Source organism: Allokutzneria oryzae, from assembly GCF_042429765.1.
Lineage (GTDB): Bacteria > Actinomycetota > Actinomycetes > Mycobacteriales > Pseudonocardiaceae > Allokutzneria > Allokutzneria oryzae.
The window spans coordinates 165,343-220,295 of the sequence record NZ_JBHLZU010000019.1 but is presented as its reverse complement, the minus strand read 5'-3'; the positions used below and the strand labels follow the sequence as shown (position 1 = coordinate 220,295).

The window sequence follows — 54,953 nt, the reverse complement described above, 5'->3', positions numbered from 1 at the left end:
CCGATGGTACTGCACTCGTGAGGGTGTGGGAGAGTAGGACGCCGCCGAACAATCATTCCCGCGAGGGGGTCAGGATTTCCTGACCCCCTGGCGGTTTTTTGCGTTCAGGGGAGGTTCTCGGTGTTCCGGAAGGCGGAGCTCACGGCCGGGGCAGGCCGAGGCGAGTGAACAGCTCCTCGGCCGACTCGCGGTGCTCGCGCGCCCGGTCGTCGCCGAGAGCGGTCAACGCGGTGGCCAGGGCGTGATGGGCGAGGGCCTGGTCGCGCGGCTGGTCGAGTGACCAGGCCAGCTCCAGTCCACTGTGGAGCGGCGCCAACGCCTCCTGCGCCCGACCCATGCCGCACAACGTTTCGCCCAGGCTGATCAGCGTTTCCAGCTCGCAGTTCCGATTGCTGAGGTCACGGCTCATGCGCAACGCCGACTCGATGGTCCGCAGTGCTTCGTCCCACTGCCCGAGTGCGCGGTGGGCGAGGCTGATGCCTTGCAGGACATAGCACTCGTTGTCCCGGTAACCCAGCTCCTTGTTCAACGCCGAGGCGCGCTGTAGCTGCTGCATCGCAACCGTCGGCCGATCGAGCTTCACGTTGGACAGAGCCAACGCGTGCAACGTCACCGCCACCGTTGTGGGCTCCCCGGAGCTCTCTGCCAGTGCGAGGGTCCGCTGGATGTATTCGGCGGATTCGGCGTAGTGGCCCCTCTGTCGCAGGAGAACGCCTACGGCGTGCCGGAGTCGGAGCTGGGCGACCTGGTCGTTGATCTCCTCGTACAGGCCCAACGCGAGCCGCAAGCGGTCCAGGGCCTCGCCGAACCGCCCGAGACGCCAGTAGACGAGGCCGAGCCCGTGGTGGGAACGCGCCTTGTCCGTGACCGACCCGAGCTGCTCCGCCAGGTCGAGCGAGGCGGTGTAGGTGTCCAGCGCCAACGGGTACTGGCCGGTGCGCCAGTACATCGTGGCGAGCCCGCGCATCGCCGCGGCGACCTTCGGCAGATCGTCGAGGGCCCTGGCCGCACGCAACGAGCTTTCGTGGATCGAGCGGCCCTCATCGGTGTAGACGTAGCCGTCCACGAACCAGTTCAGGCTGCCCGCCATCTGAATCGCGTGCTCCGGCCAGCCGTGGTCGGCGCAGTGCGCGAGCACGGTGGTGATGTTCCCGCGCTCGACCTCGAACCACGAACGGGCCGCCACGGCATCAGCGAAGCCCGGACTCGGAGTCCGCGGCGGGGCGATGGTGGACGGCGCGCTCCTGGCGATCTGCGGTTGTGTCTGCCAGGCCAGTGAAGAGTTGTGCAGGTAGTGGTCGAACAGACAGGTCAGGGCGGAACGCCGGTCGTCGTCGGTGTCCGTCCGCGCCGAGACCTCCCTGGCGTAGGCCCGGACCAGGTCGTGAGTGCGAAAGCGACCGGGGCGCCATTCGTCGACCAGGTACGCGTCGGTCAGTTCCTGGAAGGCGTCATCGGTCGAGCGGAGGTCACGGTCGAGCAGGGCCGCCGCGCTGTACACGTCGAGCTCAGCGATGGGGGAGATGCCCAGCAGCCGCAGCGCTCGTTGTGCCGCAGCGGAGAGCCGCTTGTAGGACATGTGGAACGACGCGCGGACGCTGAGCGCTCCCGCAGTCAGCTCGCCGATCACGCGGTGCTCGTCGAGCATCCTGGCCAGCAGGTGCTCCGGGCTCCACGCGGCGCGGGCGCGCAGGCGAGCCGCGGCGATGCGGATAGCCAGCGGGAGCCGGCCGCACAGCTCGACGATCTGCTCGACCACCGCCGACGCGGGAATGCCCGCGATCCGGGTGAACAGCTCGACCGCGTCCGGCGCGGGCAGCATGTCGAGCACGAACGGACAGGAGCTGTCCAGGCCGGTCATGCGCTGCCTGCTGGTGATCAGGACGAGGCAGCCCGACGCGGCGGGGATCAGCGGCCGGACCTGGTCCTCGGTCGCGGCGTTGTCGAGCACGATCAGCATCCGCTTGTTCGCGAGCGTGCTGCGCAGCATCGCCGCTCGGTCGTCGAGATCGGCCGGGATCTTCGCCGCGGGGACGCCGACGGAGCTCAGCATCCGGTTCAGCGCGCCACCCGCGTCCAGCGGCGTGGTGCCCTCGGTGAAGCCGCGCAGGTCGACGAAGAGCTGGCCATCGGGGAACTGCCGCGCCAGCTGGTGTCCTATGTGGACGGCGAGCGCGGTCTTGCCGACCCCGGGGACGCCCTCGATGGAGCTGATCACGATGGGCGTGCCGGGCTGCTCGGCGGCCGACCGCGCCAGGTCGCGGAGGCGGCGGACGTGCTCGTCGCGGCCGGTGAAGTCGCGGAGGTCCGCGGGCAGCTGCGCGGGCGCGGGCTCCGAGCGCGGCAACGCCACGCCTCCGGCGAGCATCTCCTTGTGCAGCTCGATGAGCTCGTGACCGGGATCGATGCCCAGCTCCTCCGCGAAGAGCGCGCGGGTGTCGCGGAAGAGCGCGACCGCGTCGGCCTGGCGTCCAGAGCGGTGCAGCGCTCGCATCAGCAGCTCGCGCGGGCGCTCGCGGAACGGGTGCTCACGGGTCACGGTGGAGAGGGCCTCCACCGTCTCAGCCGGACGGTCGAGCACGATCAGGTCGTGTGCCCACTCCTCGACCGCCGTCGCGTGCAGCTGGTGGAGCCGGGTTCGGCTCAGCTCCGCGTGCGGGCCGGGGATCCCGTCGAGGACGGGACCTTGCCACAGCCGTAGTGCGAGATGTCCGAGCTGGGCCGCCCTGGCGACATCCTGGTCGGCTCGGGCTCCGCGAGCGTGGTTGAGCAGCAGCTCGAACCTCGCGATGTCCACGCTTTCGGGAGGCAGCCGGAGCAGGTAGCCCATGGTCGTCGACTCCAGCACCTCCTCACCCAGCACCCGCCTGAGCTTCGCCGCGTAGGTGCGGAGGTTGTTGGCCGAGCTCGCCGGGGCGTCCTCGCCCCAGACGTCGGTGATCAGGCTGACCCGCGAGACGACGCGGTTGAGGCGGGTCGCGAGCGCGGCGAGCACGGCCCGTTGCCTGGGCGGGCCGAGTGCGAGCTCCTCCGCGCCGTGCCAGGCGCGGGCGGGTCCGAGCAGGCGAAGACGGACGCCGCTGGAGCTCTCGTCCGCGTCCATGTGATCAGTCCACCGCAGTCCCGTCGAAGCGCTGGCCGCCCGCTTGGCCGACGCATGCGATTCGTATGCGCGGCACTCGTACGTTCGGGCGCATGTTGGATCTTCGCATTCTCGGCGATGTCAGGGCACATCGGGACGGACAGCCCGTCGAGCTGGGGACGGGACAGCAGTGCACGCTGCTCGCGGTCCTGCTGGTCGAGGCGAACCGGGAGGTCACCTCGGCGCGGCTTGCGCGGTACCTGTGGGGCTCGCGCCCGCCCACCTCCGCGAAGAGCTGCATCCAGGTGCACGTGAGCAGGCTGCGGACGCTGCTGGCCGATCCGGACTTCGCGATTCGCGCCGTGCCGGGCGGGTACCGGTTGGACATCGACCCCGAACAGGTGGATCTCGGCCGCTTCATCAGGCTCGTCGAGCTGGCGGGGAGGCAGGAGGACTGGGTCGCCGTGCCCCTGTACCGGGAGGCGCTGGCCCTGTGGCGGGGACGGCCGCTCGCGATGGTCGAGCACACCGCGCCGCTCACCCGGGCGTTGACCGAGCGCTACCTGTTGGAGCTGGAGAACTCCATCGAGGCACGGTTGCGCCTGGGTGAGCACCAGCAGCTGGTTCCCGAGCTCATCACGGCCTCGCACGAGAACCCGTTGCGGCCCAGGCTGACCGCGGCGTTGATGACCGCGTTGTACCGGGCGGGCCGGGCGGCGGAGGCGTTGCGGTACTACGAGCACACGCGGTGGATGCTGGCCGACGAGCTGGGCCTGGAGCCGCACGCCGACCTGCGGCGGCTGCAGGAGGCGGTGCTGCGGGACGACCCGGCACTCAACCTACTCACGAGTAGATAAATTGGGCTGGGCGTGCCACCATTGCGTGCCATGTCGGGAACTCCGGATTCCGTGGTGGTGCTTGAGGACGGCACGCCGCTCAACGTGAGCCAGTCCGGTTCGCCGGACGCACTGGTCACCGTGCTCTTCGTGCACGGCTACGCGCTCGACCACCGCACCTGGGACCGGCAGGTCGAGCTGCTGCCCGCGGTGCTCGACGTGCCGGTCCGGCTGGTCTCCTACGACCACCGCGGCCACGGCGAGTCCGGGGCGGCGACCGAGGAGACCGCCACCGTCGAACAGCTCGGCGACGACCTGGCGCAGGTCATCGAGCAGGTGGCGCCCTCGGGCACCGTGGTCCTGGTCGGCCATTCGATGGGCGGCATGGCGGTGATGGCGCTCGCCGAGCGCAGGCCGAGGTTGTTCGGCCAGCGGGTCGGCGGGGTGGTGTTCGTGTCCACGGCGGCCGGGGGCGCGGCGGAGACGCGGCTCGGTCTGCCCACGCTCGCCGGCAGGCTCGTCCACGAGCTGGAGAGCGTGTTCGGCCCGCTGGTGCGCAAGGTCCGTGAGCGCATCGAGCCCGCGAAGACCGCTGGGCTGCGGTGGTGGCTGTTCGGTGAGGACCCGCGCGAGGAGGACGCGGCGGTCACCGCCGAGATGGTGTGGTCGCAGTGGCCGGAGACGGTCGCGTTGTTCCGGCCCGCGTTCGACCGGCACGACCGGACCGCCGCGCTCACCGTCGTGCGGGGCACCCCGGTCGTGGTGATGGCGGGGGAGAAGGACCGGCTCTGCCCGAGCTCGCACGTCGCGCGGATCGCGGAGATCTGCGGCGGCGGCGAGCAGGTGCTCGTCCCGGGCGCCGGGCACATGCTGCCGCTGGAGCGGCCGGAGGACGTGACGGCGCGCATCGCGGCGCTGGTCCGCCGCGTGCGGGACGGCGCCACCGCAACGGACGGCTGACCACCAGGCTCGGACCCGGCACGAGGTCCCGGTCGGCGCTAGCTCTGTTCGGCGAGCAGGCCGCGCACGACCCGGCGGGCGTCGTGCACCTGCGCCTTGACCGTGCCGAGCGGCAGGCCGAGGTGCTCGGCGATCTCGGCGTAGGTGAGCTGGGAGATGTCCCGGAGCACGAACGACGCGGCCAGGCGCGGGCGGTCGGCCTCCAGGCGCTCCAGCGCTTCGAGCAGGTCGATCCGGGAGCCGGCGATCACGCTCGTCGTCCTCGGGTCGGGCCGCGCCTGGAGCGCGGGCTCGTCGTTGACCTGCTTGTCGGAGCGGCGCTTGAGCGACCGGTAGGTGCTGAGCGCGCTGTTGGAGACCACGGTGTGCAGCCAGGTGGTGAACTTGCTGCGCCACTCGAAAGAGGGAAGCTTCTCGGCGACCCGCATCAGCGCGTCCTGGCACGCCTCCTCCGCGTCCTCACGACAGGGCAGGTACCTGCCGCACTGCCGGAGCACCCTGGGATGGATCAGTCGGAGCAGCTCGTCCAGGGCTGAACGGTCGCCCTCGGTGACCCGTCTGGCGAGTACCTCGGCGTCCCCGTCGCCTAGCATCAGTCCTCGATTCGTCGACCCGGCGTCGCTGTCGGCGAGGATAGCGAGGAGTGTCGGACATCCAGTCGATCGGTCGTTACCGCGTGTCCGGGCTGTTGGGGACGGGGGCGTTCGCCTCGGTGTTGCGAGGGCACGACGACGTGCTCGACGCGCCCGTGGCGATCAAGGTCCTCGCCGACAACTGGGCGAGGCATCTGGACGTCAGTGAGCGCTTCCTCGCCGAGGCGAGGCTGCTGCGCCAGGCCGACTCCGACCGGGTGCTTCGCGTGCTGGACATCGGCGAGCTGCCCGACGGCCGCCCGTACTTCGTGACCGTGCTGGCCGACCGGGGCAGCCTCGCCGACCGCCTCGACCGGGGCGAGCTGCCGACGGAGGAGGCGCTCGCGATCCTCGTCGAGGTCGCCGAGGCGGTCTGCGTGCTGCACGCGATGGGCGTCGTGCACCGCGATCTCAAGCCGCCGAACGTGCTGATCCAGTCGGCCGGAGACGGGGAGCGGGTGGTGCTGGCGGACCTGGGGCTGGCGAAGGCGCTGGCGCAGGGGTCCGGTCTGACCCAGGTCGCGGGCTCACCCGGCTACATGGCACCGGAGCAGGCTCGGCCCGGTGCGATCGTCGACGAGCGCACCGATGTCTACGGTCTCGGCGCCTTGGCGCACCGCCTGCTGGCGGGCGCAACGCCGGGGGAGCGGGTGGTGGCGCCGCTGCCCGGACGGCTGGGGCGAGCGGTCCGGCGCGCGCTGCACACCGACCCGGACCGGCGGTGGCCGACCGCGCGGGCCTTCGCCGACGAGCTGCGCGCTCTGTCGGAGCACGGCTGGTCCACGTCGCGGCGACGCCGTCTGCTGCCGTGGGCCGCCGCGGTCGGCGCGATCGTCCTCGTCGCGTCGCTGTTCCTCTGGTGGCAGCCGGAGGAGAAGCAGGTGGCGGCACCGGTGCCACCCGTCAACCCGGCCTTGTGCCGGGCGAACGAGTTGCGGGTGTTCGACGCGGGTACGAGCACCGATCCGATGGAGTACACCCGCAGGGGCATGTCCTTGTTCTTCGAGTCGAAACAGCGCCGCTGTGTGCTGTTCGGCCGCTTGCAGGACGTGCGTTTCGTCAACGCCGACGGCTCGGTCGTGCCGCTGCGGTTCGGTGACGGCGAAGGCGAACCGATCCGGGTGGAGCTGGACGACAGCATCTGGGCCGAGCTGGAGATGAGCTGGTCCGCGACGTCCAAGGACCGGGGGCGAGCGGCCGTGACACCGGCACGGCTGGAGTTCCGTCTGCCGGACAGCTTGGACCTGGTGACGGTGCCGTGGGACAAGGGGCCGGTCGGGGACGACACCCAGGTCGAGATCGGGCCGATCCGCAACGCCTCGAACTAGGTCACACCGATCGCGGGCAACTTCTTCCTCGGCTGCCGCATCGCACCCCGTGTCAGTGACGCCGACACCGGCGCACTGCGGGCCTGATAGTTCCTGTAGGCACGATTTCTTCAGTGCTGAATGAACTTGATCTCCGCCGGAAACACGCCGAAGACTGCGGGGAGGGGAGTGGGCCGAAGCGCGCGATCGCGGGCCCCTCGTCCCGCGGTCAGTCACGTCGACGATCTGAGGAGCTGTCTCGTGAACCGTCATCCGCTCGTGGCCCGGCATGGCGAGGACTCGTGGGAAGGCGGTGCGCAATGAGATCTGCCGCCCCGATGAGTTCAGTGCCGAGTGAAATTAATCCAGCGGGACAACGAAGAACAAGAACCGCCCAGAGCGGGAAGGAGCCTCAGGCGATGACGCCGGGCAGCATCTGGTTGGGTCGGTAGCGGCGACGCAGCCAGATCTTGCGGGTGCCGTCGGAGAACAGCAGCACCCTCGCCAGTTCCCACCCGGAGAACTCGGCGTGCAGGGCGAGCTGGGTCATGGCCGTCTTGCGGGAGACACCCGGTGGCAACCGCAGCGGCCGGTACTCCCAGTCCCCCTCGACCACCGCCCCGTTTCCGTCACTCACGGTTGCACCACCTGGATCCCTTCCCGGTCCGCGGACGCGACGAAGACCCTGCCGCTGTCCGGGTCGACGGCCACCGAGTCGGGCTGGCGGACGGTGGGGAAGCGGAACTTCTCCACCGGCTCGCCGCCCGCGACGTCGAAGCCGACGACCTCGTTGCGTTCGGTGAGCGTGACCCAGGCCAGATCACGCTTGGTGTCGTAGGCGATTCCGTACGGGGTCCCCGGAACCGGGAACCGCTGCTTCAGCAGGAACGGGTTCGTGCCGAACGCCAGCAGCTCGCCGCCCCTGGTGTCCACGACGAGCGCGCGGCCGAACCGGTCGATGACGGCGTTGGTGGCGCCGTCACCGGCGCGCAGGCCGGAACCGAGCTTGCCCGCGGCGACATCGACCTCCAGCAGTGCCGTGCGGTTGATGTCGAGCACCAGCACGTTGTTCGCGCGGTCGGGCAACACCGCGGTCGGAGCGAAGAACCCGGTCACCTCCCGGACGACCCGCTCGCCGTCGAGCACGACGACCGCGTTGCGCTCCCTGAGCGAGACCACCGTCTGTCCATTCACGACAGTCGCACCACTCGGGCCGCCCTCGACCCGGACCTTGTCGGTCGAGCCGGTGCGGATGTCCAGTCGCACCACCGTGTTCGCCGAGGGGACGGCCGCGAAGAGCGCGCCGTCGCCCGCCGGGCTCAGCGCGGTGACCTTGTCGGGGACCGCGACGACGCGGGGTGGCGACTGTGGACTGTCCACGGAGAACAGCCGGATCTCCTTGGCGTCCATGGCGACCGCGAGCGTGCGGGTGGCGGTGTCCATGGCCAGGACGCGCGCCGGGCCGTCCAGTGGCAGCACGGTTCCCGCGGGGGAGGAGCTCGGGGGCGAGGTCGCGGGGACCGGGGCGATCAGCTCATCCCCGACCAGCAGCGCGTCCGTGGGGGCCCGGTCCGGTGTGCAGGCGCTCAGCACGAGGGCTCCGACCACAGGCAACAACACTGCCACCGCACGGCGACGCAATCCCGACCTCCCTCTGCGTGGCCGGGCGCTCACCCGGCCTGCAAGTCCTGCCTACCAGCATCCACCACGCGCCGACCATGGTCACGTTCGGGCACCCGGTTGGCACAGGGCCGGGACTGCGCCGTGACCGGATGGGCCGCACCCGCTTGCCGCATCAGGAGATGCTGGTCCATAAGGCGGGCGCGCCGGGGTGGGCGGTGATCGTGCCGTTCTACAACGGCTACGTGTTGCTGAGGATCTGCGGCAGGCCCGGATGGTGGCTGCTGTTGCTGATCGTGCCCGTGGTGAACATCGTCGTGTTCGCGGTGGTGGCGGTGGACGTCGCACGGTCGTTCGGCAGGAGCGACGCGTTCGCGATCTTCGGGTTGTTCCTGTTCGCGCCGGTCGGGTACCTGATCCTCGGATTCGGTGCCGACAGGAACTTCGGGCCGGCGGCGTTGCGGCGCCCGCAGTTCCAGCAGTACGCGCCGCCGTACCCGCGGGCTCAGTTCCAGTACCAGCCGCCCCAGCAGCCGTGGCACCAGCACCCGCCGATGGGTCAGTCCATGCGGCGTTCGGGGTAGGTGATCTCCACCGCGCTCACGTCGTCGAGGGCCGCTCGGATCGCCTTGGGCAGTTCGAGGTCCTCGGCGGCGAGGCAGCCGGTCAGCTGGCCGGTGTCCTTGGGGCCGATGATCGGCGAGACGACACCGGGGCGGTCGCGGACCCAGGCCAGCGCGACGCACAGCGGCGAGGTGCCCAGCCCGTCGGCCGCGGTGACGACGGCCTGCACGATGCGGGCGGCGCGTTCGGTCCGGTGGTGCTCGACGTAGCGGGAGAGGTTCTGGGAGGCCGCGCGGGAGTCGGCGGGGGTGCCGTTGCGGTACTTGCCGGTGAGCACGCCCCGGCCGAGCGGGGCCCAGGGGAGCAGGCCGAGGCCGTGGTGGCCCGCGGCCGGGACGACCTCGCGTTCGACTCCGCGCTCCAGCAGGGAGTACTCGACCTGGGTGGAGATCAGCGGGGTGTGGGCGGGCTTGGCGGCCTGGAGCGTCGCGGCGGTGGCCAGCTGCCAGCCGGAGTAGTTGGAGATCCCGACGTAGCGGACCTTGCCGCTGGCGATCGCCGCGTCCAGGGCGCTGAGGGTCTCCTCGACCGGGACGGAGGCGTCCCAGGCGTGCAGCTGCCAGAGGTCGACGTGGTCGACCTTGAGCCGGGAGAGGGAGCCGTCGAGTGCGGTGAGCAGCGCGCCGCGGGAGGCACCGCCGCCGAAGGGGCCCTCCGTGCGCCTGGCGACGGCCTTGGTCGCCAGCACGATGTTCTCGCGCGGCACGACGTCACCGATCAGTCCACCGAGGACCGTCTCGCTCTCGCCGTCGTTGTAGACGTCGGCGGTGTCCACCAGGGAACCGCCCGCGTCGACGAACGCGGTCAGTTGGCTGGCGGCTTCCTCGGCCGTGGTGTCCTTGCCCCACGTCATGGTGCCCAGTCCCATTCGGGACACCCGCAGGCCGCTGCGGCCGAGCTGTCGATGCTCCACGGGTAAGAAGCCTAGACAGTGCTCCGGCCCCTGGTGCGGTTATCCCGTTCGCGGGGCGCGTCTTCCCTTTGGGTGACGCAGGTCACGTGGACCTCCCGGTGTTGTTACCAGTGAGTAATGTCATCCGGGTGCGACTTGGACTGAACCTGGGCTACTGGGGCGCCGGCAACGACGCCGACAACCTCGAACTGGCGAAGGAGGCCGACAAGCTCGGCTACTCCGTGGTCTGGGCCGCGGAGGCCTACGGCTCCGACGTGCCCACCGTGCTGTCGTGGGTGGCGGCGCAGACCGACAACGTCGACGTCGGCAGCGCGGTCATGCAGATCCCCGCGCGCACGCCCGCGATGACAGCGATGACGGCGGCCACTTTGGACACCCTGTCGCAGGGCCGGTTCCGGCTCGGCCTCGGCGTGTCCGGTCCGCAGGTCTCCGAGGGCTGGCACGGCGTGCGCTTCGACAAGCCGCTGGGCCGGACCCGCGAGTACGTCGACGTGGTGCGGACGGCGCTGCGGCGCGAGCGGCTGACCTACGAGGGCGAGCACTACCGGCTGCCGCTGCCCGACGGCCCCGGCAAGGCGGTGAAGCTGACCGTGCACCCGGTGCGCGAGCAGATCCCGGTCTACCTCGCCGCGGTCGGGCCGAAGAACCTGGAGCTGGCCGGGGAGATCGGCGACGGCTGGCTGGCGATCTTCTTCTCGCCCGAGCACGCGGGCGACCACCTGGCGCACGTGCGCGCCGGGCGGGAGAAGGCGGGCAAGACCATGGAGGGCTTCGACGTCGTGCCCACCGTGCCGCTGGTGCTCGGTGACGACTGGAAGACCTGCGCCGACCAGGTCCGCGCCTACTGCGCGCTCTACCTCGGCGGCATGGGCTCGCGGAAGAAGAACTTCTACAACGACCTCGCCACCCGGATGGGCTTCGGCGCGCAGGCACGAGAAGTTCAGGAGAAGTTCCTCGCCAAGGACTACCTCGGCGCGGCAGCCGCTGTTCCCCTTGAGTTCATCGACGCGACCTCACTGCTCGGACCGGCCGAGCGGGTCGCCGACCGCATGCGGGCGATGGCCGATGCGGGGGTCACCACCCTGACCGTGTCCGTGATGCTGCAGGATTTCGAGCAGGGCAAGGCGGCTCTGCGCACGGCCGTCGAGGCATTGGAGAAGTCAGGAGTCGCGTAAGTGGACTGGGTGCAGGCACTGGTACTGGGCATCGTTCAAGGACTCACCGAGTTCCTGCCCATCTCCTCCTCCGCCCACCTACGCATCACCTCGGAGCTGTTCTTCGACAGTGACGCCGGGGCCTCGTTCACCGCTGTCACCCAGCTGGGGACCGAGGCCGCGGTGCTCATCTACTTCGCCAAGGACATCTGGCGCCTGCTGAGCACGTGGTTCCGCGGCTTCGTCGACGCGTCCGCGCGGCGCACCGTGGACTACCGCATCGCCTGGTACGTGGTGATCGGCACGATCCCGGTCGGCGTGCTCGGCTACCTGTTCAAGGACGAGATCCGCACCTCGGCGCGCAACCTGTGGCTCGTGGCGACCACGCTGATCGTCTTCGCGATCCTCCTCGGCCTCGCCGAGCGGTTCGGCAGGCAGCAGCGCACGGTCGAGCAGATGTCCATGAAGGACGGCGTGATCATGGGCTGCGCCCAGGCGATGGCGCTGGTGCCCGGTGTCTCGCGCTCGGGCGGCACGATCACCGCCGGTCTGGCGATCGGCCTGGACCGCGCGGCGGCGACCCGCTACTCGTTCCTGTTGGCGATCCCGGCCGTGGTCGCGTCCGGCGTGTTCAGCATCCCGGACGTCTTCGACCGTGGCGGAGCGGGCCTACAGCCCAGTGTCGCGCAGATGGTCGTCGCCACTCTGGTGGCCTTCGCGATCGGCTACGCCACCATCGCCTGGCTGCTGCGCTACGTCGCCAAGCACAGCGTCTACGTCTTCGTCTGGTACCGGATCGCGCTCGGGTTGTTCCTGTTCGCGATGCTCGGAGCGGGCGCGATCAGCGCGACCTGACGGGGCGGCGTAAGCACTCCGTAAGGCGACAACCAGTACGAATCGGGCTTCGGCGGCGTTAGAACTCTCGTAGAGGTTCTCACGGTGAACGGAGCGGTGTGATGCGTGCGTTGTTGCGGCGGCGGGGCGCCAAGGTCGTGTTGGCGGTCGGCGTTGTCGTGTTGGCGGTCGGGCTGTGGTTGTTCCAGCCGTGGCGGTTGTTCACCAGCAGCACCCTCGACGAGGCGCTGCCGGTGGCCCCCGTCGCGGAGAGCAGTTCGGTCCCGGTGACGACCACGACGGAGCCCGCGCCCCGGTCGCCGGAGACCACGCAGCCGCCGGTGATCCCGTCGAAGGCTCCTGAGACGCCGAGGCCGACGACGCAGGAGTTGGCGTCGGGCGCGTTCGTCACCCAGGAGCACAAGACGACGGGCAAGGCGAAGGTGCTGAAACTGGCCGACGGCAGCCGGGTGCTGCGCTTGGAAGGACTGGCCACTTCGGACGGTCCGGACCTGCACGTGTGGCTCACCGACGCCACGGCGGGCGGGGAGTGGGGCAAGTACGACGACGGCCGCTACGTGAAGCTCGGTGCGCTCAAGGCCACGCACGGCAACCAGAACTACCCGATCCCGGCCGGTGCCGACCTTGGTGGCCTGCGCAGCGTGGTGATCTGGTGCGACCGGTTCAACGTGGCGTTCGGGTCCGCGCCGCTGGCGCTGTGAGCGTGGTGCCAGGATTGCCCGGTGACTGAGCGGATCCATCCCGACAGAGTCCGGTACGCGCTGCGCTCGGTGCGAGCCGCCGCCTACCGGATCGAGGTCGCCGAGGCCGGTACCACGCTCGCCCTGGTGATGACGGCCAGCGCTGCCGGGCGGCGCAACGCGGCGGAGAAGATCGTCGGCCTGCTCGGCGCGGCGGGACTGCGCGTCGTGGCGGAGGAACCGGCACGCGCCCTGACCGAGGGCGGCAACGGCTTCCTTGTGGTCGCCGATGAAGTGGAAAGACCGAGCTGACCTGCTGTTATGGCAGAACGGTCCGATGTGCGGGTTGTGTTCAACCTGACCCGAAAAGGCTTGCCCTCGCTTGAAGCCGAAGTGTTGCATCCCGCCCGTGCTGATGCCCCTGCGCGCGCTCCTCGTGAGCGTGATGGCAGTGGGGGTGATCGACGGAGGGGACTCGGGTGAGCCGGATTGACCGCCGCACGCTGCTGAAACTGTCCACTGTGGTCACGGGGGCGCTGTTCGTCGGGCAGGAGCGGGAGGCGGACAGCGTCACGAAGCTCCAGCCGCAGATGAACAACGACACCTTCCCCGAGCGCACCGGCAGCTCCGCCCCGTACACCTACCACGGCGCGAACCTGCACGAGGCCAGCGGAATCGTTGCCAGCCAACGCCATCCCGGGGTGTTCTGGATCATCAGAGACGGCACGGGCAACTCCGACCCGGTGCGCGTCGGCTACCGGCAGACCGTGCTCGCGGTCCGCTTCGACGCCGCTGACGGGAAGCTCCTCCGCTGGCCGCAAGGGGTTCGGCAGACCTCGTGCGACGGCTACGTCAAGTACGTGTACCTCAAGCGGGCGGACGGAAGCGCCGTGCGCAACATTGACATCGAGGACGTCGCGCTCGATCCCGCGACGAGCTCCCTGTGGCTGGGCAACATCGGCAACAACCCGCACGCGGCGAAGCCGGGGGAGCTGTTCCGCTTCCCCGAACCCGACCCGGCGACCGCGACCGAGGTGCGGGCCGATCACGGTTGCCGGTACTACTCGACCCGGGACCACGCCGCGGCGCAGATCAACTCCGAGGCGCTGTTCCTCGTGGACGGTGTACCGCACCTCCTGGTGAAGACCGCTCCTGGCGGCTCGGGGCTGCGGCAGGGACAGGTGCTGCGGATTCCGGTGCCGGACGCACCCGGCGGGGAGGTCGACGCGGTCGCGCTCGCCGTGCTGCCACCGGCTGACGGCGTTGCGGAGAAGAACTTCAAGCCGACCGGTGCTGACCTGCGTGACGGCAAGCTCCTGGTGGCCACCGCGAACGGGTGGTCGCGCTACGAGGCCGACCCCGGGCTGCACGGCGACGCCCTGGTGAAGGCGCTGGCGTCCGGCCCGCCGAAGGTCCACCGCTACTGGGAGCCCGACCACTCACTCGTCGCGACGGAGGCCATCGCCTGGGCTCACCCGCCGCTCGGCGAGTCGTTCATGTCGTTGTCGGAGACCGGGCAGTTCCGGTGGGTTCGGGAAGGCGGCCGATGAGCGCGACCGGCTGGCGTTCGCTTCTGCTGAGCGCTGCGGCGGCCATCGGCGGGATCGGTGTGCCTTGGCAACGGGCCGCCGACCGGGCCAGGCGTTGTCGCCGGTGACGATGGCGATGCACCTGCACGCCTCGTTCAGCGGGGGCGTCGGCAGCATGGCCGGGCACCTCGACCAGGCCACGAAGCTCGGCGTGGACGGGAGGACCTCGGGTCACACCATCGGGCGATGGGGGGCCGACCGGCGGGGCGGTCGACTCCGTGCGGCGCTCAGCGAACGGACTCGTCGGGACTGTTCGGATGCCGGTGCTCATGGGCAAACGGGCGCGGTTGTCGGTGCACCCCGTGCGCGACATTGCCGCGCTGTGGCCCGACCTGAACGCGGGTGACAACTCGTTGCTGCGGTTGCGGGCAGAAGGCCCCGCTGACCGTCAGCGACGCGCCCGCCGACGGCACCGTGGAGCTGGTCAGCTCGAACCGGTGACGACCAGCCGCAGCGTGCGGACCTCGACGTCGAACCCGGTGAGGGCGGCTACGTGCGGATCGTCGGGGTCGGCAACCCGGTGTGGCTGCTGTGCAGGCCACCGGCCGGAGGGGTTCCGCCCGCCCGCGCCCTGCCGACATGACCGTGCGCGTGTCCTAATCTGGTCCCGTGGCTACCGTGATCCTGCTTCGACATGCCCGTTCCACGGCGAACGGCGCCGGGGTCCTCGCCGGGCGCACCCCCGGTGTCGGGCTGGCCGAACGCGGCGAGGAACAGGCACGGGAGCTCGTGGACCGACTCGCCGGGGTCCCGGTGGCCGGGCTGGTCCGCTCCCCGCTGCACCGCTGCGTGCAGACCCTGGAGCCGCTGTCGGCCAAACTCGGCCTCACCCCGGTCGAGGAGGCCCGGTTGTCCGAAGTGGACTACGGCGCCTGGACCGGCAAGGGCATCAAGGACCTGCTGGAGGAACCGCTGTGGAAGGTGGTGCAACAGCACCCGTCCGCGGCGGTCTTCCCCGGCGGTGAGGGCCTGGCCGAGGTCCAGTCCCGCGCGGTCGCGGCGATCCGCGAGCACGACGCCCGGATGGCGGCCGAGCACGGCGAGAACGCGGTGTGGGTCGCGTGCAGCCACGGCGACGTGATCAAGGCGGTGCTCGCCGACGCGCTCGGCGTGCACCTGGACTCCTTCCAGCGCATCGTGGTCGAACCGTGCTCGATGTCGGTGGTCTCCTACACCGAGACGCGCCCCTACGTGTTGCGGGTCAACGACACCGGGGGAGACCTGTCCAGCCTCATCCCGCGCGCGGACGCCGAGTCCATGGCAGCCGCCCACGCGGCGGTGGGCGGCTCCGCCGGCACCGGCCCCGCGTGAGCGGCTAGTACTTCCAGTCCGCGCCGACGCCCCGGTAGAGCTCCACCGGGATCGGCTGCACGCCCGAGGGCATCCGGTCGGTGTAGAACCGGCCGTGCAGGTGGTCCACCTCGTGCATGACGAGGCGGGCGACGCCCTGGTTGAAGATCGTGATGCGGCGGGTGCCGTCCAGGTCCTGGTGCTCCACGTGCACGGTCAGCGGTCTCGGCACCATGCCGCGCACGTCGAAGAAGCTCAGGCAGCCCTCGTACTGCTCGTCGGTGTCGTCGGAGGACTCGATCACCTTCGGGTTGAACAGGGTGATCACGTCGGCCCCGCCGGGCGGGCAGACGATCGCCGCCGCCCGGTCGATGCCGATCTGGTTCGCCGCGATGCCCATGCCCTTGCCGAAGACGTGCGCACGGGCAACGCGCTTGACGGCCGCCTGTAACTCCGAGGCCACCCGTCTGGCGTCCTCGTCGTCCTCGGGCAGGGTGAACGGGCGGGCGGGGCGGCGCAACAGCGGGTCGTCGTGCTGCACCACACCTAACGAGCGCATCGTCTCGCTCGGCTTCGCCTGCCTCGCCGCCTCGGCGGGCCTGCGGCGGAAGTGCCACTCCATCCGGTACCGCGCGTTCATCGGCGGGTCCTCCGTCGCCCAGGAGTAGATCCGTCGGTCACCATCGTGCTGGTCGGAGATGGCGGTGCGGAACGGCATCGAGTCCGCCGTCATCGACGTGTGCAGCCCCCACACCGACGGGCCGAGGTCGGCGGGGAAGTCCAGCCGCACCGACAACCGCTTCGTGGGCAGCCGGACCGCGCGCTGGAACCAGTTGCCCCACTTGTCGTCGCCGACGGCGTAGGTGTACTCGATCCAGGTGCTCTCGCCCGGGTAGAGCGGGAAGTGGCCGCTGTCGTTGGAGAACAGCAGCCACACCTCCTTGACCGCGTCGCGGTCGTGCTGCGGCACGAAGTGCATCGGCTCCGCGCGGTCCTCGCCCCACCAGGCCTGGAGGTCTATCTCCTCCCAGGTCAGGGGCTGGTGGCGGTAGAGCTGGTTGGACTGCTCCGGGCGGCCGGGGAACCGGTCGACGGAGATGCGGATCAGGTAGCGGGTTATCGGGTCCGCGCCGTTGTTGAACAGTTTGCGGCGCATGGTCGCCCGGTAGGTCTGGCCGTCGTAGTGCAGCTCCGCGTGGTCGTGCTCGACGATCAGGCTCGCGTGCGTGGGATCGACCGCGTACTCCGGCGGTGCCGGCGACCTCGGGTGTGGTGGCTGGTGCTGCGCGGCCCGGCTCGCCTCGTACTCCCGCCACGCCCGGCGCAGCGCCCCGCCCGCGCTCAGGGCCAGGTCGGCGGCCTTGGCGAACTCCCGCGACGCCCGCTCGTGGCCGCTCTCGACCTTGGAGACGTAGGAGCGGCTGTAGCCCATCGCCTCGGCGAGCGCGGTCTTGGACAGTCCCCGCATGTCGCGCCAGCGGCGGAACTCCTCGACGAACGCGTCGTGGGGGAGTGCGAGGCCGGGAGCTAAGTCCTGATCTTCGGTCATCTCGCCTCCAGCGCGCACCGTGAGTGGCCGTGAGCGTTGCGTGAGTACGCCTCAGCGTAGAGGCAGAACCCGCATCCGTGGTGTCCTCATTTCTGACGACGCGGAACACGAGGTCGGTACCGGACGAAGGGGACCGGAGATGCGACGGAACGGACAGTGAACCGGTGATCACCGTGAGCACGCGGGCGAGATCGGCCCGCCGCCTGGCCAGCCTGCTGGCCGCCCGGACCGGGGTGCACGTGCTGGTCCGCTACGAGCGGCCGCTGCGGCGGTACCGCGTGGTGTGGAGCGGCGGCCCCGACGAGGCGCAGATGCGGACTGTGGCCATGGCCAGCGCCACGGTGGTCCCCGACCTGGATCTTGGCGAGCTCCTGTGGCACCGCAGTGTGTCCTAGGCCCCGGAAACCGCGGTGCCGCAGTGAACGCCAAGCAGAGGTGATCAGGGAGTTTCGGCGCCTGCGAACGCCGGATCGGGAAGGAACTCCCTGATCACCTCAAAGACTCCACCCGTGGTGAGGCGGCGACGGCCTCGCGCGGCTCGGGGAGCGGCGAGCCGGAGCGACGCAGCGTGCCGACGGCCACCACGAGCAGGGTCACGAGTCCGGCGAGCGTGTAGAGGTTGTGCATCACCAGCACCTCGGCCTGCGTGGGGTCGGCCGTGGGTCCGCTCCAGAAGAGCATGCCCAGCGCGGGCGGTGCCTTCGTCGCGTTGGGGTCGGGCCAGCACGCCGTCAGCAGCACCAGGCTCACCGCGGCCGCGGCGTAGGTCCTGCGCGGGCCTGCGGGGAGCATCGCCTGGCTGATCAGCAGCACCAGGAATGGGGCGACCCACACCCAGTGGTGGTGCCAGGAGATCGGCGAGGCCAGCAGCGCGGTCAGCGCGGTCACCAGCACGCCGGGCAGTTCCAGGCCGCGGCGGCCGAGGCGGGTGGCCACCACCAGTCCGAGCACGCCGACCACCGCGGCCACCGCGAGCCGGGTCAGGTGCAGATCGGGCTGGTCGGTCTTGAAGAGCTGGCCGATCAGGCCGTGCACGGACTGGTTGCCGTGCCAGAAGAGGTAGCCGCCCAGCCGGGAGCTGTCGGCGAAGCCGCCGGTCCAGAAGTGCAGCGACTGCGTGGGCAGCAGGACCGCGCCGACCGCGATGGTCCCGGCGATCGTGGCCAGCGCGGTGACCCCGGCCCTGATCCGCCCGGTCAGCAGCAGGTAGACCACGAACAGGCCGGGCACCAGCTTGACCGAGGCGGCGAGGCCGAGCGCGACGCCCTTGAGCCGGTTCTCCTTCGACAACGCGAAGTCGATCATCACCAGCGCCATCAGCAGCGCGTTGACCTGGCCGAAGGTGATGTTGGACTGGATCGGCTCCAGGTGCAGGGCCACCGCGCTGACCGCGAGGGTCAGCGCGATCCGGCCGCTGGTGGCCGCGAAGCCCGCGATGCCCCACGCGCACCAGACCGCCGCGAGCACGGCCAGCACGCTGAGCCCGGTCATCACCCACGGCACGGTGGCCACCGGCAGCAGGGTCGCCGCAGAGGCGAACAACGCCGCGAAGGGGGAGTAGAGGAAGGCCAGGCCCGCGTAGTCCTTGGAATAGAGGTCGGTGCTGGTCCAGAGGTCCTCACCGGCCCGGTAGTAGACCGCGAGGTCGTTCATGTGCGCCCGGTAGGCAGGCCAGGTGAGCATGTCCGAGATCCGCAGGACCAGCGAGAGCGCGAACAGCGCGACCGCCGCCGCCAGCAGCCAGGGCGGGCACGGGAGCCGCCGTCGGCCGGATGTCGGGTTCTCGCGGGTCTCCGGCTCTGCCGGGCTGATGCGCATCGATGACCTTCCTTGTGGGGGCTCGCGCATTGTTCCGCCGTGCGCCCCCGTGGACAGGGTGGCCCCGCTGGCGAGTTGCGGTGAAGCGGCACACATCACACCACACATGCCTTGCGCCCCCACGTTTCATGAACCCCTCTCGCAACCCACCACCCCACCCGTGGTACCCCCCGTCGCTTCCTCGCCATTCGCGGGCTTATGGACGCTTTTCGGCGTGCTGGGAGGTCCATAAGCCCGCGAATGGCGAGGGGTACTACAGGTGGGGTTAGGGGATTGGCTAGACAAGGGTCGAATAGGGGTGAGAGTTGACACCTTGATCGACCCCGGCCTGCGCCGCAGTGGCTACCATCCCCCGCATGACGCAGCCGTCCGAAGATCAGCTCGCGGGGTCGAGCGCCGGCACAGAGGAGCTGTCCCTTGCCGCCGACTTCCCGGCGGTGACCAGGGAGGACTGGCGCGCGCTCGTCGCCGGTGTGCTGCGCAAGTCCGGTGTGGACACCGAGGGCCTCGACCGGCCAGAAGATCGTTTCGCGCGGACCACATACGACGGGATCACCGTCGCGCCGCTCTACACGGCGGAGGACTCCGCGCCCCCCGCGGGCGTTCCCGGCCTCGCCCCCTACGTGCGCGGCGGCCGGTTGGTCAGCTGGGTGAACAACGGATGGGACGTGCGTCAGCGGCACGCCCACCCGGACGCCAAGGCGTCCAACGACGCGATCCTCGCCGACCTGGAGAACGGCGTCACCTCGCTGTGGCTGACGCTGGGGGAGCACGGCGCGCCGATCGACCAGCTCGACGAGCTGCTGTCCGGGGTCTACCTCGATCTCGCCGGTGTGGTCCTGGACGCGGGTGCTGAGACGGCACGCGCCGCCGACAAGCTCCTCGCGGTCGCCGAGGCCCGGGGGCTCGAACCGGCCCGTCTCAACGGTGGGCTGGGCTTCGACCCGCTCGGCTACGAGGCGAGGACCGGTACGACCGGGGACACTGCCGAGGCCGTCGCCTACGCCAAGCGGCTGCACAGCGGCGGCGCGACGGGCTTGCGGACGTTCACCGTCGACGCGCAGCCCTACCACGACGCCGGGGGCAGCGACGCGGAGGAGCTCGGCTGCTCGCTGGCCGTCGCCGTGACCTACCTGCGTGCGCTCACCGACGGGGGCATGAGCGTCGACGAGGCGTTCGAGCAGATCGAGTTCCGCTACGCCGCCACCGCCGACCAGTTCCTCACCATCGCCAAGTTCCGCGCCGCACGGCGGCTGTGGTCGCGGGTGGGTGAGCTGTCCGGGGCTCGTGAGGAGGTGCGCGCACAGCGGCAGCACGCGGTCACGTCCTCGGCGATGATGACCGCCCGCGACCCGTGGGTGAACATGCTGCGCACCACGCTCGCCACGTTCGGCGCGGGTGTCGGCGGCGCGGACGCCGTGACCGTGCAGCCCTTCGACGCCTGTCTCGGCCTGCCGGACGACTTCTCCCGGCGCGTCGCCCGCAACACCCAGGCGCTGCTGCTGGAGGAGTCCCACCTCGCGCGGGTGATCGACCCGGCGGGCGGCTCGTACTACGTGGAGAAGCTCACTGACGACCTCGCCGCCGCGGCGTGGGCGTGGTTCACCGAGATCGAGCGCGCCGGCGGGTTCACCACCGCGCTGCGCCAGGGCCTGGTCGCCGACCGGCTCGCCGCGACGTGGGCCGAGCGCGCCAAGAAGATCGCCCACCGCAAGGACGCGATCACCGGCGTCAGTGAGTTCCCCAACCTCGGCGAGAAGCTCCCGGTGCGCCCGGCCGCGCCCCCGGTGCCCAGTGGCGGCCTGCCCCGCCTGCGCTACGCCCAGCTCTTCGAGGAGCTGCGCGACGCCGCGGACGCGCACGCCGAGTCCACCGGCACCCGGCCGACGGTGTTCCTGGCGACCATCGGCGCGGTCGCGGCGTTCACCGCCCGCTCGACCTTCGCGGGCAACCTGTTCCAGGCGGGCGGCATCCGCACGCCCGACGCCGGCCCCGGCACCGACCCCGCCGCCATCGCGAGGTCCTTCGCGGACAGCGGTGCCGAGGTGGCGTGCCTGTGCGGCCACGACAAGGCTTACGCCGAGCTCGCCGGACCGGTGGCTCGTGCGCTGAAGGAGGCGGGCGCCCGGACCGTGCTGCTCGCGGGCAAACCGGGAGAACGGGCGGCCTCCGACGCGGAGGCGGGCATCGACGGCTACGTCTTCGCCGGGTGCGACGCCCTCGACGTCCTCCGGACCACCCTGAGCCAGGCAGGAGCGCTCTGATGGCGCACAACCCCATCCCGGACTTCGGCAACCTCGACCTCGGCACCGGAGCCGGCGGCGACGCCGGTGCCGGGCAGTGGCTCGACCGGCTCGGCGCGGAGCTGGGCAAGGACCCCGCCGAGCTGGCGTGGGAGACCCCGGAGGGCATCCCGGTCAAGCCGCTCTACACCGCGGAGGACCTGGCCGGGCTCGACTTCCTGAGCACCTACCCCGGTGCGACGCCGTACCTGCGCGGGCCGTACCCGACGATGTACGTCAACCAGCCCTGGACGATCCGGCAGTACGCGGGCTTCTCCACCGCCGAGGAGTCCAACGCCTTCTACCGGCGCAACCTCGCCGCCGGGCAGAAGGGCCTGTCGGTCGCCTTCGACCTGGCAACCCACCGCGGCTACGACTCCGACCACCCGCGGGTGCCCGGCGACGTCGGCATGGCGGGCGTGGCGATCGACTCGATCTACGACATGCGCCAGCTCTTCGACGGCATCCCGCTGGACAAGATGAGCGTGTCGATGACCATGAACGGCGCGGTGCTGCCCGTGCTGGCGCTCTACATCGTCGCCGCCGAGGAGCAGGGGGTGGCCCCGGAGCAGCTGACCGGGACCATCCAGAACGACATCCTCAAGGAGTTCATGGTCCGCAACACCTACATCTACCCGCCGCAGCCGTCGATGCGGGTCATCTCGGACATCTTCGCGTTCACCTCGCAGAAGATGCCGAAGTACAACTCGATCTCCATCTCCGGCTACCACATCCAGGAGGCCGGGGCGACCGCCGACCTGGAGCTGGCCTACACCCTCGCCGACGGGGTGGAGTACCTGCGCGCCGGTCAGGAGGCCGGGCTCGACATCGACGCGTTCGCGCCCCGCCTGTCCTTCTTCTGGGCGATCGGCATGAACTTCTTCATGGAGGTCGCCAAGCTCCGCGCCGCGCGGCTGCTGTGGGCGAAGCTGGTCAACCAGTTCGGGCCGAAGAACCCCAAGTCGCTGTCGCTGCGCACGCACAGCCAGACCTCGGGCTGGTCGCTGACCGCCCAGGACGTGTTCAACAACGTCGCCCGCACCTGCGTCGAGGCGATGGCGGCGACCCAGGGGCACACGCAGTCCCTGCACACCAACGCCCTGGACGAGGCGCTGGCGCTGCCGACGGACTTCTCCGCGCGCATCGCCCGCAACACGCAGCTGTTGTTGCAGCAGGAGTCCGGCACCACCCGCGTGATCGACCCGTGGGGCGGCAGCGCGTACGTGGAGAAGCTGACCCACGACCTCGCCCGCCGTGCCTGGTCGCACATCCAGGAGGTCGAGGCCGCGGGCGGCATGGCCAAGGCGATCGACGAGGGCATCCCGAAGCTGCGCGTCGAGGAGGCCGCCGCGCGCACCCAGGCCCGCATCGACTCGGGCCGACAGCCGGTGATCGGCGTCAACAAGTACCGCGTCGACGCCGACGAGGCCATCGAGGTCCTCAAGGTCGACAACAAGGGCGTGCTCGCCCAGCAGATCGAGAAGCTGCGGCGGCTGCGCGAGGAGCGCGACGAGCAGGTGTGCCAGGACGCGCTCGGCGCGCTGACCAGGGCGGCGGATGCCGCGCTGCGCGGCGGCAGGGGACCCGGCCTTGAGCAGAACCTGCTGGCGGTGGCCATCGACGCCGCGCGGGCGAAGGCGACGGTGGGGGAGATCTCCGACGCGCTGGAGAAGGTCTACGGTCGGCACGCGGGGCAGATCCGCACCATCTCCGGGGTCTACCGCGAGGAGGCCGGGGCAGTGAGCAACATCGACAGGACGCGCAAGGCCGCCGAGGAGTTCGAGCTCGCCGAGGGCCGCCGTCCCCGCATCCTGGTCGCGAAGATGGGCCAGGACGGCCACGACCGCGGCCAGAAGGTGATCGCGACCGCCTTCGCCGACCTCGGCTTCGACGTGGACGTCGGCCCGCTGTTCCAGACCCCGGCCGAGGTCGCGACCCAGGCGATCGAGGCGGACGTGCACATCGTCGGCGTCTCCTCGCTGGCCGCCGGTCACCTCACGCTGGTGCCCGCCCTGCGCAAGGAGCTGGCCGAGCTCGGCCGCGAGGACATCATGATCGTGGTCGGCGGCGTGATCCCGCCCGGCGACTTCGACGAGCTGCGCGCCGCGGGCGCCGCCGCGATCTTCCCGCCGGGAACGGTGATCGCCGACGCCGCGCTGGACCTGCTTGCCCAGCTCTCCGCCCAGAACGGACACGCCGCCTGATGGCTGCGCAGCCGGTGGACGTCGGCCAGTACGCGGAGGGGGTGCTCGCGGGCTCGCGGGCGTGGATCGCGCGGGCGATCACGCTGGTGGAGTCGCGCAGGGCCGACCACCGCGCGGTCGCCCAGGACCTGCTGGTCGAGCTGCTGCCGCACTCCGGGAAGGCCCGCCGCGTCGGCATCACCGGCGTGCCGGGAGCGGGCAAGTCGACCTTCATCGACACCCTCGGCAGCTCGCTGACGGCGGCCGGGCACCAGGTCGCGGTCCTGGCGGTGGACCCCTCCTCGACCCGCAGCGGCGGCAGCATCCTCGGTGACAAGACGCGGATGGCCCGCCTCGCGGTGGACCCGAAGGCGTTCGTCCGCCCCTCACCGACGGCGGGCACGCTCGGCGGCGTCGCGAAGGCCACCCGCGAGACGATCGTGGTGATGGAGGCGGCGGGCTACGACGTCGTGCTGGTCGAGACGGTCGGCGTTGGCCAGTCCGAGGTCACCGTGGCGGACATGGTGGACACGTTCCTGCTGCTCACCCTGGCGCGCACCGGTGACCAGCTCCAGGGCATCAAGAAGGGCGTCCTGGAGCTGGCGGACGTGATCGCGGTCAACAAGGCCGACGGTCCGCACGAGCGCGAGGCGAAGAAGGCCTCCCGCGAGCTGGCCGGAGCGCTGCGCCTGCTGCGGATGGCCGACAGCGGCTGGGACCCGCCGGTGCTGACGTGCAGCGCGCTGGAGAACACCGGGGTCGACGACGTGTGGGCCAAGATCGTCCAGCACCGCGACCAGCTCTCGGAGTCGGGTGCGCTGGACGCCCAGCGCCGCAAGCAGCTGCTGGGCTGGACGTGGAGCATGGTCCGCGACCAGCTCCTCCAAGACCTGGCCGACCACCCGAAGGTCCGTGAGCTCGGCCCGGAACTGGACCGCCAGGTCGCCGAAGGCACTCTCACGCCGTCGTTGGCGGCACAGCGAATTCTGGCCGCCTTCCGCAGCTGAACCTTGTACGGTCGCCGCATGTGCTTCTACGCCTTCGCGCACTACAAGCTGCATTACGTGTGCGTGGCTTGTCGCGTGAGCTTCAAGAAGCACCACCCGGCGCCGAACACGGAGCACCTGTGCCCGAACTGCGCCGCACCGCTTCTGTGCGCTGGTCATGACTTCGCGGCTCCGTCGCGCAATGACGTCCGGGCGTGGTCTGTGGTGGCAACGGTTCTGGGTGAGGGCCTGCGCTATGACGGGTTGACGCCGTGCGGCTGTGGCAAGGAACCGAAATACCGCCCGCGCACCAGAGCCGAAGTCCGAACGCGCCGCGTCGCCGCGCAGCGTGAAGGCGTCCCTCTCTCGGAAACCCTCGCGCGCCGCGATCTGTGACCCGTCACCCCGCGTTCTCGCGCGAGGGGAGTTCGATGGCGGATCGCAATCTTGTCGTGGTGGTTCCGCATGATCGAATGGCGATACGCTCCGAAATCGCTCTGCGTAGTGAGATCGACACTCAGCGCTGAGAGGAGTTCGGGGTGCGGGCGCAGGTTCGAGTCGTCGGCGGCCAGGCGGACCTGGTGTCGTTGCACCAGTGGTTGGTCCGGGAGGACGAGCTGCGGGGGCGGGTCACCCTGCACCAGCCACCACCTGAACCAGGGCAGCTCGGGGTCGCCACAGATGTGCTCGTGGTGGCTTTGAGCGGTGGTGGGGCGATCACGGTGCTGGCCAGCTCGCTGCAGATCTGGCTGAAGCAGCGGCACTCCGACGTCACCATCGAGGTGACCAACCCGGACGGGCGCAGCGTGAAGGTGACCGCGGCGCGGGTGGCCGACGCCGCACGACTGGTGCGCGAGGTGCTCGGGGATGAGTAGCCACGAGGGCGCGTTGCCCGCGAACTTCTCCGTTGTCGACGTCCTGGATGAGGACGCGGTCGCCACGACCTACCTGGTCCGGGGCGATGCCGGGCGGGAGGCCGTGCTGACGGTGGCGCGGTCGGCGGTCGAGGGCGAGGAGCGTGCCGAGCACCAGCGGTGGGCGTCGGCGCTCACCACGGCGGCGGCGTCGCCGAACATCGCCGACGTGATCGCGGTCGGTCTGACCGGCGACGGTCGGCCGCACCTGGTGTGCGGGACCGGCGAGGTGCTCGCGGAGCGGTTGCACGACGACGGCGCCTTGTCACTGTGGACCGCACAGGGGTTTGGTGTCGCGATCGCGGACGCGCTCGCCGCCGCGCATGCCGAGGGGATCACGCACGGCGTGGTGCAGCCCTCGACCGTGTTGGTGCTCGATGGTGGGGCGGTCCTCGCCGGGTTCGGGATCATGGCGCCAGGGCTGACGGTGCCGGGCGTGGTGGACGCGTACACACCACCCGAGCACATCGCGGCGGTGGCCGTCGGCCGGGCCGAAGCCAGTCAGCCCGGAGATGTGTACGGCCTCGGAGTGACGTTGTACGTCGCGCTGGGCGGCGAGCCTCCGTGGCGGGACGCGCCAATGGACCTCGCGCTGCGGAGCGCGCCACTGCCCGACTTGCCCAGCTCCACTTCGGAGCTGCTCGATCTGGTGCGGGCCGCGGTGTCGGTGGACCAGGCCGCGCGGCCGACCGCGGAGCAGCTCCGGGACTGGCTTCTCGGGCTTGATCTCCTTGAGGCCGACGGCGCTGCCGGGCCGATCGCGCCGAACCTGCTGACCGGGCGGGGTGCGCGGCGGGTGGGTCGGCGGACCGCGGCGCTGGTCATGGGCGCCGGTGGCGCGATCGGTGTCGCAGGAGGAGTGCTCGGGGCTGGAGGGTCGGGCACCGGAGCGGTGGTGGCCGCCGGAACGGGGACGACCGGGGCGTCCACCGCTGCCACGGCGGGAACCGCGTCCACGGCGGGAACTGCGGCAACTGCGGGGACGGCGGTGACGACGGGAACAGCCGCGGTCACGGCCGCGACCGCCGGGGGAGTCGCGGTGTCGAAGGTCGTGATCGTGACGGTCGTCGTCGCGGCGGTCGGGGTCGGCGGCGGTATCGCGGGGAAGCGGTTGTACGACGACGCCACCTGCAACCTCGTGGTGGGGGACAAGCCGTTCGTCAAGGTCCTCACTGATGGGGCCGACCTCGTCAACCAGGCAGGTCACGAGTTCACGTTGCGGATGGGGGAGCGCGTCAACGCCTCGGGAGCCGTTGACCCCGTGGCGAAGGAGGCCCGGTTCACCATGCCGCCCAACGGGGAGGGGCGGCTCGTCGGTGGTGTGTTGTACGCCGGGGCCGGCGACAAGTGGCGCCAGGTCGAGGCCGCCTCCGACGAGGGCAAGCTCCTTGCCGCCGCTGCCAGCTCCACGGAGACGGTCAAGACCGCTCTGGCCAAGGTGGCCACGGTCAACCGCAACGGGTGCGACTTCGACGGCACGCTGACTGCGGACGGTGGGGCGGCCGTGCCGTTCAAGGCGAGCATCGACAACGACAAGGGTCGCCTGGTTTCCTTCGCCAGCAACGACATCGAGGCTCGGTTCAACAACTTCGAGGTCACCGTCGACGTGACCGCGCCGTCCGTCCCACCGCGCAACCTGCTCGGCACGTGGGTCAAGGAGAGCAGCTTCTACCAGTTGTTCATCCGCGAGGGCACTGTCCGGGTGTTGTGGGTGGCACGAGACGGGACGATGGGCGACGCCGGTTCCGGCTGCACTGGTCAGGCCGACACCAAGGGCGCGTCGATCAAGGTGAAGTTGTCGTGCCGGCCGCATTTCGCCGAAGGAGGCCAGGCGACGCTCACGATCGAGGCGGTCGGCGACAACCGCGTCAGTGTCACCGGGGACAAGGTTCTCGCCGGTACCTACAACCTGATGAGGCGCTGACGGGTGACGCGGCTGCCGGACCCCGAGCGCTCGCGGGCGGTGCTGGTCGGGACCAGTCGCTTCGACCACCTGCCCGACCTGCCCGCTGTGCGCAACAACCTCAGCGATCTGGCCAGGATTCTCACCGCGCCGACGGGAACGGGGCTCAGGCACTGCGCCGTGGTCTCCGACGAGGATGATCTCGCCGTGGTGGGCGCGAAGCTGGAGGACGCCGCCGAGCAGGCCGAGGACGTGCTGCTGGTCTACTACTCGGGCCACGGGTTGCTGGACGAGCGCGGTGAGCTGCACCTCACCGTCCCGTCCAGCGACCCACGACGGCTGCGCTGGACCGGGTTGCCGTTCACCCGGGTCAAGGAGGTCCTGGCCGACGCGCGGGGGCGGAACCGGGTGCTGGTCCTGGACTGCTGCTTCTCGGGGAGGGCGATCGAGGAGTTCATGTCCGATGAGGGGACCGTGGTCTCCGGCCAGCTCGACATCGACGGCACGTACACGCTCACCGCGACACCGCGCAACAGGCCAGCGATGGCCCCGGTCGGCGCGACGCACACGACCTTCAGCGGCGAGCTGATCACGTTGCTGGACAAGGGCGTTCCCGACGGCCCGGAGCTGCTGACGCTGGGGGAGGTCTACCGCCGTCTACTGTGGACGTTCACCAGTCGCAACCTCCCCCGGCCGCAACAACGCGGTACCCGCACCGCCGACCTGCTGGCCCTCGTCCCGAACCGCGCACTGGGTCCGGCCAGTCCGGCCAGTCCGGCCGATCCCGCCGAGCAGGCCCGTCGCCACGCCGAGCTGGCGGCAGACCGTGCCCGTGTCCTCGGTCCTGACCACCCCGAGACGTTGGCCGCACGGGAGGCGCACGCGAAATGGGTGGGCCTTGCCGGGGATCCCGCTGAGGCCGCACGCCTGCACGCGGCGCTGCTCGCCGACCGAACCAGGATCGGGAGATTCCCGCGCCGTGTCGGGCGTTCGCGGCCCGATGGCACCGGGAGCGGCTGAAGTCCCGAACTCGGGGAGACAACGGTTGCGTGACGGGAGCGGGACGGCAAGGAAACCCGAATAAGCGGGGGATATGCTGGGAGCTTCGCGAAAATGGCACCTAATGGATGTCGGCTATGTGTGCTAGGGCACTCGTGCGAGTCGGGCGTGGGAGCGCTCGCTCCGCGTGTCGGCGCGGACAGCGCGATTCGCCCACTTTATAGTGAACGGTTGCCGGTCCGGCGCCGCCGCCGCCTGCCCCTATCCGGTGTTGTCCCTGGCAGCCGTGGTAGTGAATGGGCCCGCAACGGGATCGTCCGGTAGTTCGTCAAGTGTTTACGGGCAGAAAGTTCTCTTACCCCTATGGGGATGTGAATGCCCCGGGGGAGCTTGATAGCGTTACGTCAACACTTGCTCAGTACCGTTCATGTGAGGCGCACTCATGGCACAACGCACTATCGTCCAGCTCATCGATGACTTGGACGGCAGCACCAGCAGTGACATTTCCCGCGTGGAGTTCGGCCTCGACGGTCTTACCTACGAGATCGACCTGAACGAGTCCAACGCCACCGCGCTGCGCGAGAAGCTCACCCCCTTTGTCGACGCCGCCCGCCGTATCGGTGGCCGCGCCAAGTCCGGCACCGCTGGCGGCCGCCGCGCCGCGGGGGAGGGGCGCAGCAAGGAGGAGACCAAGGCGATCCGCGACTGGGCCAAGGCCAACGGTCACGAGGTCTCCGACCGTGGCCGCATCCCGGGCAACGTGATCGAGGCGTTCGAGGCCGCGAAGGCCTGAGCGGGAGGGACCCGCTGCCGGACGGCAGCGGGTTTTTTCAGGCCGCGATATCTTTACTGCCTCGATAGCTTCAGTGTCGAGTGAAATCAATCCCACCTACAAAAGTCCCCTCCCAGCGATGAAAAACCGCCAGGAGGGGAAGGGCCTCAGAACTCGCCGACGTCGGTGACGTAGAGGACGGCGGTGCCCTGCTCGTCGGAGCCGGCCAGGTCGACCTCGGCGGTGATGCCCCAGTCGCGGTTGCCGTCCGGATCGTCGAAGGTCTGGCGGACGAGCCAGCGCTCCGGCTCCTCGGTGATCATCAGCAGCTCTGGGCCACGCGCGTCGGCACCGGTGCCGATCTCGTCGTACTCATCGAAGTACGCCTCGATGGCGTCCTGCCACGCGTCGGCGTCCCAGCCGTTGTGCTTGTCCAGCTCGCCGAGCTCGTAGTAGTCGCGGCGCGCCGCGAGCTCGACGCGGCGGAAGAGCTGGTTGCGCACCAGCACCTTGAAGGCGCGGGCGTTGGCGGTGACCGGAGGCGGTCCCTGGTCGACAGGTTCGGGCCGGACGCCCTCTTCTTCATCCTCGGGGTTGCGCAGCCGTTCCCATTCGTCGAGCAGGCTGGAGTCGACCTGGCGGACGAGCTCGCCGAGCCACTCGATGAGGTCGGTCAGCTCCTCGGTCTTGGCCTCGTCGGGGACGGTGTGCCGCAGGGCCTTGTAGACGTCGGCGAGGTAGCGCAGTACCAGGCCTTCTGAGCGGGCGACCTGGTAGAAGGACACGTACTCCACGAAGGTCATCGCGCGCTCGTACATGTCGCGGACGACCGACTTCGGCTGGATCTCGTAGTCGGCGACCCACGGGTGGCCGCGCCGGTACATGGCGTAGGCGGCTTCGAGCAGTTCGGCGAGCGGCTTCGGGTGGGTGACGTCCTCCAGCAGCGCCATCCGTTCCTCGTACTCGATGCCTTCGGCCTTCATCTTGTTGACGGCCTCGCCGCGCGCCTTGAACTGCTGCTGGGACAGGATCGGGCGCGGGTTCTCCACAATGGACTCGATCACCGAGACCACGTCGAGCGCGTAGGAGGGGGACTCGCGGTCGAGCAGGTCGATGGCGGCGAGCGCGAGCGGGGACAGCGGCTGGTTGAGCGCGAAGTCGAACTGGAGGTCGACGGTGAGCCGGACGCGGCGGCCTTCCTCGTCGGGCTCGTCGAGCCGTTCGACGACGCCCGCGGCGAGCAGGCCGCGGTAGATGGCGATGGCGCGGCGGATCAGCTTGCGCTGGGTGGGGCGGTCCTCGTGGTTGTCTTCGAGGAGGTGGCGCATCGCGGCGAAGGCGTCGCCGGGCCGGTTGATCACGTTGAGCAGCATGGAGTGGCTGACCTTGAAGGTGGAGGTCAGCGGTTCGGGCTCGGCGGCGATCTGGCGTTCGAAGGTGGGGCGGCCCCAGGAGACGAAGCCCTCTGGGGCCTTCTTGCGGACGATCTTGCGCTTCTTCTTGGGGTCGTCGCCCGCCTTGGCGATGGCGCGTTCGTTCTCGATGTCGTGGTCGGGGGCCTGGACGACGACGGTGCCGGCGGTGTCGTATCCCGCGCGTCCGGCGCGGCCGGCGATCTGGTGGAACTCGCGGGCCTTGAGGTGGCGGGTGCGGACGCCGTCGTACTTGCTGAGCGCGGTGAGCACGACGGTGCGGATGGGCACGTTGATGCCGACGCCGAGGGTGTCGGTGCCGCAGATGATCTTGAGGAGGCCGGCCTGGGCGAGTTGTTCGACGAGGCGGCGGTACTTGGGCAGCATGCCGGCGTGGTGCACGCCGATGCCGTGCCGGACCAGGCGGGAGAGGGTCTTGCCGAAGCCGGCCGTGAAGCGGAAGTTGCCGATGAGCTCGGCGATGGCGGCCTTCTCGGCCTTGGTGCTGACGTTGATGCTCATCAGGGACTGGGCGCGTTCGAGCGCGGCGGCCTGGCTGAAGTGCACGACGTAGACGGGGGCGCCCTGGGTGGCGAGCAGTTCCTCCAGGGTCTCCTGGAGCGGGGTCATGGCGTAGCGGTAGTGCAGGGGGATGGGGCGTTCGGTGTTGGCCACGACGGCGGTGGGGCGGCCGGTGCGGCGGGTCAGGTCGGTCTCGAAGCGCCGGACGTCGCCGAGGGTGGCGGACATGAGGATGAACTGGGCGCGGGGGAGTTCGAGGATGGGGACCTGCCAGGCCCAGCCGCGGTCGGGTTCGGAGTAGAAGTGGAACTCGTCCATGACGACCTGGCCGACCTCGGCGTCCGCGCCGTCGCGGAGGGCGATGTTGGCCAGGATCTCGGCGGTGCAGCAGATGATGGGGGCGTCGGAGTTGACGCTGGAGTCCCCGGTCATCATGCCGACGTTGGCCGGGCCGAAGGTGTCGCAGAGCGCGAAGAACTTCTCCGAGACCAGTGCCTTGATCGGGGCGGTGTAGAAGCTGCGTTGACCGTTGGCCATGGCGGTGAAGTGGGCGCCGACCGCGACGAGGCTCTTGCCGGAGCCGGTCGGGGTGCTGAGGATGAGGTTGGCGCCGGAGACGATCTCGATGAGGGCCTCTTGCTGGGCCGGGTAGAGGTCAAGTCCCTGGCCGCCTGTCCACGTGGTGAAGGCGTCGAAGAGCGCGTCGGGGTCTGCGCTGCCTGGCAGCTGGTCGGTGAGCGTCATGGTGCCTCCGATCGTGCCTGGTCGCTCCGGTGGGGCGCACGCCGGGTCGAGGATCGGTTGAAGATCGTCGGTGTCGGGTGTGCGGGTGGTCGTCGGTGCGTGGTTCACGCGTGCTGGGCATGCAACTGTGTGTGTATGTTGATGTGGTGATTTGTCCCAAGTGTCAGAACGTGATGCAGACCGTGGACCGTCAGGGTGTCCACATCGAGCAGTGCACCGGATGCCGGGGCATTTTCCTCGATCGGGGTGAGCTGGAGCAGATCGCTCAGGCGGAGCAGCGGTACTACAGCGCGCCTCCGCAGTACCAGCAGGCGCCTCCGCCGCCCTACCACCACGACTCGCCGCGCCCGTACCACGGTGGTCATCACGACTCTCCTCGTCCGTATCGGCAACACGGCGGTCACCACGGCGGCTATCACGATTCGCCGAAGCCGTACGGGCACAAGCGGAAGAAGAGCTTCTTCGACCAGCTCTTCGACTGATCCAGGTTCCGCGTGAACCTGTTGATCTGCCCGGCGTGCGGGGATCGGACGGATGTCCCGCGTGTCGAGGAGGCTCCGCCGGTGGTGGTGTGCGTTGCCTGCGGCCATCGGCGGGCCTTTCGTCGTCTTCCGCTGTTGTGCTTGACGGGGCCGAGTGGCACGGGGAAGTCGACGGTGTGCCGGGAGCTCGCCGCGCGCCTGTCCGACCACGTCGTTGTCCTGGAGCAGGACGTTCTGTGGGTTGAGGGGTTGCGTGACCCCGCGGAGAACCATCGGGCGTTCCGGTCGACGTGGCTGCGGATGATCTCGATGATCCAGCAGAACGGTCGGCCGGTGGTGTTGTGCGGGACGGTGGTTCCGCCGGAGTTCGAGCCGTTGCCGGAGCGGGTGTTGTTCTCCGAGGTGCACTACCTGGCGTTGATGTGCGAGCCGGGTGTGCTGGCGGAGCGGTTGCGGCGGCGGCCGGCGTGGCGTGGTTGGTCGGAGCCGCGCATCGAGGAGACGCTGGAGTACGCGCAGTGGCTGCGTGATGAGGGTGCGCGCTTGTCGCCGCCGGTGGGGTTGTTGGACACCACGGATGTTCCGGTCGGGGAGACCGTGGACGCGGTGTGCGCTTGGGTGGCGGAAACCTTGGGCCTTGTGGAGGCGCGGTAGCGCGCGCGTGGTGTCACCCGCATAGGGTCTTGCGTATGAGCACTCACTTCGACGTCGTGGTTCTGGGCGCGGGCCCGGGCGGGTACGTGGCCGCGATCCGGTCGGCCCAGCTCGGGCTGCGGACGGCGATCATCGAGGAGCGGTACTGGGGCGGGGTCTGCCTCAACGTGGGCTGCATTCCCTCGAAGGCGCTGTTGCGCAACGCCGAGCTGGCGCACTTGTTCCAGCATGAGGCGAAGGCCTATGGCATCCGGGTGGACGGTCAGGTCTCCTTCGACTACTCGGCGGCGTTCCAGCGCAGCCGGAAGGTGGCCGACGGGCGCGTCAAGGGCGTGCACTACCTGATGAAGAAGAACTCGATCACGCAGTTCACCGGGCGTGGGGAGTTCCAGGACGCGAACACGATCCGGGTCGGCTCGGACGTGGTGACCTTCGACCACTGCATCATCGCGGCGGGGGCGACGACGAGGTTGCTGCCGGGGACGGCGTTGGGGCCGAGGGTGGTGACCTATGAGGAGCAGATCCTCAGTGAGTCGCTGCCGGAGAGCATCGTGATCGCCGGTGCCGGCGCGATCGGTGTCGAGTTCGCGTATGTGCTGCACAACTACGGCGTCAAGGTCACGATCGTGGAGTTCGCCGATCGGGTGGTGCCGCTGGAGGACGTCGAGGTGTCGGCGGAGCTGGCCAAGCGGTACCGGCGGCTGGGCATCGAGGTGCTGACGTCGACGAAGGTGGAGTCGATCGAGGACACCGGTCGTGGTGTGCGGGTCGCTGTGTCCACAAAGGACGGCCAGCGGGTGCTGGAGGCCGACAAGGTCATGCAGGCCATCGGTTTCGCGCCTCGGGTGGAGGGCTACGGTCTGGAGCGCACGGGGGTGCGGCTGACCGAGCGCGGCGCGATCGACATCGACGGCCGGTGCCGGACGAGCGTGCCGCACATCTTCGCGATCGGTGACGTGACGGCGAAGCTGATGCTGGCGCACGCCGCGGAGTCGATGGGTGTCATCGCGGCGGAGACCATCGCCGACGCGGAGACGATGGAGCTGGACTACGTGATGATCCCGAGAGCGACGTACTGCCAGCCGCAGATCGCCAGCTTCGGGTGGACCGAGGCGCAGGCCCGGGAGAAGGGTTTCGACGTCAAGGTGGCGAAGTTCCCGTTCACCGCGAACGGCAAGGCGCACGGGCTCGGGGAGACGGCGGGCTTCGTGAAGATCATCAGCGATGCGACGCACGGTGAGCTGCTGGGTGCGCACCTGATCGGGCCGGAGGTCACGGAGCTGCTGCCGGAGCTGACGCTGGCGCAGCAGTGGGACCTGACGGTGCACGAGGTGGCGCGGAACGTGCACGCGCACCCGACGCTGGGCGAGGCGGTGAAGGAGGCCGTCCACGGCCTCGCCGGTCATATGATCAATATGTGACGCACGAGCTGCCGAAGACGAGCGAGCCCGCGACTCGGGCGTTCCTGCTGGCCGGGTACACGCGGCTGGAGGACTTCACCGGGGTGAGCGCGGAGGAGTTGCTGGCGCTGCACGGTGTGGGGCCGAAGGCGGTCCGGTTGTTGCGGGAGGCGTTGGCGGAGCGGGGTATGTCGCTGGCCGGTGAGTGAGCGGGGTGCTATCTTTCGCGCCATGCAGCGCGCAGTGGTGACGACGACGCCGGAGACCGTCCCGGCGCGCTGACTGATGTCTGACACCAAGCCCCGGGGCGAGTGCCCCGGGGCTTCGTCTTGTGGTCACTCGCCTCGCTTCTTCCGCGAGGAGACCGTGATGCACGACCACCGCAAGCTCGGCCGTGAGCTGGACCTGTTCGACTCGGACCCGTTGATCGGGGCGGGGTTGCCGTACTGGCTGCCGGACGGCGCGGTGGTGCGGCACACCCTGGAGGAGTTCGTCCGCAGCCTGGAGCGGCGGGCGGGCTACAAGCACGTGTGCTCGCCGGTGTTGGGCAAGCGTGAGCTGTACGAGCTGTCGGGGCACTGGTCGCACTACAGCGAGGACATGTTCCCGCCGATGGATCTCGGTGGTGAGCAGGTCGTGCTGCGGCCGAGCTTGTGCCCGCACCACGCGTTGATGTTCCGGGCGCGGCCGCACAGCTACCGCGATCTGCCGTTGCGGATGGCCGAGCTGGGTGGGATGTACCGGGCGGAGCTGTCGGGGGTGCTCGGTGGGTTGAGCCGGGTGCGGGCGATCCAGCTCAACGACGCGCACGTGTTCTGCACTCCGGAGCAGGTGGCCGAGGAGGCTCGGGCGGCGCTGGAGCTGGTCCGCGAGGCGCACCGGGTGCTGGGGATCAAGCCGGTGCGGTACCGGTTGTCGTTGCCGGGGGCGGGTGGGAAGTACGTGGCCGATCCGTCGTTGTGGCGTCGGTCGGAGGCGGTGCTGCGCGAGGTTCTGTCCGATGTGGACTATGAGGAGGCCGAGGGGGAGGCCGCCTTCTACGGTCCGAAGATCGATGTCCAGATCGCCGACGGGGCGGGGCGCGAGTCGACCCTGTCCACCGTGCAGGTGGACTTCCACCAGCCTCGGCAGTTCGACCTGCACTACACCGGTCCGGACGGCGCCAAGCACCGGCCGGTCATGGTGCACCGCAGCGTCATCGGCAGCCTGGAACGGGTGGTGGCGCACCTGATCGAGCTGCACGGTGGTGCGTTCCCGGCGTGGCTGGCGCCGACCCAGGTGGTGGTGCTGCCGGTGTCGGAGTCGGAGCTGCCTCGGGCGGAGGAGTTCGCTCGGTCGGCTGACCTGCGGATGGAGGTCGTCGGGCCGGAGCGGGGGAGTCTGGGTGCGCGGGTGCGGGCGGCGCGGCTGGTGCCGTTCCAGGTGGTGATCGGCGCGCGGGAGGCCGCGTCGGGGCGGGCGTCGGTGCGGTTGCGGGACGGCGGGAAGTGGGAGCCTGCGCCGGTGGCGGAGGTGCTGGCGCGGATCAGCGCAGCTGCCCGGCCCGGTGCAGGTGATCGAGAATGATCTGGTCGACCGGGGCGACGCGGTCCCGGTCGGCGTGGGTCAGCCAGGTGATCTCCTCGATCTCGCTGTTCGGCGCGAGGGTGCCGGTGAACGTGGCGGTGTAGCAGGTCATCCGGACCTCGACGCCGGGCGCGTGCCCGTGTGCCTGGGCCTGGAAGGTGCCGACGTGCACGGCGCTGGTGGGGTCGATGGTGACGGTGAGCTCCTCGTCGATCTCCCGGACGAGGGTCTGGAGGTCGCTCTCGCCGGGATCGCGTTTGCCGCCGGGCAGGTAGAAGGTGTCCTTGCCGCGTGAGCGGGTGGACAGGATTCGTCCGGCGTCGAGGTGGATCCATGCGATCTTGTCGATGGTCATGGTGGCGATGCTAGGGGTGAGCTGATGTCGGTGGTCGCAGCGTTGCAGTTGGGGGCGTGCCCGTCGGGGACCGCCGCGACGGTGGAGAAGGTCCTGGGGTACGAGGAGGAGATCCGCGCCGCGCGGGCGGAGCTGGTGGTGTTGCCGGAGGCGGTGCTGGGTGGCTACCCGAAGGGCTCGTCGTTCGGCACTCGCGTCGGGTACCGGTTGCCGGAGGGGCGGGCGGAGTTCGCGGAGTACTTCGCACGGGCGGTGGAGGTGCCCGGTCCGGAGGTGGCGGAGCTGGCGGGGTTGTCGGCGCGGACCGGGGCGTCGCTGGTGGTCGGGGTGATCGAGCGTGCGGGTTCGACGCTGTACTGCACGGCGGTGTTCCTGGACCCGGTCCGCGGGGTGGTGGCCAAGCACCGCAAGCTGATGCCGACGGCGGCTGAGCGGCTGATCTGGGGCCAGGGGGATGGCTCGACGCTGCCGGTGGTGCCGACGGCGGTGGGTCTCGCCGGTGCGGTGATCTGCTGGGAGAACTACATGCCGTTGCTGCGGACGGCCATGTACGCCAAGGGGGTCCAGGTGTGGTGTGCGCCCACTGTGGACGATCGCGAGGTGTGGCAGTCCACGATGCGGCACATCGCGGTCGAGGGCCGTTGCTTCGTGGTGGGGTCCTGTCAGTTCCAGCCACCCGCGAGCCTGCCCGACTGGGACCCGAGGCGGCCAGTGGTCAACGGTGGGAGTGTGGTGGTCGGCCCGCTCGGTGACGTGCTCGCGGGTCCGCTGTGCGGGGAGGAGGGGCTGCTCACGGCGGAGATCGACGTGTCGGAGCTGCCGGGTGCCCGTTACGACTTCGACGTGACGGGCCACTACGCGCGCCCCGACGTCTTCACCCTCTCCGTCGACGAGACCCCCCGATCCCCCGTCACCTTCCACTCCTCCTGACCCCCTACGTGCCATTCGCGGGCTTATGGACCTTTTCGAGCGTGCTCAGAGGTCCATAAGCCCGCGAATGGCGGTCAGGCGGGGGGGTCCTCGTCGTCGATCGGGACGACCACGCGCGTGACGAGCTGAGCGGGTTCGGTCGTCGTGGGGTCGGTCAGGTAGGTCTCGCGGACGGGGCCGCGTGGGGTGTGGCCGCGTTCGTGGATCCACGCGAAGACCGCGTGGTAGGTCAGCGGGAGCTCCTCGAACGGTCCTACGTGGGTGATCACCGCCGCCGGGGTGCTCGGCAGTGTCTCGATGGCGACGCCGGGTGGTGTTGAGTCGGTCTCCACGGCGGCGGCGATGGCCAGTTCGGGGGTGAGGTCGACCGGGAACAGCCCGGCCACCGGGCCTTGTGGGGTGCCGATGGCGGGCAGGAGCCGGGCGACGCACTCGCCGTAGGCGCGGCCGATGTCCTCCGGGGCGCAGCTCGCGCGGGTGACGGCGTAGCGGCGGGCGGGTTCGCGGGTGAGGCTGACGTCCTTGCGCTGCAAGCCTTCCGTCATCAGCCGTTCGAGGGTGCGCAGTGCGCTGTGCTGGCGGCGGATCTGTGCGTCGAGGCGGTCCCGTTCGCCGCGCAGGACCCGGTCGCGGATGTCCTCGTCGCCGGTGAGCAGCTCGGCGATCGCGGGCAGTGGCACGTCGAGGGTGCGCAGCAACGCGATCGTGAGGGCGGCGCGGGTCTGGTCGCGGGTGTAGTAGCGGTAGCCGCTGCCGGCGTCGACGTGGGCGGGCCGCAGGAGGCCGAGGTCGTCGTAGTGGCGCAGCTGCTTGACGCTCAGGCGGCACAGCCGGGCGAAGCGGCCGATCGGGAACAGCTCGTCGGGCATGTGGCCAGTGTGGACTCTCCCACTGTGGGCGAGTCCAGCTTCACGCTTCGGTGGAGCGGAGCCTGCTCAGCTCGGCCGTCGTGCTCTCGCGGGTGGCCATGATGAAGGTGTGCAGCGCACGCAGGTGTTCGACGGGAACTCGGCGAGGTCGTCGTCGGTGGGTTCGATGAGCACGCGGCGGCGGTCGGCGGGGTCGGGGACGCGGCGGATGCAGCTGCGGTTGTACCGCGCGCACTCCGCACTGTGTGCACGTGCTGGCGGTGCTCTACGCGGTGGCGCAGCGCGTCGACGAGCATCCCGTTCTCGCTGTGACGTTGCGGTTTCCGGTTGTGCGGCCGGTGGACCCGGATTGGGTTGCGCTGGAAAGTATTGGCGTTGCGGGTTTCTACGGGGACTGAAACGCTGCCCGCATGTCGGAGAAGATCACGCCGTTCCGCGTCGAGATCCCCGAGGCCGACCTCGCCGACCTGCGCGAGCGGCTCACCCGCACGCGCTGGGCCGAACCCGAGACGGTCCAGGACTGGTCGCAGGGCGTGCCCCAGGCGTACCTGCGGGAGCTGTGCCGCTACTGGGCGCGGGACTACGACTGGCGGGCGGTGGAGGCGCGGCTGAACTCCTTCCCCCAGTACCGCACCGACATCGACGGCCTCGGCATCCACTTCCTGCACGTCCGGTCGCCGCACCCCACGGCGCTCCCGCTGGTCATGACGCACGGCTGGCCCGGCTCGGTCGTGGAGTTCCTCAAGGTCATCGAACCGCTGACCAACCCCGCCGATCCCGCTGACGCCTTCCACGTCGTGTGCCCGTCGCTGCCCGGCTACGGCTTCAGCGACAAGCCCACGCGCAGCGGCTGGAACGTCGAGCGGATCGCCGCGGCGTGGATCGAGCTGATGGCGCGACTGGGCTACGACCGCTACGGCGCGCAGGGCGGGGACTGGGGGACCAGCGTCACGTCGAGCATGGCCCAGCAGGCCCCGGACCGGCTCGTCGGCATCCACCTCAACCCGCCGCTGGCCGCGCCCGACCGGGCGACCTTCGGCGAGCTCACCGACGCCGAACGCGCGTCCGTCGACGACATCGAGCGCTCGCAGCGCTCGGAGAACGGCTACTCCGTCCAACAGGGCACCCGGCCGCAGACCCTGGGCTACGGGTTGGTCGACTCACCCGCGGGGCAGTGCGCGTGGATCCTGGAGAAGTTCCGCGCGTGGACCGACTGCGACGGCCACCCCGAGAACGCGCTCACCCGCGACGAGATGCTCGACAACATCACTCTGTACTGGCTGACCGCGACCGCGGCGTCCTCGGCCCGGCTGTACTGGGAGAGCATCGCCGACGTCACGCGGCTGTTCACCGAGTCCACAGTGGACACCATCGGCGTTCCGACAGGGGCGGCGATCTTCCCGAAGGAGATGCTGCGGCCGTCCCGGCGCTGGGCCGCCAAGCGGTTCACCGACATCCGCCAGTGGAGCGAGCTCGCCAAGGGCGGGCACTTCGGCGCGTTCGAGCAGCCAGGACTGTTCGTCGAGGACGTTCGGTCCTTCTTCCGCCTGGTGCGCTGACTCGGGCAGGCGCCAGGGCGAAATCCCGCATCGGGTGGACCGGGACCAAGGCGGAGTGGATCTTCGGTAAGACGGGATGCGGCCCCGCACCGCTACCGGAGGGAACCGCCATGGCCACCGTCGCCGCACCCGATCACGGCGCGACCGGACACAACACCGCGCACGCCTACTGGTTAGCCCGAGCGGCCAAGCTCGCCTACGCCGCGCCCGACGTCATCGACACCACCGCCCGGGAGTGGGGCTTCCACCGCGTCCGGCACCACCGCACCCCGCACCGCCAGCCGTTCCCGCTTGAGGACACGCAGGCGTACACCGCCGCCAGCGACAAGATGATCGTCGTGGCGTTCCGGGGCACCGAACCCCTGCGAATACGCGACTGGCTCTCCGACGTCAACACCCCGCCGTGGCCCGGCCCCGGTGGCAACGGCCTGGTCCACTACGGCTTCGGCCAAGCGCTGGAGTCGGTCTTCAGCGACGTCAAGGACGCCATCGACACCTTCCGCGACAACGGCCAGACGCTGTGGTTCACCGGCCACAGCCTCGGCGGGGCGCTGGCGATGCTGGCGGGCGCGAGCCTGTACTTCGAGGACCCTCGGCTGCTCGCCGACGGCGTCTACACCTACGGCCAGCCCAGGACCTGCGACCGCGTGCTCGCGGGCGCCTACGACGAGGCCTTCGTGAAGCGGATGCACCGCTACGTCAACAACAACGACATCGTCCCGCAGGTGCCACCGCAGCCGCTGTACCACCACGTCGACGCGCTGCACTACATCGACTCCACCGGCAAGATCCGCGACAGCGTGACGTTCCTCGGAGGCGTCACCGACCGGTTGAAGGGCCTCGCCGCGGACGTGTTCGCCCCGACCAGCGACGCGCTCCGCGACCACTGCATCGACAAGTACGTCACCGCGCTGGAGAAGAACCTCTCGTCAGCGTGACCTCGAAAGGCGCGAAGCCGTGCTTGCGGTAGAGCGCGAGTGCGGCTTCGTTACTGGCGTACGCCGTCACCGAGAACTCGTTCGCGCTGTGGCCACCCGCCCATTCGAAGAAGCGTTCGACCAACGCGGAGCCGATTCCGCGGCGCCGGTGCTCTGCCGCGACATGCATGCTCTCCAAGACGGCCACCACCGCGCCAGGACGAAGCGCGGAGGTGGCGATCCGCCCCGTGAGATGCCCTTCCACCTGGTCGTTCCTGGCCAGAAGGCACAAGCAGTCCGCGCTGTCGACGAGCTGGCCGTAGTACGCGGCGCCCTCCCGCGCCGGCCAGCCGGTGTCCATGAAGGGATCGCGCCGACCACCGTCCTCGGCAAAAAGTCGACTCGCGGAGAGTATGAGATCAGGAATGTCGGCCTTGGTTGCTACGACGATTTCTGGGTTCATGTTCGTGACATTAACATGCTCTTTTTTAATTAATTATTCCCGGGAGGCCGTCCGTGGCGGCTGGCGGGTGGTGATGCCGCCGCTGACACAACGCCCGGCCGGTCCGGGCGTCCTACGAAGACAGACGGAGAGGTAACCGGAACAGGTGAGGTGATGATCACGTGCTCATCGATCAGGGCGTGCCCTGGTTGTGCGCGCGAGTGGCGGGTGGCTGCGGTGCGCCACCGATGCCGGGGGCACGGCGGCCGCTGTGGCTCGAACGGGGACACGCGGCGGTGGCTGAACGCGGGTCACTAGGGTTGATCACGTGAAGTGGCGTCGTGGTGGCTGGGAGCGGGTGCCCGCTCCTTCCGCAGAAGCAGTGACCTCAGTGGTGAACCCGCACCGTCCGCCGACGATGAAGATCGCGGCGCAGCAACGGGCGGTCTCGATGCAGCCGGGGGCGGTGGATCTGGACTTCGGGGTGTCCGGGGCTCGGTGGCTGATGCTGGGCGGCGGGATCTCCGGGTTCCTCGCCGTGGTGTGCGCCGCCGTGCTCACCGACGGGGAGACCCACCCGTGGGTCTGGCTGTGGCAGATCGTCTCGGGCGCGGCGTTCCTGTGGTTCGTCGCGAGCGCGCGCAGGTCGCTGCGCGGGCGCGGGCTGATCGTGGACCGGCGCGCGTTGTGGTGGCGTGCGGAGGGGACGCTGCACGCGGTGCCGTGGCAGGAGATCGGCGCGGTCGGGATCAGCTCGCGCCCGCTGCTGGACCGCACAAGCGTCGTGCACCCGGACAAGCGGATGGGCCTGGAGGTCTTCCCCGCGGACCCGGCCTTCCCCGCGCGCTACCCGCAGCTGGACCCGTGGCGGGTGGACGAGCCGCCTCCGCGCGAGGGGCTGCCCGCGACGCGATACCGGTTCCCGTTGCCGCCCGCGGGGAAACTGCCGGGCAGGGTCGAGGACGCGGTGCAGGACGTCGCGGCGAACGCGTGGGTCGGCCGCTACCGGGTCGAGGCGCCGGTCTCCGCCTGAGAAGGACGTGCCAGTGGACGGGAGTCTCCTGCGGGAGGCTCCCGTTCGCTGTGTCAGCGGGTGAGCCTGCCCGCGGCCTCGCGTTTGCGTCGGGCCACTTCCTCTGTGAAGGCCGCGATGGCGCGCAGCTGGTCGTCGTCGTAGTCGGCGCACAGGTCGACGACCATGCGCACGTAGTCCTCCAGCAGCACCGCCGCGCCGTGCAGGCGGTCGCGGTTGATCTCCACCAGCAGTCGCCTGCGGTCCTGGGGGTGCGGGGTCCTGCGGGCGAAGCCCTTCTCCTCCAGCCGGTTGATCAGGCCGGTGATCGAGGCTGGGGCGAGTCCGCAGTGCCGGGACAGCTCGCCGGGGGTGAGCGCGCCGCTGTTCTCCAGCAGCTCCAGTGCCTTCTCCTCGACGGGGGACAGGCCTTGCATGTCGGCGACGGCGGAGTGGAGGGTCACGGCGGCGGCGGTGAGTTGCCTGCCCGCGGCGAGAACCTGGTGTACGAGCTCGTCCCGACTGTTGGCCACGGTCAAGATCATATCTAGACGTTCGTTCGGCGAACGAAATGAAAGTCGAAGTCATGTTCGTTGTGGCCAGGTGTCGTGGACCGGCCGCGTCGGGTCTGCTGGCCGGCCAGGGGGAGGGGTCGCCGTAGTGCTCGCCGAGAACGCGGGCGGACATGCCTGACCAGAAGTGATCAGTCGCTGGCGGCGCGATGGCCGGCCACGCGGGTCATGCCTCGGGTATCGCCAGATAGCGGTGCGCGACGTGTCGGCACGCCTCAAGGAGCTCGGCTGGGTGCACGTCTGTGAGGTCGGTGTCGAACGTGGCGAGAATCCCGGCGATGCCCGCCCATGACCAGGCGCCGACAGTGAGGCGGCAGTGGTGGGTGTCGAGGTGTTCGACCACGGAGCCCCCGGGGGCCCAGCGCGCCACGATGCTCGCGGGCAGGTTGAGCCGTGCGCTGCCGGTGCACTGCCAGGCAGCGGGGGTGTCGCCGCGATCGTGGCTGCTCATGACGAAGGGGGCGATGTCGCCGCCGGGCAGGTCACGGTGGCTGAAGTGGGAGGTTGTGGGGCGGGGGTGCAGCCGGTCCACGCGGTGTACTCGCCACTGGTGATCGTCGAGGTCGTAGACGACGACGTACCACCGGCCCGCCCACACGACGAGGTGATGAGGCTCGATGCGACGGGCGGCGGCGAAGTCCTGGTCTTCGGGGGCGGGGCGTGTCCCGTCGGGGCGCAGGAGTTCGGTGACGAGAACGCGGCGGTGTCGTACTGCGGTGCCGACGGCGCTGAGCGCGGCGGAGTCGATGGGTGGCGCGGGGAACTCCCAGTAGTTCTGCAGCCGGGTCAGCCGCAGGGATTCCATCGCGGCGCGCAGCGTCTCGGGCACGGCTTGCTGCAAGGTGGCCAGTGCCCGGGCGGTGTCGTCCTGCAGGTCGAACACGGTGCTGGGCGCGGTCTGCAGCGCGACGGCGATCGCGAGCGCCTGGTCGTGGTCGAACAGCAACGGCAAGGTGTGTCCGGAGCCGAGCCGGTAGCCGCCGTCGGGACCGCGAACGGTCGTGATCGAGTAGCCGAGTCCGCGCAGGGTGTCCAGGTCGCGGCGGACCGTGCGCTCGCTGACTTCAAGCCGGGCGGCCAGCTCGCGCAGCGGCCACTGCCGGCGCGATCCCAGCAGGGACAACAGCCGCAACGCTCGATGCGAGGTGCTCGCCACCATCCCATCCTGGCACCCGTACTGGTCACTCGGTGTCCACTACCGGTGTCACTGTCTGGCTCGGACAAGTGATCACTGAGCAGTGGAGGATGGATGAGCATGCGCGTCGTCGTGGTCGGGGGCGGGATCGGCGGGCTCGCATTGGGTGCCGGGCTGCGGCGCGGCGGGTATCAGGTGGCGGTGTTCGACCGCGACACCGATGTCACCGCGACCGGCGGCTACCACATCACCCTTGACCAGCGGGCGCAGTCGGCGTTGGAGCGGTTGGTGGCGCCGGAGATCATGCGGCGGCTGCTGGCGTCGGGGTCGGCGCTGCGGCTGCGGGAGCGGGACGCGTTCTGGGACCGGCGCGGCCGTCTGCTCGGGCACGGCCCGGACCTGACCGGCAGCGCGAGCATCGACGTCGATCGCATCACGCTGCGCACGCTGCTGGCCGAAGCAGTCGGTGAGGACCTGCATCTCGGGCGGGATGTGTCGGGTGTCGATCACGACGAGCACGGGAGGCCGCGGGTGGCGTTCGCCGACGGCACGTCGGTCACCGCCGATCTGGTTGTCGGCGCCGACGGTACCCACTCGGTCGTCGCCCGGCACCTGGCGGCAGGCCCGACCAACCGCCCGGCCGGCATCATCGGATTCTCCGGGCGCACCCGACGCGCCGACCTCAGCCCCGCTGAGCAGCGGCGCCTCGGGCCGCGCTCGGCGCTGGCGATCGGCCCGCGCGGCGCCGCGCTCTACATCGGGTTCCTCGACCCGGTCGGCAACGCCGCCCTCGACGCCCCTGAGCTGCGGATGTCGGTCACCACCGGCCCCACCTACATCTGGGGCGCGATGTTCCCCGAATCCGCCCAGACCGAATCCCTGCGCGACCTGCATGGCGCCCAGTTGCAAACCGCGCTGCTCGACCGGTTCCGCGCCCGTGGGTGGGCCGATCGCACGCTGGAGGTCATCGCCCGCGCCGATCCTGCCAGCGTGGCCGCGTACCGGTTCAACGCCGCCTCGACCCGCGCCACCGACCTCGCGCCGTGGAATGCCGGCCGTATCACGGCCCTCGGCGACGCCGTCCACGCCACACCACCCACCGCCGGCATGGGTGCGGGCGCGGCCATCCGTGACGCCGCTGACCTGCTCGACCAGCTCACCGCGACCATCGACGGCACCACGACGCTCGCCGACGCGGTCGGGCGCTTCGAGGCCGGGATGCGCCAGCGCGGCGGCGAAGTCCTCACCCTGGCCATGAAGACCGTCCGTTTGATCCTGGCCACCGACACCACCCTCGGTGCCGCGGCCACTGCGGTGGCCACCCCGATCCTGGCCGCGGCCACCCGGCTGCGGCGCTGACTGCCCACCCCACGGGGGCCTTCCCGGTCAGCACAGGCTGGGCGAGTTCGTCGTCGATGTCGACATCGGGGTTGCCCGGGTAGCGGGCGGCGATCCGCCTGCGGCTCAACGGGATGGCGCGCATCGACATGATAACCATTTTCGTCTAGCCTTGCTGTGTCCTCCTGCCCGACGCGTTGACGTGGAGCCGCTCGTGATCGTCCCCGGCCTGGTATCGGTGACCTTCCGCCAGTTGTCCGTGCCCGAGATCGTGCGGCTGACCGCCGACACCGGGCTGAAGGCCGTCACGTGGGGCGGTGACGTCCACGTGCCCGTCGGCGACCTCGCCGCCGCGGAGCGCGCCCGGACCCTGACCGCCGACGCCGGACTGGTCGTGGAGGGCTACGGCTCTTACTACAAGGCCGGTGACTCCGACCCCGCCTCCTTCGCGGACGCCCTGCGCACCGCCGTCGCGCTGGGCGCGCCGACAATCAGGGTGTGGGCGGGCGTCGCGGGCTCGGCCGACATCGACCCGCGACAGCGGGATGCTGTCACCGAGGACCTGCGCCGCTGCGCGGAACTCGCCGCCGTGCACGGAGTGCGGGTCGCGGTCGAGTACCACGTGGAGACGCTGACCGACGACATCGACTCCGCGACGCGGCTGTTCGACGACGTCGACGCGCTTGTGCCGTACTGGCAGCCGAAGGAAACACCGGAGGTGGACGCGTGCCTGAAGGAGGTGCGGTCGCTGCTGCCACGGCTCCGGACGGTGCACGCCTTCTCCTGGGGCCCGGACGGTTTCACCGAGCGGTTGCCGCTCGCCGCGCGCGCCGACCTGTGGCGACCAGTGCTCGCCGAGCTGGGCTCCGACGACCAGGACCGGTTCGTGCTGCTGGAGTTCGTTGTCGAGGACTCGCTTGAGGCCTTCCGAGCAGACGCCTCGGCCCTGCTTGAGTGGTCTACTGTGGACTGATGCGAGCCGACCGGGTCACCGACTGGCTGAACGAGAACGTCATCGCCCTGAGCGGGGTGGAACCCGGGGTCGGCGTTGACGACATCGAACCCCTCGCCGAGGTGCTCGCCGACGTGCGCGTCGTCGGGCTCGGCGAAGCCACCCACGGCACCCGCGAGTTCTTCACGCTCAAGCACCGGCTGGTCGAGTTCCTGGTGCGGCGACTGGGTTTCACCGTCTTCGCCCTGGAAGCCGGGGTGGCCGCCTGTCGCGCGGTCAACGACTACGTCGTCGACGGGGTCGGCACCGCGAGGCAGGCGCTGGCCACCGTCGGCTTCTGGACCTGGCACACCGAGGAAGTGCTCGCGCTCGTGGAGTGGCTGCGGGCGCACAACGCGGAGCTCCCCGCGCGGCGGCGCGTGCGGTTCCGGGGGATCGACCCGCTCGACGAGCCGGGTGCTGACCAGTGGACGGCCGACCGGGCGCGGGAGATCACCGCGCTGCCCGCCTTGTCCACCAAGGGAAGTCACCTGCGCGACAAGTACATGGCCGAGGCCGTGCAGCGCATCCTCGACGCCGAGGAGCCCGGGACCCGCGTGATGCTCTGGGCGCACAACGGCCACCTCGCGCGCGGCGTCGGCACCAGCCTGGGCTCGCACCTGGCAGACCGGTACCGGCGGCAGTACTACGTGCTCGGCTTCGCCGCCTACGAAGGCGGGTTCCAGGCGTTGCGGTTCCCCGGCGGCAAGCTCACCGAGCTCGTTCTCGGCCCCGCGCGACCGGGCAGTGTGGAGTGGCAGCTCTCGCGGGTCCGCGAGCGGGCCTTTCTCGTCGACCTCCGGCCCGCGCCCGGTGACGAGCGGGTCGCGCGATGGGTGCGCCGCAAAACGAAACTCCGGGCATTCGGCTCGATGGTGTTCCTGTGGCCGCTCATGCGGAAAACCAGTGCGACCGTCCGGCCGTGCGAGTACGACGGCCTCGCCTTCGTGCGGATGACGACCAGAGCGCGGCCATTGACCGCGCGGTGACCGCCATTCCGCCTCCATCGCCACGATCCCCCATGTGAGCTGGGGAAACAACTGTTTGACTTCTGGGGAAATATCCCTGGTGGCTCGCTCCGGCAATCTCGGAATCCATTGCGCTTGTGTGCGCGGACATTTTCTGAGTATACGATCCGGGTGATGCGTTGCCTCGGTGAATGATCATCCGGGTCGAGTGACGAAAACGCTTTACGGGTGGCCGATCCTGTTCCGACTTCTCGGATCGGCCTACCCCGTGCTGCGTCCAGCCCACCACTGCGTACGAACTAGCGAGGTTATCCGTGAGCGCAGTACACATCGCCCAGACGAAGCCGGTCGCCTCGAAGGACGTCGAGGCCAACCTGACCCAGCTGGAGTACCTGGCGCTGAACAGCTCCATGAACCTGGCCGACGGCCACGCCAGGCAGTTCCTCACCCCGGGGCAGGCGGTGATCATCGACGACCTGGCGAACATCTTCCGGGAGTCGGAGACGACCCCGGTCGAGGAGCTGGAGATCCGGGCCCACCAGGCGTTCTTCGGGGTGCTCGGGCAGCACTCCTATCCCGGCGCCGACGGCAGGGTGCTGGCCTGCTACTCCTCCTCGGTGGCGATGGAGATCCTCTCGCGCTCCCTGGTGACCAAGATCGACCGGATGGCCCTCGTCCACCCCACCTTCGACAACATCCCGGACATCCTGCGCGGCGTCGGCATCACGCTGACCCCGTTGGAGGAGGACGTGCTGCACGGCGGCGACCTCGACGCGCGGCTGCTGGACTCCGTCGGCGCGGTCTTCGTCACCACGCCGAACAACCCCACCGGTCGCGTGGTGCCGGAGGAGCGGCTGCGCCGCCTCGCGGAGCAGTGCCGCGAGCACGACGTCGTGCTGTGCCTGGACACCTCCTTCCGCGGCTTCGACATCTCCGCGCAGTACGACCACTACGCGGTGCTGGAGGGCAGCGGCTGCCGCTGGGCGGTCGTTGAGGACACCGGCAAGCTCTGGCCGACCCTGGACCTCAAGATCGGCTGGCTGGTCACATCGGCCAACCTGGGCCTGCCGGTCGGCAAGATCTACTCCGACATCCTGCTCGGGGTCTCGCCGATGATCCTCACGCTGGTGCGCCGCTTCGCCGAGGACGCGGCCGACGGCGGCCTCGCCGACCTGCAGAAGTTCATCCAGCACAACCGCACGGTCCTGCGCACCGCGCTGGACGGCGTGCCCGGCATCCACTTCCCGGACCTGCACAGCCGGGGCAGCGTGGAGCGCATCCACACCGGCACCCGCTCCTCGATGGAGGTGTGGTCGGCGCTGCGCGACCGGGGCGTCTACGCGCTGCCCTGCCACAAGTTCCACTGGGCCGACCCGGCAGGCGGCGACAGCACCCTGCGCATCGCGCTCGCCCGCTCCACGGAGTCGCTCACCGAATGCGCCAGGATCATCCGCGAAGTGCTGCTGGAGCTCTGATGACCGTCGAGGCCGTTGCCCTCGCGCGCGAGAGCGCCGGACCGTCCTCGCACGCGCGCCGGTGGACCCCCGAGGTGGTGCAGGGCGGCGAGCCCGCCGAACCGTTCACCCTCGGGCCCGGCTACCTGGACCAGGCACTGCTTCCCGTCGACCTGATGCGGGAGGCCTACTCGCGGGCCCTGACCGAGTACGGCGCGGCGGCTCTGGGGTACGGCCTCGACAACGGCGCGCTCGACCTGCGGGCGGCGCTGGCCCAGCGCGCGTCCACAGTGGACGGGATCCCGTGCGCGCCGGAGCAGGTGCTCGTGACTGCGGGCACCACCCAGGCGCTGAACCTGGTGTGCACGGCGCTTGCCGCCCGCGGTGACCCCGTGCTCGTCGACACCCACTCCTACGACCTGGGCAGGCAGATCATCACCGACGCCGGGCTGCCGACCAGGGCGGTGCCAGGCGACTCCGAGGGGATGGACCCGGCGGCCCTGGAGCGGGCGATCACCAGCCACCGCGGGCGCGTCGGTTTCCTCTACCTCAATCCGACCTTCCACAACCCCACCGGCATCGTCGTCCCTCGTCGGCGGCGTGAGGAGCTGCTGCGGGTCGCCGCCCGGCACGGTGTGCTCGTGGTGGAGGACGACGCATACGCTGAGCTGAGCCTGGACGGGGGCTCGGCGCCGCCGTCGCTGGCTGCGCTCGCCGGGTACCACGGCGTGATCCGGCTCGGCTCCTTCGCGAAGACGCTGGCGCCCGGACTGCGACTCGGCTGGCTCCAGACCAACGCCGAGCTGGCCGAGAAGCTGGTGACGCGCGGGGCCTTCGTCAGCGGCGGCTGCCTCAACCACACCACGTCCCTCGCGGTCACGACGCTGCTGCGGGACGGCGGCTACGACCGCCACCTGCGGTGGCTGCGGACCCAGCTGGCCGCACGGCGCGACGCGCTCGCCGACGTGCTGCGCGCACGGCTGCCGGAGGAGATCGACTTCGCCCTGCCGGGCGGCGGCTTCTTCCTGTGGCTGCGCTCGGCGGCCCGCGTCGCCGAGGACGACCTGGTCGCCGCCGCCAGCCGGGCCGGGGTGGGCGTCGCGCCGGGCGCGCGCTTCGGCGCGCACGAGCAGGCGCGCATCCGCCTCGCCTACAGCTTCACCTCACCCCGGCGGCTGGCCGACGCGGCCGAGCTGCTCGCCGCCGCGTGGTGCCAGACCCTCCGAGGATAGGAGCTTGCCGACCATGGCGAACCCCACAGTCACGGGACCGCGCGGATACAGCCTCCCGTTGTCTCCCAACGGTTTGTCGTCGATGCTGACCCCGCCGCCGTGGCACTTCGCAGGCGAGGTGGTCATGGTCGACTACCGGGTGGACCCCGAGCGCGCGGCCCGGTTCCTGCCGCCCGGTCTCACCCTGGGCGCCGACCCCGGCGCGGCGGCCGCGGTGTTCGCGGAGTGGAACTGGTGCTCCGACGACGGCGCCGAGCTCGCCGAACCCCAGCGCTGCCAGTTCGCCGAGTTCCTGATCTTCATCGCCTGCGAGCACCGGGGTCGCCCGCTGGCCCGCTGCCCCTACGCGTGGGTGGACAAGTCCGTGCCGATGATGCGCGGCTGGGTGCAGGGAATGCCCAAGCAGCTGGGCTCGATCCACCAGACCCGCCCGAAGCTCGTCGGCCGCACCGGTCCCAGGCCCGGCGAGGGCGGCCGGTTCGACGGCACCCTCTCGGTCAACGGGCGCCGCGTCGTCGAGGCGTCGGTGACCACCCGCGAGCTGGTCGCCAAGCCGCCGCTGCTGCACGACATCCCCTTGGTGCACACCAAGACCACGCCCGCGTGGATCGACGGCGAGGTCCCCGGCACCGCGCTGGTGACCTCGCGGGTGGACGGCGTGGAGTTCTCGCCGATCCACACGGGGCCGGCCCAGCTGCGGTTCCTGGACATGATCGACTCGGACTTCGCGGGCCTGGCCCCGGTCGAGGTCGGCGCGGGCTACACCTTCCACTACGCCGAGACGCTGCACGGCGGCGAGCTGCTCGACTAGCGCCCAAATCCCGCACGTGGTGGCACCACTCCTCCTCCCTCCCCCCCCGCCGGCGCCCTCACCACCCCTGCCCCCCATTTCGCGTTTTGTAGGCATATTGCGAAATGGGAGCGCTCTTTTGCGCAATATGCCTACAAAACGCGAGAACGCCGACCACGCCAGCCCGCGTTCGGTGCACGCCAGCCCGCGCTCAGCGGTGGTGAGGTGGTCGGCCTGGGGCTCGGTCGGGCGGCGCGTTCCCTGGATGATCTCCCAGTGCCTGATGTGCGAGCCTGGCACCCGTGAATGCCACGATGCTCGCCGGACGGCTCGACCTGACCACGAAACGCTTCGCGGTCGAAGAGGTCCCCGTGCCAGAACCGGCCGCCAACGAGGTCCTTGTCGCCGTCCGAGCCGCCGGAGTGTGCCTGTCCGATCTGCACCTGATCGAAGGCATGTTCACACCGGTGTACAACCCCTCGACGGTCGTCACCCTCGGCCACGAGGTGGCTGGCGTGATCGAGGCCGTCGGCGCGGAGGTGCCCGACCGGCTGCGCGTCGGCCAGCGCGTCGCACTCCAGGCCGGTCAGGCGTGCCGGATGTGCGAGAACTGTTCCCGCGGCCGCACCCCGTGCCTCCAGGTGCTCACGCGTGGCGTTGACTACGACGGCGGCTGGGCGGAGTACACGGTCGCCCGCCACGACACGGTCGTGCCGATCCCGGACAGCCTGCCGTTCGAGGAGGCGGCGATCATCCCGGACGCGGTCTCCACCCCGTACGCGGCGATCACCACCACGGCGCAGGTCCGTGTCGGCGAGTCGGCCGGCGTGTGGGGGACGGGCGGCCTCGGCACCCACGGTGTGCAGATCCTGCGCCTGGTCGGAGCGGCCCCGATCATCGCGATCGACCCGAGCACGGCGGCCCGTGAGCGCGCATTGACCTTCGGCGCGGACGTGGCGCTCGACCCGCTGGACCCGGACTTCCCCGCGCAGCTGAGCGCGGCCACCGGCGGTCAGGGCCTTGACCACGCCTTCGACTTCGCCGGTGCGGGTGCTGCCCGCGTCCAAGCGGTGAAGTCTTTGGGCCGCAACGGAAAGCTCGTGCTGGTCGGGCTGACGCCGGAGCAGCTGGACGTGCGGGACAGCATCGGGTTCTGCTTCGCCTTCCACCAGGTCGTCGGCCACTACGGCTCGCTGGCGCAGCACGTGGAGGAGCTGATCGGGCTCGCCGGGTACCAGCGGCTGGACTTCTCCAGGTCGATCAGCGCGCGCGTTCCGCTGGCGGACGCCGAGAAGGCGGTCCAGCAGCTGCACGACAAGGTGGGCGACCCCATCCGCCTCGTCCTCACCCCGTAGCGTCCGGTACCCGGGCTGCCCCGGTTCAGGGCGGCCCGGGTAAGACGGTGCCCGCGCTGTGTCCTGCACGTGGTGACAACCACCCCATCACCTCGTGGCCCCCTCACCCGAAGTCCACCGCACGTTGCCCTACTTCGCGTTTTGTAGGCATATTGCGAAATGGGAGCGCTCTTTTGCGCAATATGCCTACAAAACGCGAGAACCCCGACCACGCCAGCCCACGCGCGCAGGCTGCAGGGCACGGCCTAGGGGAGCAGGAGGGTCTTGCCGACCGAGGTGCGCGACTCGATCGCGGCGTGCGCGTCGGCCGCTCGCTCCAACGGGAAGCTCTGCCCGATGACCGGGCGAATCCGCCCCGCGACCGCCTCGGCCAACACCCGCTCCGCCCATTCCTTGGCGTGTTCACCGAAGCCGAACAGCTGCTCGATCCCCAACACCTCGACGCCGCGCCGCGCGGCTTCGGCGGGGTCGATCTCGGTGACCGCGTCGCTCGCCGCTCCGTGAACTGAGAAGCGTCCTCCGCGCGCCACGAGGCCGAAAGCGGCTCGCCCGATCTCTCCTCCGACGCCGTCGAAGACGACGTCAACGGGCGCCAACGCCGAGGTCCAGTCCTCAGTGGAGTAATCGACGACCTCGTCCGCGCCGAGCGTCCGGACCAGGTCGAGCTTCCGCTGACCGCGAGCCGCTCCGACCACGTGCGCGCCTCTGGCCCGTGCCAACTGCACGAGCAGGCTGCCGACACCGCCGCCCGCCGCCTCGACCAGAACCCGTTCGCCCGGCGTAATCCCCGCGCCCTCGACCAGCCCGAGCGCGGTGGTGCCGTCGGTGTGCAGCGCGACCGCCGCAGTCAGCTCCAACCCGTCCGGCACCGGGATCAGGGTCTGGACGTCGGCCGCCGCCATCTCCGCGAAACCACCGGTCACGCCCGTGTCGGCGAGGACACGGCGGCCGATCCAGGCCTCGTCCACGCCCACGCCGACCTCGCGCACCGTGCCCGCGACCACGCCGCCCGGCACGTACGGCGGCTCCGGGACGTCGTGCCACTTGTCCACGCCGCGCCGGATCTGGGTCTCCACAAAGGTGATCCCGGCGGCCGCGACATCGACCACCACCTGCCCGTCACCGGCTGCCGGGGCAGGAGCCTCGCCCGGCACCAGCACCTCGGGACCACCGAACCGCGTCAGTTCCACCACTCGCATGCCGAGCAGTCTTCAACCTCAACTCGTGTTGAGGTCAACGGTTCCGGAGAAACTCCGCCGTGGCCGTGTCAGCGGGGAAGAAGGACTCGACGGACAGCTCGGCCACGGTGATGTCCACCGCTGTGCCGAAGGTGGAGACCGTGCTCAACAGGCTCAGCTCGGCCTCGCCGTGGCGCAGCCGGAGCGGCACGAACACCTCGGCGGTGTCGGGCACCTCGATCTCCGGCTCGTCGCACGGGTAGCGGCGCAGCTCCGCGAGCAGCTCGGCGACCTCCTCGTCCCCGCTGACCGCGACCTCCCGCGCGAGCCTGTTGAGCAGGTGCGCCCGCCACTGGCCGAGGTTGGCGATGCGGGGCGCCAACCCCTCGGGGTGCAGGCTGATCCGGAGCGCGTTCGGTTGCCCCGCAAGGAGGTGCGGTGCGATCCCGTCGGTGAACAAAGCGCTCGCCGCGTTGGCCTCCACCATGTTCCACCGGCGGTCCACCGCCACCGACGGAAAGGGTTCGTGCGCGGCGAGGACCTGGCGCACGGCGGCGTGGACGGCGGCCAGCCGCGGCGAGTCGAGCGCGCTCTCCTGGTAGGCGGGCGCGAACCCGGCGGCGAGCAGCAGCTGGTTGCGTTCTCGCAGCGGCACGTCGAGCTGGTCGGCCAGCCGCAGCACCATCTCCCGGCTCGGCGCGGACCGCCCGGTCTCCACGAAGCTCAGGTGCCTGGCGGAGATGTCGGCGCGCAGCGCGAGGTCCAGCTGCGAGAGCCTGCGCCGCCCCCGCCAGTCCCGCAGGAGGCCGCCCACCGGAGTGCTCATGCCCTCAGCCTAGGCGCTGCCGCCATTACCTCCGGCGTAATCGACAGCCTGACCTGTGGCGGCGATTGTTGGGGCACACCGAGCGAAGGAGAACGCAGTGACCGACATCGCCGCCCGCTACATCGAGGTGTGGAACGAGACCGACGCGGTGAAGCGCAGGCACCTCATCGACGAGCTGTTCACCGAGGACGCCACCTACACCGACCCGTTGGCCGACGTCGCCGGGCGGGACGGGATCGACGCCGTGATCGCCGGGGCGCAGCAGCAGTTCGCCGGGCTCGTCTTCAGCGTGCCCTCGCCCGCCGACGCCCACCACGACATCGCCCGCTTCACCTGGCACCTGGGAGCCCCCGAGGCGGCCGAGCCGCTGGCGATCGGATTCGACGTCGTGCGGCTCGCCGACGGGCGCATCACCGGCGTGTTCGGCTTCCTCGACCGGGTCCCTGGCTGACCTCGCGCCCCTCTAAAATCCGCCAGCGCACGCCCCCGGGCCGTAGACGTAGGTCGCGTCCTCCACGTGGTAACGCCACCTCGCCACGCCCTGGCGCCCTCACCCCCGTGCCCCCCTATTTCGCGTTTTGTAGGCTTAATGCGAAATGGGAGCGCTCTTTTGCGCAATATGCCTACAAAACGCGAGAACCCCGACCACGCCAGCCCATGCGCGCACGGGGGCGGCGCGGCGGCCGGGGGCACGGGGGCAGCGCGGCGGCCGGGGGCGTTCACCTAGCCGAGGGCCGCGAGGTCGGCGGGGGAGAGCTCGATCCGGCCGGCCGCGAGGTTCTCCTCCAGGTGCACCGGGTCCGCCGTGCCCGGGATCGCCAGGACGTTCGGGCCGCGGTGCAGGGTCCAGGCGAGCAGGATCTGTGCGGGCGTCGCGCCGTGCGCGGCGGCGACCTCGGCGACCACCTCGTCCGGAGCCCCGCCCTGCACCGAGAAGAACGGCACGAACGCGACTCCCTGCTCGGAGCACAGGTCGAGCAGGGAGTCGTCGTCCCTGGCGGCGAGCCCGTACTGGTTCTGCACGCACACCACCGGGGCGATGGCCTGCGCCTCCGCGAGGTGCTCCGAGCGCACGTTGGAGACGCCGAGGTGCCGGATCAGGCCTTCGGCGCGCAGGTCGGCCAACACCCCGAAGCGGTCCGCCAGTGAGCCGTCCCCGCGCTCCAAGCCGGCCCCGATGCGGAGGTTGACCAGGTCGAGGTGGTCCCGGCCGAGCTGGCGCAGGTTCTCCTCGACCTGCCCGCGCAGCTGCTCCGGCCGGGCGGCGGGCAGCCACTCACCGGAGGCGTCCTTGCCGGGGCC

General features: G+C 70.3%; 53 protein-coding genes (1 of these 53 running past the window's edge). 37 read left to right on the top strand and 16 right to left on the bottom strand.

Annotated features, from left to right (window positions below):
* Nucleotides 1-139: 139 nt before the first annotated feature.
* On the bottom strand, nt 140-3,103 hold the full coding sequence (locus tag ACFFQA_RS24405) for an AfsR/SARP family transcriptional regulator (protein WP_377856589.1): 2,964 nt from the start codon (nt 3,101-3,103) through the stop codon (nt 140-142).
* 92 nt (nt 3,104-3,195) lie between these two features.
* Here ACFFQA_RS24405 and ACFFQA_RS24400 point away from each other — a divergent pair, with 92 nt between their 5' ends.
* The gene (locus tag ACFFQA_RS24400) at nt 3,196-3,939 is read left to right on the top strand and encodes an AfsR/SARP family transcriptional regulator (protein ID WP_377856586.1); all 744 of its coding nucleotides are present in this window, start codon (nt 3,196-3,198) and stop codon (nt 3,937-3,939) included.
* Between the two features lie 30 nt (nt 3,940-3,969).
* Nucleotides 3,970-4,878, top strand: coding sequence for an alpha/beta fold hydrolase (locus ACFFQA_RS24395; protein ID WP_377856583.1), 909 nt, complete (start codon nt 3,970-3,972; stop codon nt 4,876-4,878).
* 38 nt (nt 4,879-4,916) lie between these two features.
* Here ACFFQA_RS24395 and ACFFQA_RS24390 read toward each other — a convergent pair whose 3' ends face one another.
* Nucleotides 4,917-5,471 (bottom strand): RNA polymerase sigma factor, encoded by a 555-nt coding sequence (locus tag ACFFQA_RS24390; RefSeq protein WP_377856580.1) that lies wholly within the window; start codon nt 5,469-5,471, stop codon nt 4,917-4,919.
* Between the two features lie 50 nt (nt 5,472-5,521).
* Here ACFFQA_RS24390 and ACFFQA_RS24385 point away from each other — a divergent pair, with 50 nt between their 5' ends.
* Nucleotides 5,522-6,838 carry a serine/threonine-protein kinase gene (locus ACFFQA_RS24385; RefSeq protein ID WP_377856577.1) on the top strand — a complete coding sequence of 439 codons (1,317 nt, stop codon included), beginning with the start codon at nt 5,522-5,524 and terminating at the stop codon, nt 6,836-6,838.
* A 391-nt stretch (nt 6,839-7,229) separates the two neighbouring features.
* Here ACFFQA_RS24385 and ACFFQA_RS24380 read toward each other — a convergent pair whose 3' ends face one another.
* On the bottom strand, nt 7,230-7,454 hold the full coding sequence (locus tag ACFFQA_RS24380; protein WP_377856574.1) for a DUF5703 family protein: 225 nt from the start codon (nt 7,452-7,454) through the stop codon (nt 7,230-7,232).
* The gene (locus ACFFQA_RS24375) at nt 7,451-8,425 is read right to left on the bottom strand and encodes a YncE family protein (protein ID WP_377856571.1); all 975 of its coding nucleotides are present in this window, start codon (nt 8,423-8,425) and stop codon (nt 7,451-7,453) included. The genes ACFFQA_RS24380 and ACFFQA_RS24375 overlap by 4 nt, the downstream gene beginning before the upstream one ends.
* A 50-nt stretch (nt 8,426-8,475) precedes the next feature.
* Between ACFFQA_RS24375 and ACFFQA_RS24370 the strand changes: the two genes are divergently transcribed.
* The gene (locus ACFFQA_RS24370; RefSeq protein WP_377856568.1) at nt 8,476-9,021 is read left to right on the top strand and encodes a DUF5684 domain-containing protein; all 546 of its coding nucleotides are present in this window, start codon (nt 8,476-8,478) and stop codon (nt 9,019-9,021) included.
* Here the strand turns inward: ACFFQA_RS24370 and ACFFQA_RS24365 are convergent.
* On the bottom strand, nt 8,997-9,974 hold the full coding sequence (locus ACFFQA_RS24365; protein ID WP_377856565.1) for an aldo/keto reductase: 978 nt from the start codon (nt 9,972-9,974) through the stop codon (nt 8,997-8,999). The genes ACFFQA_RS24370 and ACFFQA_RS24365 overlap by 25 nt on opposite strands.
* A gap of 128 nt (nt 9,975-10,102) precedes the next feature.
* Here ACFFQA_RS24365 and ACFFQA_RS24360 point away from each other — a divergent pair, with 128 nt between their 5' ends.
* From ACFFQA_RS24360 to ACFFQA_RS24335, 6 genes are all read left to right on the top strand, one after another.
* Nucleotides 10,103-11,149, top strand: a complete 1,047-nt coding sequence (locus ACFFQA_RS24360; RefSeq protein WP_377856562.1) for an LLM class F420-dependent oxidoreductase — start codon at nt 10,103-10,105, stop codon at nt 11,147-11,149.
* A complete protein-coding gene (locus tag ACFFQA_RS24355) occupies nt 11,150-11,983 on the top strand; it encodes an undecaprenyl-diphosphate phosphatase (protein ID WP_377856559.1) in 834 nt (277 codons plus the stop codon). It abuts the gene before it with no gap.
* 101 nt (nt 11,984-12,084) lie between these two features.
* Nucleotides 12,085-12,684, top strand: coding sequence for a DM13 domain-containing protein (locus ACFFQA_RS24350; RefSeq protein ID WP_377856556.1), 600 nt, complete (start codon nt 12,085-12,087; stop codon nt 12,682-12,684).
* Between the two features lie 21 nt (nt 12,685-12,705).
* Nucleotides 12,706-12,975 (top strand): hypothetical protein, encoded by a 270-nt coding sequence (locus ACFFQA_RS24345; protein WP_377856553.1) that lies wholly within the window; start codon nt 12,706-12,708, stop codon nt 12,973-12,975.
* Nucleotides 12,976-13,142: 167 nt separating this feature from the next.
* Nucleotides 13,143-14,213, top strand: coding sequence for a hypothetical protein (locus ACFFQA_RS24340; RefSeq protein WP_377856551.1), 1,071 nt, complete (start codon nt 13,143-13,145; stop codon nt 14,211-14,213).
* A 648-nt stretch (nt 14,214-14,861) separates the two neighbouring features.
* Nucleotides 14,862-15,563 (top strand): histidine phosphatase family protein, encoded by a 702-nt coding sequence (locus ACFFQA_RS24335; RefSeq protein WP_377856548.1) that lies wholly within the window; start codon nt 14,862-14,864, stop codon nt 15,561-15,563.
* A 4-nt stretch (nt 15,564-15,567) separates the two neighbouring features.
* Here ACFFQA_RS24335 and ACFFQA_RS24330 read toward each other — a convergent pair whose 3' ends face one another.
* Nucleotides 15,568-17,091, bottom strand: a complete 1,524-nt coding sequence (locus tag ACFFQA_RS24330) for a peptide deformylase (protein WP_377856546.1) — start codon at nt 17,089-17,091, stop codon at nt 15,568-15,570.
* A 164-nt stretch (nt 17,092-17,255) separates the two neighbouring features.
* Here ACFFQA_RS24330 and ACFFQA_RS24325 point away from each other — a divergent pair, with 164 nt between their 5' ends.
* The gene (locus ACFFQA_RS24325; RefSeq protein WP_377856543.1) at nt 17,256-17,486 is read left to right on the top strand and encodes a hypothetical protein; all 231 of its coding nucleotides are present in this window, start codon (nt 17,256-17,258) and stop codon (nt 17,484-17,486) included.
* A gap of 94 nt (nt 17,487-17,580) precedes the next feature.
* Here the strand turns inward: ACFFQA_RS24325 and ACFFQA_RS24320 are convergent, their stop codons facing one another.
* Nucleotides 17,581-18,909: a glycosyltransferase 87 family protein gene (locus tag ACFFQA_RS24320; RefSeq protein WP_377856540.1), complete on the bottom strand. Its 1,329-nt coding sequence runs from the start codon at nt 18,907-18,909 to the stop codon at nt 17,581-17,583.
* A gap of 356 nt (nt 18,910-19,265) precedes the next feature.
* Between ACFFQA_RS24320 and mutA the strand changes: the two genes are divergently transcribed.
* From mutA to ACFFQA_RS24280, 8 genes are all read left to right on the top strand, one after another.
* Complete coding sequence (mutA, locus tag ACFFQA_RS24315) at nt 19,266-21,173, top strand: methylmalonyl-CoA mutase small subunit (RefSeq protein ID WP_377856537.1); 1,908 nt, start codon at nt 19,266-19,268, stop codon at nt 21,171-21,173.
* Nucleotides 21,173-23,395 (top strand): methylmalonyl-CoA mutase, encoded by a 2,223-nt coding sequence (scpA, locus tag ACFFQA_RS24310; protein ID WP_377856534.1) that lies wholly within the window; start codon nt 21,173-21,175, stop codon nt 23,393-23,395. The genes mutA and scpA overlap by 1 nt, the downstream gene beginning before the upstream one ends.
* Nucleotides 23,395-24,381: a methylmalonyl Co-A mutase-associated GTPase MeaB gene (gene meaB, locus ACFFQA_RS24305; RefSeq protein ID WP_377856531.1), complete on the top strand. Its 987-nt coding sequence runs from the start codon at nt 23,395-23,397 to the stop codon at nt 24,379-24,381. Before scpA ends, meaB begins: the two co-directional genes overlap by 1 nt.
* Nucleotides 24,382-24,399: 18 nt before the next feature.
* Entirely contained in the window at nt 24,400-24,756 is a 357-nt protein-coding gene (locus ACFFQA_RS24300) for a hypothetical protein (protein WP_377856528.1), read from the top strand.
* 143 nt (nt 24,757-24,899) lie between these two features.
* On the top strand, nt 24,900-25,235 hold the full coding sequence (locus ACFFQA_RS24295; RefSeq protein WP_377856525.1) for an effector-associated constant component EACC1: 336 nt from the start codon (nt 24,900-24,902) through the stop codon (nt 25,233-25,235).
* Nucleotides 25,228-27,198, top strand: a complete 1,971-nt coding sequence (locus ACFFQA_RS24290) for a protein kinase domain-containing protein (RefSeq protein WP_377856522.1) — start codon at nt 25,228-25,230, stop codon at nt 27,196-27,198. The genes ACFFQA_RS24295 and ACFFQA_RS24290 overlap by 8 nt, the downstream gene beginning before the upstream one ends.
* 3 nt (nt 27,199-27,201) lie before the next feature.
* Nucleotides 27,202-28,197, top strand: coding sequence for a caspase family protein (locus tag ACFFQA_RS24285; protein ID WP_377856519.1), 996 nt, complete (start codon nt 27,202-27,204; stop codon nt 28,195-28,197).
* Between the two features lie 421 nt (nt 28,198-28,618).
* On the top strand, nt 28,619-28,969 hold the full coding sequence (locus ACFFQA_RS24280; protein ID WP_377856516.1) for a histone-like nucleoid-structuring protein Lsr2: 351 nt from the start codon (nt 28,619-28,621) through the stop codon (nt 28,967-28,969).
* A gap of 146 nt (nt 28,970-29,115) precedes the next feature.
* Here ACFFQA_RS24280 and ACFFQA_RS24275 read toward each other — a convergent pair whose 3' ends face one another.
* Complete coding sequence (locus ACFFQA_RS24275) at nt 29,116-31,626, bottom strand: DEAD/DEAH box helicase (protein ID WP_377856513.1); 2,511 nt, start codon at nt 31,624-31,626, stop codon at nt 29,116-29,118.
* A 119-nt stretch (nt 31,627-31,745) separates the two neighbouring features.
* Between ACFFQA_RS24275 and ACFFQA_RS24270 the strand changes: the two genes are divergently transcribed.
* The 5 genes from ACFFQA_RS24270 to thrS all read left to right on the top strand — a co-directional run bounded on the left by ACFFQA_RS24270 (nt 31,746) and on the right by thrS (nt 35,728).
* A complete protein-coding gene (locus ACFFQA_RS24270; RefSeq protein WP_377856609.1) occupies nt 31,746-32,108 on the top strand; it encodes a TFIIB-type zinc ribbon-containing protein in 363 nt (120 codons plus the stop codon).
* A 24-nt stretch (nt 32,109-32,132) separates the two neighbouring features.
* Entirely contained in the window at nt 32,133-32,762 is a 630-nt protein-coding gene (locus ACFFQA_RS24265; RefSeq protein WP_377856606.1) for an ATP-binding protein, read from the top strand.
* A 35-nt stretch (nt 32,763-32,797) separates the two neighbouring features.
* The gene (lpdA, locus tag ACFFQA_RS24260) at nt 32,798-34,183 is read left to right on the top strand and encodes a dihydrolipoyl dehydrogenase (RefSeq protein ID WP_377856510.1); all 1,386 of its coding nucleotides are present in this window, start codon (nt 32,798-32,800) and stop codon (nt 34,181-34,183) included.
* On the top strand, nt 34,180-34,371 hold the full coding sequence (locus ACFFQA_RS24255) for a helix-hairpin-helix domain-containing protein (RefSeq protein ID WP_377856507.1): 192 nt from the start codon (nt 34,180-34,182) through the stop codon (nt 34,369-34,371). The genes lpdA and ACFFQA_RS24255 overlap by 4 nt, the downstream gene beginning before the upstream one ends.
* 160 nt (nt 34,372-34,531) lie before the next feature.
* Nucleotides 34,532-35,728, top strand: coding sequence for a threonine--tRNA ligase (gene thrS, locus ACFFQA_RS24250; protein WP_377856504.1), 1,197 nt, complete (start codon nt 34,532-34,534; stop codon nt 35,726-35,728).
* Here the strand turns inward: thrS and ACFFQA_RS24245 are convergent.
* Nucleotides 35,688-36,083, bottom strand: coding sequence for an NUDIX hydrolase (locus tag ACFFQA_RS24245; RefSeq protein WP_377856501.1), 396 nt, complete (start codon nt 36,081-36,083; stop codon nt 35,688-35,690). The two genes, thrS and ACFFQA_RS24245, sit on opposite strands and share 41 nt — an antisense overlap.
* Before the next feature lie 24 nt (nt 36,084-36,107).
* Between ACFFQA_RS24245 and ACFFQA_RS24240 the strand changes: the two genes are divergently transcribed.
* Entirely contained in the window at nt 36,108-37,013 is a 906-nt protein-coding gene (locus ACFFQA_RS24240) for a carbon-nitrogen hydrolase family protein (protein WP_377856498.1), read from the top strand.
* 74 nt (nt 37,014-37,087) lie between these two features.
* Here ACFFQA_RS24240 and ACFFQA_RS24235 read toward each other — a convergent pair whose 3' ends face one another.
* Nucleotides 37,088-37,882 (bottom strand): MerR family transcriptional regulator, encoded by a 795-nt coding sequence (locus ACFFQA_RS24235; protein WP_377856495.1) that lies wholly within the window; start codon nt 37,880-37,882, stop codon nt 37,088-37,090.
* A gap of 251 nt (nt 37,883-38,133) precedes the next feature.
* Between ACFFQA_RS24235 and ACFFQA_RS24230 the strand changes: the two genes are divergently transcribed.
* The 3 genes from ACFFQA_RS24230 to ACFFQA_RS24220 all read left to right on the top strand — a co-directional run bounded on the left by ACFFQA_RS24230 (nt 38,134) and on the right by ACFFQA_RS24220 (nt 40,379).
* The gene (locus ACFFQA_RS24230; RefSeq protein ID WP_377856492.1) at nt 38,134-38,280 is read left to right on the top strand and encodes a hypothetical protein; all 147 of its coding nucleotides are present in this window, start codon (nt 38,134-38,136) and stop codon (nt 38,278-38,280) included.
* A gap of 12 nt (nt 38,281-38,292) precedes the next feature.
* Nucleotides 38,293-39,441: an epoxide hydrolase family protein gene (locus ACFFQA_RS24225; protein WP_377856489.1), complete on the top strand. Its 1,149-nt coding sequence runs from the start codon at nt 38,293-38,295 to the stop codon at nt 39,439-39,441.
* 110 nt (nt 39,442-39,551) lie between these two features.
* Complete coding sequence (locus tag ACFFQA_RS24220) at nt 39,552-40,379, top strand: lipase family protein (protein ID WP_377856486.1); 828 nt, start codon at nt 39,552-39,554, stop codon at nt 40,377-40,379.
* Here the strand turns inward: ACFFQA_RS24220 and ACFFQA_RS24215 are convergent.
* The gene (locus ACFFQA_RS24215) at nt 40,345-40,821 is read right to left on the bottom strand and encodes a GNAT family N-acetyltransferase (protein WP_377856483.1); all 477 of its coding nucleotides are present in this window, start codon (nt 40,819-40,821) and stop codon (nt 40,345-40,347) included. The genes ACFFQA_RS24220 and ACFFQA_RS24215 overlap by 35 nt on opposite strands.
* Nucleotides 40,822-41,128: 307 nt before the next feature.
* Between ACFFQA_RS24215 and ACFFQA_RS24210 the strand changes: the two genes are divergently transcribed.
* Complete coding sequence (locus ACFFQA_RS24210; RefSeq protein WP_377856480.1) at nt 41,129-41,833, top strand: hypothetical protein; 705 nt, start codon at nt 41,129-41,131, stop codon at nt 41,831-41,833.
* 53 nt (nt 41,834-41,886) lie between these two features.
* Here the strand turns inward: ACFFQA_RS24210 and ACFFQA_RS24205 are convergent, their stop codons facing one another.
* Nucleotides 41,887-42,345 (bottom strand): MarR family winged helix-turn-helix transcriptional regulator, encoded by a 459-nt coding sequence (locus tag ACFFQA_RS24205; RefSeq protein WP_377856477.1) that lies wholly within the window; start codon nt 42,343-42,345, stop codon nt 41,887-41,889.
* Between the two features lie 205 nt (nt 42,346-42,550).
* The gene (locus ACFFQA_RS24200) at nt 42,551-43,543 is read right to left on the bottom strand and encodes a helix-turn-helix transcriptional regulator (protein ID WP_377856474.1); all 993 of its coding nucleotides are present in this window, start codon (nt 43,541-43,543) and stop codon (nt 42,551-42,553) included.
* Between the two features lie 90 nt (nt 43,544-43,633).
* Here ACFFQA_RS24200 and ACFFQA_RS24195 point away from each other — a divergent pair, with 90 nt between their 5' ends.
* The 7 genes from ACFFQA_RS24195 (at nt 43,634) to ACFFQA_RS24165 (ending at nt 51,647) form a co-directional block, all read left to right on the top strand.
* On the top strand, nt 43,634-44,878 hold the full coding sequence (locus tag ACFFQA_RS24195) for an FAD-dependent oxidoreductase (protein ID WP_377856471.1): 1,245 nt from the start codon (nt 43,634-43,636) through the stop codon (nt 44,876-44,878).
* 193 nt (nt 44,879-45,071) lie between these two features.
* Nucleotides 45,072-45,830, top strand: a complete 759-nt coding sequence (locus ACFFQA_RS24190) for a sugar phosphate isomerase/epimerase family protein (protein WP_377856468.1) — start codon at nt 45,072-45,074, stop codon at nt 45,828-45,830.
* Complete coding sequence (locus ACFFQA_RS24185; protein ID WP_377856465.1) at nt 45,830-46,837, top strand: erythromycin esterase family protein; 1,008 nt, start codon at nt 45,830-45,832, stop codon at nt 46,835-46,837. The genes ACFFQA_RS24190 and ACFFQA_RS24185 overlap by 1 nt, the downstream gene beginning before the upstream one ends.
* Nucleotides 46,838-47,130: 293 nt before the next feature.
* The gene (gene mppP / locus ACFFQA_RS24180; RefSeq protein ID WP_377856463.1) at nt 47,131-48,291 is read left to right on the top strand and encodes an enduracididine biosynthesis enzyme MppP; all 1,161 of its coding nucleotides are present in this window, start codon (nt 47,131-47,133) and stop codon (nt 48,289-48,291) included.
* Nucleotides 48,291-49,502, top strand: a complete 1,212-nt coding sequence (locus ACFFQA_RS24175; RefSeq protein WP_377856460.1) for an aminotransferase class I/II-fold pyridoxal phosphate-dependent enzyme — start codon at nt 48,291-48,293, stop codon at nt 49,500-49,502. Before mppP ends, ACFFQA_RS24175 begins: the two co-directional genes overlap by 1 nt.
* 13 nt (nt 49,503-49,515) lie before the next feature.
* Nucleotides 49,516-50,313 (top strand): enduracididine biosynthesis enzyme MppR, encoded by a 798-nt coding sequence (gene mppR, locus ACFFQA_RS24170; protein WP_377856457.1) that lies wholly within the window; start codon nt 49,516-49,518, stop codon nt 50,311-50,313.
* Between the two features lie 281 nt (nt 50,314-50,594).
* The gene (locus tag ACFFQA_RS24165; RefSeq protein ID WP_377856454.1) at nt 50,595-51,647 is read left to right on the top strand and encodes a zinc-binding dehydrogenase; all 1,053 of its coding nucleotides are present in this window, start codon (nt 50,595-50,597) and stop codon (nt 51,645-51,647) included.
* Nucleotides 51,648-51,892: 245 nt separating this feature from the next.
* Here ACFFQA_RS24165 and ACFFQA_RS24160 read toward each other — a convergent pair whose 3' ends face one another.
* Both ACFFQA_RS24160 and ACFFQA_RS24155 read right to left on the bottom strand, forming a co-directional pair.
* Nucleotides 51,893-52,846, bottom strand: a complete 954-nt coding sequence (locus ACFFQA_RS24160; RefSeq protein WP_377856451.1) for a zinc-binding dehydrogenase — start codon at nt 52,844-52,846, stop codon at nt 51,893-51,895.
* A gap of 34 nt (nt 52,847-52,880) precedes the next feature.
* The gene (locus ACFFQA_RS24155; protein ID WP_377856448.1) at nt 52,881-53,651 is read right to left on the bottom strand and encodes a helix-turn-helix domain-containing protein; all 771 of its coding nucleotides are present in this window, start codon (nt 53,649-53,651) and stop codon (nt 52,881-52,883) included.
* 97 nt (nt 53,652-53,748) lie between these two features.
* On the opposite strand from ACFFQA_RS24155, the gene ACFFQA_RS24150 reads away from it, so the two are divergent.
* On the top strand, nt 53,749-54,102 hold the full coding sequence (locus tag ACFFQA_RS24150) for a nuclear transport factor 2 family protein (protein ID WP_377856445.1): 354 nt from the start codon (nt 53,749-53,751) through the stop codon (nt 54,100-54,102).
* Between the two features lie 272 nt (nt 54,103-54,374).
* Here ACFFQA_RS24150 and ACFFQA_RS24145 read toward each other — a convergent pair whose 3' ends face one another.
* A protein-coding gene (locus ACFFQA_RS24145) for an oxidoreductase (RefSeq protein ID WP_377856442.1) crosses the window boundary here: on the bottom strand, nt 54,375-54,953 show its 3' portion. The gene runs 246 nt beyond the window's last position; the window shows 579 of its 825 coding nt (coding positions 247-825); its start codon lies off the right edge, out of view; it ends in the stop codon at nt 54,375-54,377.

Excerpts from the sequence above, each read along its gene's own strand:
- ACFFQA_RS24275 (WP_377856513.1), bottom strand. The coding sequence starts at position 31,626 with ATGACGCTCACCGACCAGCTGCCAGGCAGCGCAGACCCCGACGCGCTC.
- ACFFQA_RS24185 (WP_377856465.1), top strand. The coding sequence starts at position 45,830 with ATGCGAGCCGACCGGGTCACCGACTGGCTGAACGAGAACGTCATCGCC.
- ACFFQA_RS24200 (WP_377856474.1), bottom strand. The coding sequence starts at position 43,543 with ATGGTGGCGAGCACCTCGCATCGAGCGTTGCGGCTGTTGTCCCTGCTG.
- ACFFQA_RS24195 (WP_377856471.1), top strand. The coding sequence starts at position 43,634 with ATGAGCATGCGCGTCGTCGTGGTCGGGGGCGGGATCGGCGGGCTCGCA.
- ACFFQA_RS24235 (WP_377856495.1), bottom strand. The coding sequence starts at position 37,882 with ATGCCCGACGAGCTGTTCCCGATCGGCCGCTTCGCCCGGCTGTGCCGC.
- ACFFQA_RS24390 (WP_377856580.1), bottom strand. The coding sequence starts at position 5,471 with ATGCTAGGCGACGGGGACGCCGAGGTACTCGCCAGACGGGTCACCGAG.
- ACFFQA_RS24245 (WP_377856501.1), bottom strand. The coding sequence starts at position 36,083 with ATGACCATCGACAAGATCGCATGGATCCACCTCGACGCCGGACGAATC.
- ACFFQA_RS24350 (WP_377856556.1), top strand. The coding sequence starts at position 12,085 with ATGCGTGCGTTGTTGCGGCGGCGGGGCGCCAAGGTCGTGTTGGCGGTC.
- thrS (WP_377856504.1), top strand. The coding sequence starts at position 34,532 with ATGCACGACCACCGCAAGCTCGGCCGTGAGCTGGACCTGTTCGACTCG.
- ACFFQA_RS24270 (WP_377856609.1), top strand. The coding sequence starts at position 31,746 with ATGCAACTGTGTGTGTATGTTGATGTGGTGATTTGTCCCAAGTGTCAG.
- scpA (WP_377856534.1), top strand. The coding sequence starts at position 21,173 with ATGGCGCACAACCCCATCCCGGACTTCGGCAACCTCGACCTCGGCACC.
- ACFFQA_RS24405 (WP_377856589.1), bottom strand. The coding sequence starts at position 3,103 with ATGGACGCGGACGAGAGCTCCAGCGGCGTCCGTCTTCGCCTGCTCGGA.
- ACFFQA_RS24330 (WP_377856546.1), bottom strand. The coding sequence starts at position 17,091 with ATGACCGAAGATCAGGACTTAGCTCCCGGCCTCGCACTCCCCCACGAC.
- mutA (WP_377856537.1), top strand. The coding sequence starts at position 19,266 with ATGACGCAGCCGTCCGAAGATCAGCTCGCGGGGTCGAGCGCCGGCACA.
- ACFFQA_RS24175 (WP_377856460.1), top strand. The coding sequence starts at position 48,291 with ATGACCGTCGAGGCCGTTGCCCTCGCGCGCGAGAGCGCCGGACCGTCC.
- ACFFQA_RS24240 (WP_377856498.1), top strand. The coding sequence starts at position 36,108 with ATGTCGGTGGTCGCAGCGTTGCAGTTGGGGGCGTGCCCGTCGGGGACC.
- ACFFQA_RS24280 (WP_377856516.1), top strand. The coding sequence starts at position 28,619 with ATGGCACAACGCACTATCGTCCAGCTCATCGATGACTTGGACGGCAGC.
- ACFFQA_RS24215 (WP_377856483.1), bottom strand. The coding sequence starts at position 40,821 with ATGAACCCAGAAATCGTCGTAGCAACCAAGGCCGACATTCCTGATCTC.
- lpdA (WP_377856510.1), top strand. The coding sequence starts at position 32,798 with ATGAGCACTCACTTCGACGTCGTGGTTCTGGGCGCGGGCCCGGGCGGG.
- ACFFQA_RS24395 (WP_377856583.1), top strand. The coding sequence starts at position 3,970 with ATGTCGGGAACTCCGGATTCCGTGGTGGTGCTTGAGGACGGCACGCCG.
- mppR (WP_377856457.1), top strand. The coding sequence starts at position 49,516 with ATGGCGAACCCCACAGTCACGGGACCGCGCGGATACAGCCTCCCGTTG.
- ACFFQA_RS24160 (WP_377856451.1), bottom strand. The coding sequence starts at position 52,846 with ATGCGAGTGGTGGAACTGACGCGGTTCGGTGGTCCCGAGGTGCTGGTG.
- ACFFQA_RS24400 (WP_377856586.1), top strand. The coding sequence starts at position 3,196 with ATGTTGGATCTTCGCATTCTCGGCGATGTCAGGGCACATCGGGACGGA.
- meaB (WP_377856531.1), top strand. The coding sequence starts at position 23,395 with ATGGCTGCGCAGCCGGTGGACGTCGGCCAGTACGCGGAGGGGGTGCTC.
- ACFFQA_RS24155 (WP_377856448.1), bottom strand. The coding sequence starts at position 53,651 with ATGAGCACTCCGGTGGGCGGCCTCCTGCGGGACTGGCGGGGGCGGCGC.
- ACFFQA_RS24220 (WP_377856486.1), top strand. The coding sequence starts at position 39,552 with ATGGCCACCGTCGCCGCACCCGATCACGGCGCGACCGGACACAACACC.
- ACFFQA_RS24320 (WP_377856540.1), bottom strand. The coding sequence starts at position 18,909 with ATGCGCATCAGCCCGGCAGAGCCGGAGACCCGCGAGAACCCGACATCC.
- ACFFQA_RS24300 (WP_377856528.1), top strand. The coding sequence starts at position 24,400 with ATGTGCTTCTACGCCTTCGCGCACTACAAGCTGCATTACGTGTGCGTG.
- ACFFQA_RS24225 (WP_377856489.1), top strand. The coding sequence starts at position 38,293 with ATGTCGGAGAAGATCACGCCGTTCCGCGTCGAGATCCCCGAGGCCGAC.
- ACFFQA_RS24290 (WP_377856522.1), top strand. The coding sequence starts at position 25,228 with ATGAGTAGCCACGAGGGCGCGTTGCCCGCGAACTTCTCCGTTGTCGAC.